The sequence below is a fragment of the Rhizobium sp. WSM1274 genome, from assembly GCF_025200775.1.
GTDB classification, from domain to species: domain Bacteria; phylum Pseudomonadota; class Alphaproteobacteria; order Rhizobiales; family Rhizobiaceae; genus Rhizobium; species Rhizobium leguminosarum_I.
The window spans coordinates 4496152-4553822 of sequence record NZ_CP104138.1 but is presented as its reverse complement, the minus strand read 5'-3'; the positions used below and the strand labels follow the sequence as shown (position 1 = coordinate 4553822).

Genomic DNA, 57671 nt, shown 5'->3' with positions numbered 1-57671 from the left:
AGCGTTTTTCCGAGGAAAGCGACCGAACGCGGCGGCGAGTTTCCGATAGCGGGCAGAGCTTTTCCTCCGTGCGGCTACCGCTGTCGTTCCGTTCGACCGCCGATGTGCTCGAGGCCGTCGACCATATTTTCAAGGCGCCCGAGAACGCGCGCGGCCTCAGCGCGCTTGACGAACCGGTCGTGCATCGCTCCAGCCGCATCGGACATCCCGGCGCCGTCGATCTCTGGGAGATGGTTGCGCCGGAAGCGGTGGTGAAGGAAGAAGACTGGACGGCGCCCTTCGACGCGACGCCGGAAAGCGCGCCGGCCGCAATCCTCGCGCGGCGGATCGCCCATTCAATCGGCACGCTTGTTGGCCGCGAGACGATCGTCGAAAAAGGCAAGGAACGCCTGATCGAGGCCGGCGACATCCTGGTGCTGGTGCGCAAGCGCGACGCCTTCGTCAATGCGTTGACACGGGCGTTGAAACGCCGCGGCGATATTCCGGTCGCCGGCGCGGACAGGCTGGTGCTGACCAGCCATATCGCCGTGCAGGATCTGCTGGCGCTCGGCCGTTTCCTGCTTCTGCCGGAAGACGACCTTTCGCTCGCCGCCGTGCTCAAGAGCCCGCTTTTCGATCTCTCCGAGGACGACATCTTTGCGGTTGCCGCGCTACGCAGCGACAATGAGAGCGTTTGGAGCCATCTGAAAAGCTTCGCCGCCGACGGCACCGAACGTTTCCGTGCAGCCGCCGAGAGGCTGGAGCTGTTTCTCCGGCAGTCCAGGCGCCTGTCCGTTCATGATTTCTATGCGCGTGTGCTGGGCAGTCATGGCGGGCGGCGGCAATTCCTTGCCCGTCTCGGGACCGAAGTCAGCGATATCCTCGACGAATTCTTGACCTTCACACTCGACCACGAAAGCTCCGGTCTTCCCGGGCTGCAATCCTTCATCTCGACGCTGGAGCTCGAGGCGCCCGTAGTGAAACGCGAGCAGGACAAGGGACGCAACGAGGTGCGCATCATGACGGTGCATGCCTCCAAGGGTCTTGAAGCGCCGATCGTTTTCCTCGTCGACGGCGGTTCGAAGGCCTTTACGCATACGCATCTGCCGAAGCTTCGCCTGATCGAGACCGGTCCCGACGAGCCGCCGATGCCCGTCTGGGTTCCTGTCTCCGATCTCGCCAACTCGCTGACCCAGGACGATGCGACGCGTATCCAGATGCTGGCGGAAGAGGAATATCGCCGGTTGCTCTATGTCGCCATGACGCGCGCGGCCGACCGGCTGGTCGTCTGCGGCTATCGTGGCGTACGTGTGAACAACGATACTTGGCATATGATGATTTCGACGGCGCTGCGCGACGACCATCCGCATGTGGAGGCGACCACGTTCTCCGGTCCCGATGGGGAATGGCCGGGCATCAAATGGCGCGTGCCGCGGGTGGAACGAAGCTTTGAGCGTATCGACCGCAGCGAGGAGCGCGGCAGCGAGGAGACCTTGCCGGATGGCCTTTTGCGGCCATTGCCGCCGCAGGCTGAGCTGCCGCGGCCGCTCAGCCCCTCCGGCGCCGGGACGATCATCGATGAGGACGAAGGCGGCCTGCTGGTCGTTTCGCCGCTGTTCGGCGAGAAGGAGCGCAGCGATCGTTCACTGGAGAAAGGCAGGCTGATCCACCGCATGCTGCAGGCGCTTCCCGAAGTTCCACCTGGCGAACGACCTTATGCGGCGAGCCGTTATGCTGAACGAGCGGCTCGATTCTGGCCGGAAGCCGAACGGCGCAAGCTTGTCGATTCGGTTCTGAAACTATTGGACGAGGAAGGTCTTCAGTCCGTCCTCGGTGCGCAGGCCCAGCCAGAGGTGTCGATCATGGGAACATTGACGCTCGAAGACCGGCGCTATGCCGTCTCCGGTCGCATCGACCGGCTTGCCGTTCTTGCCGATCGCGTCGTCATTCTCGACTACAAGACCAATCGGGTGCCGCCGGCGACAGAGGAGGCCATCCCCTTCGCACACCGGGCGCAGCTGGCGATCTATCGGGAGATCCTGGCGCCGCTCTATCCCGATAAGTCCATCGACTGCATGCTTGTCTATACCGAGAACGCCTCGCTCTTCACGTTGAGCGAAGAGGCGCTCGGTTTGGCGCTTGCAGCGGTCAAGACAAAGTGAAATACCGGACATTGAAAATTCGGCACCGCACCATCACATGTGGTTCAACACCAATTCCGTTAAAGGAGCAGCCCGTGGCTACCGTGAAAGTCGATATCAATAACTTCCAGTCGGAAGTTCTGGAATCCGCAGAACCCGTCGTCGTCGATTTCTGGGCCGAATGGTGCGGCCCGTGCAAGATGATTGCTCCGAGCCTCGAAGAAATAGCCGTCGAGATGGAAGGCAAGGTCAAGGTCGCCAAGCTGAACATCGATGAGAACCCGGAACTCGCCGCACAGTTCGGCGTGCGCTCCATTCCGACCCTTGCAATCTTCAAGGGCGGCGAAGTTGCCGATATCTCGGTCGGAGCAAAGCCAAAGACGGCTCTTTCGAACTGGATTTCGAGCGCTGCCTGATTGATATTCGCTTAATTCATAGCACGTTGAAGAAAAAGCCCGGCTTCGACCGGGCTTTTTTCATTTTGCAGCCTTCATTTCGGGGGCGTGCCATTGTCGGCAAGCACGTCGCCGACGAGATAGAGAGAGCCGCCGACCAGGATGCGCGGCGGCAATGCCTCGGGATCGACGACGGCTTTTATCGCTTCCAGTGCATCGCCGACCGTCGACATTGGTTCGGCAACCAGGCCGGCATCATAAGCGGCATTCGACAATATCACCGGGTCGATCATCGCTTCGCTGCCGCGGATCGGCACGCAGAAAACCTTCTCGACCAAGCCGGTAAAGGCCTTGAAATAGCCGACCGGATCCTTCGTATTGATCATGCCGGTAACCAGGAAAAGCGGCCGAGACTGGCGCTCCTCGAAATTGGCCATGGCTTCGGCGATCACTTCGCCGGCCCCCGGATTATGTCCGCCATCGATCCAGATCTCGGCGCCGGCGGGCGCATGCGACAGCAGCCGGCCCTCGCTCAGACGCTGCAGCCGGCCCGGCCATTCGACCGAACTCATCGCTTTTTCCATCATCGTTTCGGTGACGATGAATCCCGCCGCCTTGACGGCGCGAATGGCGGCGGCGGCATTGGCATACTGATGCCGGCCAGGAAGGCGCGGCAGCGGCAGGTCGGCAAGACCGAACTCGTCCTGGTAAACAAGCCGGCCATATTCCTCATGCGCCATGAAATCCTGCCCGAAGACGGCGCTCGGGCAATGCAGCCGTTCGGCCGTCGACATCAGTACGTCAAGTGCTGCGTCATAATCCTGATGACCGATGACAACGGGAAAGCCCGGCTTCATGATGCCGGCCTTTTCGGCCGCGATCAACTCGACCCTGTCGCCGAGATAAGGCTGGTGATCCAGCGAGATCGGCATGATTACCGAGACGGCCGGATCGGAGATGACATTGGTGGCGTCGAAGCGGCCGCCGAGACCGACTTCGATGATCGCGGCATCGGCCGGATGTTCCGAAAACAGGATGAAAGTAACCGCCGTCAGGATTTCAAAGACGGTGATGTGCTGTCCTGCATTGGCATCGGCTACCCGACGCACGGCCTCGGCAAAGACAGCGTCGTCGACAAGCTGTCCGCGTCCGCCCTTGACGCCGATGCGGTACCGTTCGTGCCAATTGACGAGATGCGGCGAGGTGTGGACATGAGCGCTGTAGCTGCCGGCTTCGAGCAAAGCGCGGCAGAAGGCGGTGACCGACCCCTTGCCGTTAGTGCCGGCGACATGGATAACCGGCGGCAGTTTCCTGTGCGGATTGCCGAGCATATCGAGAAGACGGGTGATGCGATCGAGAGACAGATCAAAGCCCTTGGGATGCAATCCCATGAGCTTGTCGATCTCCTGTGCTGCCTCGCTCACCGCGGTTTGGCCTCTGGGTATCAATTCGGCACCCCGCCTGCTTGTCGGTTATCAGGCGCTCGCCGCCAGAGCAATCGCGCCGCTATTCATGTCGTTCGCCACAGTAACAGGCTTCTTCGTCAGGATCTTCAAGAGGCGCGCCAGCGTTTCCGGAATATCGTGACGTTTGACGACCATATCGACCATACCATGCTCCAGCAGATATTCGGCGGTTTGGAAGCCTTCGGGCAGTTTTTCACGCAGCGTCTGCTCGATCACACGTTTGCCGGCAAAGCCGATTTCGGCGCCGGGCTCAGCCAGGTGAATATCGCCAAGCATGGCATAGGAGGCCGTGACGCCACCGGTCGTCGGGTTGGTCAGCACGACGATATAGGGCTGCCCGGATTCCTTCAGCATGTCGACGGCAACCGTCGTGCGCGGCAGCTGCATCAGCGACAGGATGCCTTCCTGCATGCGCGCACCGCCGGAAGCGGGGAACATCACCAGCGGGCACTTTTCAGATGTCGCACGCTCGAAAGCCTTGACGATCGCCTCGCCGGCGGCCATGCCGAGCGAACCGCCGATAAAGTTGAATTCGTGCACGACGGCCACGAGTTTCAGTCCCTGCACCTTTCCGACGCCGGCAAGGATCGTATCCTCCTGTTCGGTCTTCAGGCGGCTGTCGCGCAAGCGATCGCTATATTTCTTCGAATCGCGGAACTTCAGCGGATCCTGCGCGACCTTCGGCTGCGGCAGCGATTCGAACTCGCCATTGTCGAAAAGATCGGTCAGGCGGGCCTTGGCCGGCATCTTCATATGATAACCGGACGCCGGAATGACCCATTTGTTGCCTTCCAGGTCCTTGTGGAAGACCATCTCGCCCGTTTCCGGGCACTTGATCCAGAGGTTCTCCGGCACTTCGCGACGGCCCAGCATGGAATTGATCCGCGGGCGAACGTAGTTGGTGATCCAGTTCAACTCGAATACTCCTGATAGTCTAAAGCGCGTCGCGTTCTTTCGCTGCCACGCCGTAGGTTCTGGTTTCCCGCATATCGTTGCCGCAAAACCGCTGCACGTTTTTGCGCGACATGCTTTATTGCCAATGTGGGCAAACTATTCGGCAGCAACAAGGCGCGCCGAACGTGTTCCCGTGGAAAGGCCGCGCACCAGCGTGGCAACCGCCTGAACGGTGTCCGCCGTTGCCTTTCCGTCATGCGTCAAGCTGGTCGCGACCTGATTGACGATCGCGGTGCCGACGACGACGCCGTCGGCGGAACCGCCGATGACCTTTGCATGTTCCGCCGTCTTGACGCCGAAGCCGACGCAGACGGGCAGCTTGGTATGCTGCTTGATGCGCTGGACCGCGCCCGACACCAGCGACGGATCGGGCAACGCCGAACCAGTGATGCCGTTCATCGAGACGTAGTAGACGAAGCCGGATGTGTTCTTCAGTACCTTCGGTAGGCGCTTCTCATCCGTCGTCGGCGTCGCCAGCCGGATGAAATTGATGCCTTTGCGGATCGCCGGAATGCAGAGTTCGTCATCCATCTCCGGCGGCAGATCGACGACGATCAGGCCGTCGATACCGGCGACGAGCGCGTCGTCGAGGAATTTCTCGACGCCGTAAATATAGATCGGGTTGTAGTAACCCATCATCACGACCGGCGTCGCATCGTTGGTCTTGCGGAAATCGGCTGCCAGCTGCAGCGTCTTCTTCAGCGTCTGGCCGCCTTTGAGCGCCCGCTGGCCGGCGAGCTGGATCGCTGGGCCGTCGGCCATCGGGTCGGAAAAGGGCATGCCGAGTTCGATGATGTCGGAGCCCGCTTCCGGCAGCGCCTTCATGATGCCGAGCGAGGTGTCGTAGTCAGGATCGCCGCCCATGAAATAGGTCACAAGCGCCGGACGGCCCTCGGCCTTCAGCTCGGCAAAGCGTTTGTCCATGCGTGCGGTCATGTCTTACAGTCCCATTCCCAGAATCTTGCCGACGGTGAAGATATCCTTGTCGCCGCGGCCGGAGAGGTTCATCAGGATGATCTCGTCCTTGCCCATCGTCGGTGCGCGTTTGATCACCTCGGCAATCGCATGCGATGGCTCGAGCGCCGGGATGATGCCTTCGAGGCGGGTCAGCATCTGGAAAGCCTCGAGCGCTTCGTGATCCATGATCGGCACATAGTCGACGCGGCCGGTATCGTTCAGCCAGGAATGTTCGGGGCCGATGCCGGGATAATCAAGACCGGCCGAAATCGAATGGCCTTCCTTGATCTGACCGTCGCCGTCCTGCAGCAGGTAGGTGCGGTTGCCGTGCAACACGCCCGGCGAACCGGCGGTGATCGAGGCGCAATGTTCGTCGCCCTGTAGACCCTTGCCGCCGGCTTCGACGCCGACCATCTTGACAGAGGGATCATCCAGGAAAGGATGGAAAATGCCGATGGCGTTCGAGCCGCCGCCAACGGCAGCGATGACGAGATCCGGAAGACGGCCTTCGGCCGCCAGCATCTGCTCCTTCGCTTCGATGCCGATCACCGACTGGAAATCGCGGACCATCTCCGGATAGGGATGCGGCCCGGCTGCCGTTCCGATCAGGTAATAGGTATCCTCGACATTGGTGACCCAGTCGCGAAGCGCCTCGTTCATGGCGTCCTTCAGCGTGCCGCTGCCTGCCGTGACCGGTTTGACTTCCGCGCCGAGCAGCTTCATGCGGAAAACGTTCGGCGCCTGACGCTCGACGTCGGTGGCGCCCATATAGACGACGCAGGGAAGGCCAAAGCGGGCGGCCACGGTCGCGGAGGCGACGCCGTGCTGGCCGGCACCGGTTTCGGCGATGATGCGGGTCTTGCCCATGCGCTTGGCAAGCAGGATCTGGCCGATGCAGTTGTTGATCTTGTGCGAGCCGGTGTGGTTCAGCTCTTCGCGCTTGAAATAGATCTTGGCGCCACCGAGTTCGGCCGTCAGCCGCTCGGCGAAATAGAGCGGGCTCGGGCGGCCGATATAATGCGTGCCGAGATGCTTCAATTCGGCCTGGAATTCCGGATCGATCTTTGCCCTGTTCCATTCGTCCTGCAGGTCGAGGATCAGCGGCATCAGCGTTTCGGCAACGAAACGACCGCCATAAATGCCGAAACGGCCATCTTCATCGGGGCCGGAACGGAAGGAATTGGGTTTAGGCGTCTCGTTCACTCTCAACTCCCTGAGGCCATGACAGGCGCATTCGCCTTTTCGACCGCGTCAAAAAATTCATCGATCTTCGCGACGCTCTTCACGCCAGGCGCAGTTTCGACTCCCGAGGAGACGTCGATACCCGGTGCCTTGGTGATGAAAAGCGCTTCCGCGACATTGTCCTTGTTCAGTCCGCCGGAAAGCATGTAGTCGACGCTGCCGTCAAGCCAGCCGAGAAGGCTCCAATCAAAGGAAATACCGTTGCCGCCAGGCAGTTCCGAACCCTTCGGCGCTTTGGCGTCGAAGAGGAAACGGTCGGCGATGCCGATATAGGCCTCGACGCGCTTCAGGTCGTCTGCCGTGCGTACCGAAAAGGCCTTCATCACGGGCAGACCATAGAGCGCCTTTATCGTCAGCACATGTTCGGGGCTCTCATTGCCGTGAAGCTGGAGCATATCCGGCTTCAACAACGATACGATCTCATCGAGTTCGTCATTGGTCGGATCGACGACGACGGCGACGATTTTGGCCTTGCCACGCGCCGGTTCGGCGAGTTTTGCCGCCAGGTCCGGCTCGATGTAGCGTGGGCTCTTTTCGAAAAAGATAAAACCGATATGGGTCGCGCCGCGCTTCAGCGCGCGATCAACAGCCTCAGGCGTCTTCAAGCCACAGATCTTGATATCCGGTCTCATGGCAGCGAAGTGACACGAAATGCGGAAAGAGTCGAGCCAATTTGCGACGGAACATTGAATTTAGCGCGGCTCTCGGCTGGAGCGCCGCGCGTCCAAGACGCGCTAAGGACGCTCTGGCACTTTAAATCTGCGCATAATCCTTTCCGAAAGATCGATTCCGATTTTCGGGGTTATGCGCTAGTCGAAATCAATGGCATGCAACTGGCTGCCATGCCGCTTGAGCCAGGATTTCGCCTCGTCCATGCCCGGGCAAAGTTTGCCACAGAGCGCCCAGAAGCGCGGACCGTGGTTCATTTCCTTGAGGTGGGCGACCTCATGGGCAGCGAGATAATCGATCACCGAAGGCGGCGCCATGACGATACGCCAGGAAAAGCTCAGATTTCCTTCCGACGAACACGAGCCCCAGCGGCTGCGGGTATCCTTCATCGAGATCGAGCGGATCGGCGCCCGGATCGTTGCGGCATGCGTCGTCGCCAATCTTGCGAGGTCGGCACGCGCCTCTTTCTTGAGAAAGGCCGCAATGCGCCGTCCGACATGTTCCGGCATGCCACTGACGCGCAGCACCGGCCTGCCGTCCATGGAAACCGCCTCCGTCAGCCCGCGCAAGCTGCCGCTATGCTGGATGCGATGGGAAACGCCGCGAAGGAGGATTTCGCCGCCGTCACGCAGGACGGCATCGGTCGAAAACCTGGCAAGCTTGGTGAGCAGCCACCCCTGATGACGATCGAGGAAGGCATTGACCTCACGCGCCGCAAGGCCTTTCGGCACCGTCATCTTCAAGGCGCGGCCACCCGGTTCGATGCGCAGCGTGATGCGTGTCGCCCGGTCATGCTGCTTGATCGTCAGCGGCATAAGCCGGCCGGCGACGTCGAGCGTCCGCATTTCGGGGGGATCCGGCTTTCGCGCCTTCGACCTTGTTTTCAGAAGCGAGAACATGTGTGTTTTCTATACGATTCGCCGGCAAATCTAAATGATCGCGAAAGGGCAGTCATGGAAAAACCGGCATCGGGAGATGCCGGTCATCGATTCATCGCTCAGGCGTTTACGGCGTCTGATATTCAGCGACCGGGCCGTTGTCATCGCGCTTGGCGTTCCTGCGGTCGCGCATGAAGCGGTCGAACTCTTCCTGATCCTTGGCGCGGCGGAGTTCGCGCAGATAGGAGTCGAATTCCTCGCGCATTTCGTCAAGCTTGCGGCGCTCTTCCTCGATCCGGTCAAGTTCGGCCTTGCGCCAGTCGTCAAAGGCGACGTTGCCGGTCGAAAAATGCGAGCGGTGACGGCCATGCGGGCGGCGGCAGGAGGCAAAGAAGCCATCGGTCGCCTGGTTGACGTCACGCTTGAAGCCGCGCAGACGGTCGCCGAAGATGATGTAGGCAAGCATGGCAAGACCCAGAGGCCAGAAAACCATGAAGCCGAGAATCATCAGGGCAATGGTAGCCGGAGTCCAATCCGGTCGAAGCAATGCTGACTGGTTCATCGTGCGGGTATCCCTCGCTTTCCGCGCCCGGCAGGATACCGAACGCTGAAATCGATGTGGTTACCGCAATAACCGCCTTCAAGACGATTGCCCGCGAAATCGGACAAGGCCTTGAATCCGTTTTGCTAATTCAGCTATCCCTGATTCAGCCTGCCCGGCCGCCCTTGATGACACGCGGCACCGGAGGCTTGACGGCAGAACGGGAATGCTGGCGGACGAAATCGATGATGCGCGGCGCGATCTCGCGGCGGAAACGCGAGCCGTTGAAAACACCATAATGGCCGACATCCGGCTGAAGATAATGCATGCGCATGTCTTCGGGAATGTTCACGCAGATGGTCTGCGCCGCCATTGTCTGGCCGACCCCCGAGATATCGTCATTCTCACCTTCGACGGTCAGCAGCGCCACATTGCGAATTGCCGCCGGATCGACGCGTTTGCCGCGATGCATCAGTTCGCCCTTCGGCAGCGAATGCTTGATGAAGACCTCCTCCACCGTCTGCAGATAGAATTCGGCGGTCAGATCCATGACGGCGAGATATTCGTCGTAGAAATCGCGATGTCTTTCCGGCTCGCCGTCGTTCTTCACGAGATGCATGAAGAATTCCTTGTGCGCGACGAGGTGGCGATCAAGGTTCATCGACATGAAGCCCGAAAGCTGCAGAAACCCTGGATAGACCGGGCGCATGAAGCCCGGCTGCGGCCAGGGCACGTTCATGATGACGTTGTCGGAGAACCACTGCAGCGACCGCTCCTGGGCGAGCTTGTTGACCGCTGTCGGGTTGATGCGCGTGTCGATCGGGCCGCCCATCAGCGTCATCGACGCCGGCGAAAGCGGATCTCTGGCTTCCTCCATCACCGCAGCAGCTGCCAGCACCGGAACGGAAGGCTGACAGACGGCGATGACATGCGTGTCGTGACCGAGGAAATGCAGCATCTCGATGACGTAGTCGACGTAATCATCGAAATCGAACGTGCCTTCCGTCATCGGCACCATGCGGGCGTCGATCCAGTCGGTGATGTAGATATCGGCGCTCGGCAGCAGCGCCTCGACCGTGCCGCGCAGCAGCGTGGCATAGTGGCCGGACATCGGCGCGACGATCAGAATGCGCGGATCATTGCCGCGGGCAGCTGGAACACTGCGGGCGAAATGCAGGAGATTGCAGAAGGGTCGCGACCAGACGACTTCTTCGCGGACGGAAACCGTCTTTTCACCGATCGTCGTCTGCTTCAGACCGAATTCCGGTTTGCCGTAGCGGCGCGTCGTGCGTTCGAACATTTCGAGGCTTGCCGCCATCGTCCGGCCGAATGGCGTGTGGGAGAAGGGGTTCAGCGGATTGGCATAGGCAAATCGCATGATATCGGCCGCGGCGCGAAACGGCGCCATGGCGGCATGGTTCAATTCATAAAGCTGATAAAACATGGAAGGCGCCACCTTTCTCTATCGAAAAGATGACACCGATTGAGAGGCATCGGACCTTTTCGTAACGCGGGCACGTCGCGCAGCCTAACAGGTTTTTGTTGCACAGCAACATTGGCGAACCAGACATACACAAGAAATGCCGGAGAATTGATCTCCGGCATCACAATCGACCTGAAAACTTAAGTTTCTCAACAGGAAGCGTCGTTAACGATCCGCTACAAAAGTCTGTTTCTGCGTGCCGAGACCTTCGATTTCGAGTTCGACCACGTCGCCGTTCTTGAGATAGCGCGGCGGCTTGAGGCCCATGCCGACGCCCGGAGGCGTACCGGTCGAGATCACGTCGCCGGGATGCAGCGACATGAACTGGCTGAGGTAGGAGACGAGGAAGGCAACCCCGTAAACCATCGTCTTCGATGAGCCGTTCTGCATCTTCTGGCCGTTGACCGTCAGCCACATGCCGAGGTTCTGCGGTTCGGGAATTTCATCCTTGGTTACGAGCCAGGGGCCGATCGGGCCAAAGGTGTCGCAGGATTTGCCCTTGGTCCATTGACCGGACCGCTCGGTCTGGAAGGCGCGCTCGGAAACGTCGTTGGAGACGCAATAACCGGCGACATAATCCAGCGCTTCGGCTTCCGTCACATATTTGGCAGTTTTGCCGATGACGACGCCGAGTTCGACTTCCCAATCGGTCTTTTCCGAACCGCGGGGAATGACGACATTGTCGTTCGGCCCGACGATTGCGGATGTTGCTTTCATGAAGATGATCGGCTCGGGCGGCACGGTCGCGCCGGTTTCGGCAGCATGATCCGAATAATTCAAGCCAATGCAGATGAATTTGCCAGTGCCCGCGACGCAGGCACCAATGCGGCCGGGTGCGATTTCCGGAAGGCTCTTCGGATCGATCGCCGCTATCTTTGCAAGGCCTGCCGGTGTGATCGCTTCACCGCCGATATCGGCGACATGACCGGAGAGATCACGGATCTTGCCATCGGCATCGAGAAGTGCGGGTTTTTCACTGCCCGCTTCGCCAACACGCATCAGCTTCATGGAATTCCTCCTCATCGAAAACGGATTTGCAGCCACCTATGAACGAATTATTCATCGGTGTCATTACGGCTTTACCGCGAAGCGGTACGGCTTTTCGGCGATTCGGATGATTTTCTGCCGAAAATCGCCCGTACCTGTCGGCATTACACTCTAAAAATTTCCGCCAGATGAGGGCCGACAGGAATGATCTTCGTCGGGTTGAGGCTTTCGATCGAATAGTAGCCGCGCTTGATGTGATTGAGGTTCACCGTTTCACCGATGCCCGGCCAATCCAGCATGCGACGGCAGAAGGCGCGCAGATTGGCATAATCGGAAAGCCGGCGCAGATTGCATTTGAAGATGCCGTGATAGGCGACGTCGAAGCGGACCAGCGTTACAAAAAGCCGGATATCGCTCTCGGTGGGATGGTCGGCGAAAAGAAAAGACCGACCCTCGAACTGCTGTTCAACCCAGTCGAGGCAGGAAAACACATCGGCAAAGGCTTCTTCGTAGGCGATCTGCGTAGTGGCGAAACCGGCACGATAGACGCCGTTGTTGAGATCAGGATAGATGCGATCGTTGAAAGCATCGATCTCGGCGCGCCTCTCCGCCGGGTAAAGATCGATCGGATTTTTTGCCAGACCGCCGAAGCCGCTGTTCAGCATACGCAGAATATCGGCGGATTCATTATTGACGATGGTCTTTCTCTGCTTGTCCCAGAGAACCGGCACGGTGGCCCGGCCGGTGAAATCGGGTGCTGCCCTGGTATAGATTTCATGCATATAGGTTACGCCGTTGACGTGATCCTCCGTCGCGCCGGGATAATCACCAAAGCGCCAGCCCTGCTTGCTCAGCAGCGGTTCGACAACCGAGACCGAGATGACGTCTTCGAGGCCCTTGAGTTTGCGGCCGATCAGGGTGCGCGAGGCCCAGGGGCAGATATAGGCGACATAGAGATGGTAACGGCCGGCGCTGGCTTCAAAGCCGGCTTCGCCGGTCGGCCCGGCGCTGCCATCCGGGGTCACCCAATTGCGGAAACTCGACGTCTGGCGGACGAAGCCGCCCTTTTCGTCCTTTGCCTGAACGGGCTGCCAGTCTTCCGTCCACTTTCCGTTCACCAGCATGCGCAACTCTCCGATCGATCGACTAAATGGCTCATTACCCTGCTTCGACGCCGGCGTGAGGCCGCGTTTTTGAAGACAGTCTGTACACCCCAACTGCGACGATGCTGCGCTTGCCAAGCCGGCGAAGCAGGAAATATGTCTCTGCTATACGAAATGACGTGGAGTTCGAAATGCATCTCTCGAAGGCCGTCGTGCGGACCGAACATGCAAGCCGCTACCTGCAGCAGCTTTGCAAACACTGGAGCCACAAGTTCAGCGTCGAATTCGATCCTCTGCAGGGCCGGGTGCCGTTCAGCGATGCCGCCGAGGTCACATTTGCAGCCGACGATGCGGCGCTGACCATGACACTTTCCGTCGCCGATCCCTCGCAACGGGAAAGGATGCAGGATGTCATCGACGATCATCTGAAGCGCTTCGCCTTCCGCGAAGAACTCGACATCGTCTGGACGGACTAAGCCCATCGCCAATCCAAACTTTGCCCCGAACCCTGGAACAAGCATGACGAAGAGCAATAACCGCGAATCCGACTATCCGATCGATCCGATGTTTCTCGATCGCTGGTCGCCGCGCGCCTTCACCGGCGAAATCATCGAGGAAGCGCAGCTGCTCAGTCTGCTCGACGCCGCCCATTGGGCGCCGTCCTCTTCCAACCAGCAGCCCTGGCGCTTCGTCTATGCCCTCAAGGGCTCGGAGCATTGGGAGAAATTCGTCGCGTTGCTCGTCGACGCCAATCAGGAATGGGCAAAAAACGCATCGGCGCTGATCTTCGTCGTGTCGCGCGCCTTCACCGGGGCCGCCGGCTCAGCTGAGGAAAAGCCGAGCTACACCCACTCCTTCGATGCCGGCGCGGCCTGGGGGTACTTGGCGCTGCAGGCGCGCCTTTCCGGTTTTTATGCCCATGGCATGGGCGGCATCAAACATGAGGAGATCAGGAAGACCTTCGATATTCCGGAGGGTTACCGCGTCGAAGCTGGCGTTGCGGTCGGTCGTCTGGCCGACAAGAGCGTCCTTTCCGAACGCAATCAGGCCCGCGAATTCCCCAGCCAGCGCAAGCCGCTCTCCGAGGTTGCCTTCAACGGGCGCTTCGTTGCGAACTGAGCCGTAACCAGGCGAACGAAAGCCCCGTCGTCCACGGACGGCGGGGCTTTACTTTCGACAAATCAGTTAGATATCGAGGTTTGCGACGCTTAGGGCATTGTCCTGGATGAATTCGCGCCGCGGCTCGACTTCGTCCCCCATCAGGCGGGCGAAGAGACCATCGGCGTCGGTGGCGTCGTTGACCCTGACCTGCAGCAGCGAGCGCACGTTCGGATCGAGCGTCGTTTCCCAGAGCTGCTCTGCATTCATCTCGCCAAGGCCCTTGTAGCGCTGCATGGTGAGGCCCTTGCGGCCGCTTGCGAAGATCGCGTCGAGCAGGGCGCGGGGGCCAGAGATTTCGACGTCGCCCTCGCGGCGATGCAGCGACGGCGGCGTCTGATAGATCTCCTTGAGGCGCGCCGTCAACTGGTCGATGTGGCGGGCATCCGAGGAACCGATCAGCGCCATGTCGAGCACGACGATCTCCCTGACGCCGCGGACCATGCGCTCCAGGCGCAGACCGCCATCGGTCGTCACATCGCCCTGCCAGCCGCGCTCTGTTTCCTCGGCGATGATGTCGAGGCGCCCTGCGACTTCGTTTGCCAGCGCCAGCGCTCTCCCCGGATCGCTGGCGAGCTCGGCGTTGAGGGCGCCGGCAATCGCCGCTTGTTCGACGGCGGAACGATTATAGCGCGAATGGAGATTGTCGAGCAGCGCGCGCATGCGCAAAGCATCGAGGATGACCTCGCGCAGATCCTGGCCGGCGCGAACTTCACCGCTACCGAGCCTCAGCGACGCATCTTCCAGACCCTGGCTGATGAGATATTCTTCGAGCGCCTTCTCATCCTTCAGATACTGCACCGACTTGCCGCGCGAGACCTTATAGAGCGGCGGCTGGGCGATATAGAGATGACCGCGCTCGATCAGTTGCGGCATCTGGCGGAAGAAGAAGGTGAGCAGCAGGGTGCGAATATGGGCGCCGTCGACATCGGCGTCCGTCATGATGATGATCTTATGGTAGCGCAGCTTTTCGACGTTGAACTCGTCCTTGCCGATCCCGGTGCCGAGCGCGGTGATCAATGTGCCGATTTCCTGACTCGACAGCATCTTGTCGAAACGGGCGCGTTCGACGTTCAGGATCTTGCCGCGCAGCGGCAGGATCGCCTGGTTCTCGCGCGAGCGGCCCTGCTTGGCCGAGCCGCCGGCAGAATCGCCCTCGACGAGGAAGACTTCGGATTTTGTCGGATCACGCTCGGAGCAGTCGGCGAGCTTGCCCGGCAGCGAAGCGATATCGAGTGCGCCCTTGCGGCGGGTCAACTCGCGGGCCTTGCGGGCCGCTTCACGTGCTGCGGCGGCCTCGACGACCTTGCCGACGAGAATCTTGGCTTCGCTCGGATGTTCTTCGAACCAGGTGTTCAGCGCCTCGTTGACGAGACTTTCGACAACAGGACGGACTTCCGAGGAGACGAGCTTATCCTTGGTCTGCGAAGAGAATTTCGGATCCGGCACCTTGACAGACAGAACCGCCGTCAGGCCTTCGCGGCAATCTTCGCCCTGCAGCGTCACTTTTTCCCTTTTGGTGATGCCGGAACTGTCGGCGTAGGAAACGACCTGGCGCGTCAGCGCCGCGCGGAAGCCGGCCATATGCGTGCCGCCGTCGCGCTGGGGGATGTTGTTGGTGAAGCAGAGCACGTTCTCATGATAGCTGTCATTCCACCACATCGCGACTTCGACGGTGATGCCGTCCTTTTCGCCGTGGATGGCAACCGGCTTGTCGACGAGCGACTTCTTGGCGCGGTCCAGATAAGCGACGAAAGCCTCGAGGCCACCGTCATAACGCAGTTCTTCCTGCTTGATATCGGAGTGGCGCTTGTCGGTCAGCAGGATGCGGACGCCTGAATTCAGGAAGGCGAGCTCGCGAAGGCGATGCTCCAGCGTGCCGTAGTCGAACTCGGTCATGGTGAAGGTGTCGGTGCTCGGCATGAAGCTCACTTCCGTGCCGGTCTCATTCGGCGCGTCGCCCGTGACCTTCAGCGGAGCATCGGCCACGCCATGGGTGAAGCTCATTTCATGGATCTTGTCGTGACGGCGGATCTTCAGCTTCAACCAGACGGACAGCGCGTTGACGACGGAGACACCGACGCCGTGCAGGCCGCCCGAAACCTTGTAAGAATTCTGATCGAACTTACCGCCGGCATGAAGCTGCGTCATGATGACTTCGGCCGCCGACACGCCTTCGCCGGTGTGAATGTCCGTCGGGATGCCGCGTCCATTGTCGGTGACGGTCACCGAGCCATCCGGATTGAGGGTAACGGTGACGATGTCGGCATGGCCGGCAAGCGCTTCGTCGATCGCGTTGTCGACGACTTCATAGACCATGTGATGCAGGCCGGAGCCATCGTCGGTATCGCCGATATACATGCCGGGGCGTTTGCGCACGGCATCGAGGCCCTTCAGAACCTTGATGGAATCTGCGCCATATTCGGTGCTTACGCCGTTTTCCGTCGCGGATGTATCGCTCATTCTGTCGAGATTTTCCCTGTTGTCGTAAAGCTGCGGCGCGCCTTGCGAATCACCGGCTTTCTTCACTCTCGTATATAGGTTTTTTGAACCCACTTCCCAATGGCAACCCCCCAAAACAAGGCATAAAACAGGGGATTACGACGCTTTTCCGTCGCCTTTGCCGCTATTTTCGAGAAGAGCCGATAGCCGGCCTATCTCGGCGCTGTCAAGGCTGCGGATTCGGCGCGCCAACCGGTTGGCAAATTCGGTATATTCGGGGGGCAGGCCGGAGGTGTCGATCACGACGCGCGGGTCCGAAGAACGGGCGAGCAGGAATAGTTCCTCGGCCTCATCCCAGATGATGTTGAAATAACCGGCGATGCGCTGCAGCAGATCGAATGTCGGCAGCCCACGCTTTCCATGTTCGAGCGCCGAGAGATAGGCAGGAGAGACATTCAGGGCTTCCGCCATCTCCTTCTGCGAGACGCCCTTGCGCGCTCTCAGCCTGCGAACCGCCTCTCCGAAGGGTGTCATGGTCTTTCCCCATGCCGCCGCGACAGGCGAATGTAGAGCGCGCCCTCACCGCCATGATGCTGTGCGGCCGGCTCATAGGAGGAGATCAGGTAGCGGAATTCCGGCTTCGAGAACCAGAGAGGCACGGCCCGCTTCAGCGCGCCCTCGCTGCCCATTGAGCTGCCCTTGCCCGTAATGACCAGCACATGGCGCATGCCGCGCTCATGGGCGCGGATCAGGAAATCGAGAAGGATGGCATGGGCCTCACTCTGCACCAGCCCGTGCAGGTCGATCCGCGCTTCGAGCGCCAGCCGGCCCTTGGCGATTTTACGCTTGACCGGTTTTTCCAGCGGATGATGTACCCGGGCCGATGGCTTGGCCGTCGACGGTGCTGGCGGCTGCAGCGGTGTTGGCGTGGCGGGCGTCTGCTTTTCTTGTTCCCGTTCGGCCGCCGCTTCGGCTTCGGCAAGAAAGGCATCGAGTTCGGTCAACGCCCCCGCCTTGCCGGGCATCGGCCGCGTGCTGCGGGCGACCTTTCCCCAGAGGATCCTCTCATCCGCGCTCAGCTTGCGATCCCTGGCCATCAGTCGAATCTTCCGGCGGCGGCATTGGGAATGAGAATGGCGAAATCGGCGTCGTTGCGGACGGTGCCGGCACGTTCCCCGGCCATGTCCCCCGAGCCGGTGAAGATATCACCCCGCGCCGGCCCGACGATCGCCGAGCCGGTATCGAGCGCCAGCATCAGCCGGCGGAACGGCCGGCCTTGGTCGAGATGGGTGAGGCTTTCGGCGCGAATGAAAAAGGGAAAGCCGAAGGTATGGATCATTCGGTCGACAGCAAGCGCGCGCCCGGCGAGAAGCGGCACCTTGGCGGCCGCGATCGGACCTGCCTGCGGATCGGCCACCGGCGCATCACGGAAGAAAACATAAGAGTGGTTATGCCATAACACTTCGTCGACGCGCTCGGGATTGCGCGCCAGCCAGGCACGGATCGCCTGCATCGAAATCTCCGCCCGATCGATCTCGCCGCGCTCGATCAGCAGCTTGCCGATCGCCGAGAAGGGATGGCCGGCTTTCGCCGCATAGGTGATGCGGCCGATACGACCATCCTCATAACGCAAGCGGGCGGCACCTTGCACATGCACGAAGAAGACATCGACCTTCGACTTCGCCCAGGCGATTTCGAGGCCACGGCCTTCGAGAAACCCCTGATCGATGGCGCGGCGGTCCGGATAAGCAGTGACGTGGCCCTCATGCAGACGGCCGAAAGCGTAGGCCTTGTCGAGCTCGGCGGGGCGATTGGCATCGTCGAGATCGATCAGATCGTCCGGACGCCGATAGAAAGGAAAACGGAAAATTTCGTCCGGCCGCTCCGACACGTCGATATCGGGTTCGTAGAAAGCGGTGACGAAGCCGGAATTGCCGTCCTTGCGGCGGATCAGAAAGGGCCGACAATGCGTCTCGAAAAAACTTCGCGCCGACGCCGGAGATGACGGCGTGAAATCTTCGGCGGCAGCGAGAAGCGGAAGCAGGTCTTCCGAACTCAGGCCCAGCGATCCGGTGCGGTATGGTTTGACATCGGTGATCTGCCGTCGGCAGCTTCGCATGACTTCAAAAAGGCCGGAGGGATCATCATCCTTCCAGCCTTCCAGAGTGTCGAAGCTTATGGCCTGCAGGACGAAGTCCAATGCGTGGTCACTCATGTTCCGATTCGGTCGCCACGAGTTTCCAGTTCGGATCGCGCGAGCGGGTGTCGCGGGCAAAAGTCCAGAGGTCGTTGACCTCGGCGACGTTTTCGGCGTCGCCTTCAATCAGCACATCCGTCTTGTCGTAGGTGGCCGATATCAGCTGGCTGACGATGCGCACGGTGATCTGCGCTTCGCTGCCCTTCGTCTCCGCATGGGTGATTTCGGCCTTATCGATGCCGACGAAGGTGGACTTCACCTTCTCGCCCCGGGCATCGCGCTCGCCAATCGCCGCATCGAAGCCGTCATAGACTTCGCGCGACAGCAAGTTCTTCAGCGTTTTCCGGTCGCCATCGGCATAGGCCATGACGATCATCTCGTAAGCCATGCGGGCGCCGTTCAGAAACTCCTTCGGGCTGAAGGCGGGATCAGCCTTGTTCAGCGCGCGTAGCGATTCGTTAAGCGGCGTTCCGGGTGCGGCGATAGCATCGATGGCAGCGAAGCGATCCTCATCCTCCGTCGTCGCATCGCGACGCGGCAGCGTCACGACCTTGCCGGCATCGGCGGCTTCGGCCGGAGCCGCATCCCGCGGCGTATAGAGATCGCGCGGCGGCTTCTCATTTCCTGTGCGGCGTCCGAGCACGGAGCGGAGCTGAAAGAAAATCAGCACAGCCGCCACCAGGAAAAACAATGTGATGAAGTCGTTCGAACTCATATCGTATCGCAGCCGCCGTTAACATCTCTGATTTGTACTCCCATATAGTCTGCCTATACAGATGATTCAAATGATGGCTGGCATCTTCGCCGGCGCCAAGAGGAGACCGGTGAGCCCGGGACATGACCGACATGCGTTTTTCGATCCTGCCAGCTTTCATTCTGCTGTTGCCGCTCGCCGAAATTGCCGGTTTCGTCGTCGTCGGCCGGGCGATCGGATTGTGGCTGACGCTCGCGCTCGTCATGCTGGGTTTCGCTCTCGGCGTGGTTCTGCTGCGGCGGCAGGGCATTGGCATTTTGCGCCAAATGTCGAGCGAAGGACGAAATGGGGTGATGCCGGGCCGCGAGCTGCTGCGGCCGGCGATGAACGTCATAGCCTCGCTGCTCCTGATCATTCCCGGCTTCCTCACAGATGTCATCGCGATCCTCATTCTCATTCCGCCGGTGCGTGATCTCGTCTGGCGGGCGATCGCCAAACGCTTCGTCGTCGTTAATGCCAAGGGCGGCTCTTCCTCTGGCCCGCAGCCCGATTTCCGCGACCGCAAGCCGAACTCGAAGGTGGTCGATCTCGACGAGGAGGACTATCATAGGGAGCCGGATCGCAACTCGCCGTGGTCCGGCAAGCATATCGGCGACTGAGGCACTGCGGCTGATCAACCGCGCCAATCGCCCAGGGTTGTAAGCCCTTCCCTGAAATGTTAGATGGCGGCACCATTCCCATGCCCCTCGAGGAAAAGCCAATGGCAGACGATAACAACAGCAACGGTGCGGCCAACCCCACCCTTTCGATCCTTGCGCAATATACCAAGGATCTGTCCTTCGAAAATCCGGGTGCGCCGCGTTCGCTGCAGGCCCGCGACAAGGCGCCGACGATCAACATCAATGTGAACGTCAACGCCAACCCGCTTTCCGATACGGATTTCGATGTCGTGCTGTCGCTGAATGCCGAAGCCAAGGACGGCGACAAGACGGTTTTCCATGCCGAACTCACCTATGGCGGCGTTTTCCGCGTTGCCGGTTTCCCGCAGGAACACATGCTGCCGGTTCTCTTCATCGAGTGCCCGCGGATGCTCTTCCCCTTCGCTCGTCAGATCATCGCCGACGTCACCCGCAACGGCGGTTTCCCGCCGCTGATGATCGACCCGATCGACTTCACGCAGATGTTCGCTCAGCGCGTTGCCGAAGAACAGGCCCGCGCCAAGGTTCAGGCCGTTCCGAACTGACCGGATCCTTCCTGGCTGAAATGCGGATGCCCGGGCTGGTCCCGGGCATTTTCAATTGAGGGCCGGCTTAATCGAGGTTGGCGTATTTCGCCCAGATGCTTTTTTCACCGAGTTTGGCGACGAGCGCCTCATGCGCCTGCTCCTCGGTTTGGCTGAGGCGCAGGGCGAGCGGCCGGGGCCGCTCGAGCACGGCGGCAATCACCACATCGTCTTCCATCGCCATGTCACCGCGATCTGCCCGGTTGGATTTGCCGACCATGCCGAGGCCGAGGGCTGCCTGTCTGCCGCCGATCATCTCGATATAAACTTCGGCAAGCAGTTCGGAGTCGAGCAGCGCGCCGTGTTTGGTGCGGTGCGAATTATCAATGCCGTAGCGCCGGCAAAGCGCATCCAGCGAATTTGGCCCCATCGGATGTTTGCGCCGCGCCATCGACAGGGTATCGAGCACCCGTTCCGGCAGGATCGGCGGCAAACCGATCCGCGCGAATTCCGCGTTGATGAAGCCCATATCGAAGGTGGCGTTGTGGGCGATCCACTTCGCATCGCCGAAGAAGGTGAGGATTTGCTCGGCCACGTCGGCGAAAGGCTGCTTGTCCTTCAGGAATTCATCGGTGATGCCGTGCACGGCGAGCGCATCCGGATGAACTTTCTGATCTCCAGGATTGATGAAGATATGGATCGTATTGCCTGTGGGGAAATGATTGAAGAGTTCGATGCCGCCGATTTCGATGATGCGGTCGGCGCGGTTGTCGAGGCCGGTTGTTTCCGTATCGAAGATGATCTCACGCATTCCGGAAATCTCCCTTGGCAATCCGCGTTTTCAGGTCGGCGACGATTTCAAGCACTCGTTCCCTCGTCGTCGCGATACTGTGACTGGTATCGACCAGATAATCGGCCCGCCGCCGTTTTTCGGCGTCCGGCGTCTGGCGAGAGAGAATCATCTCGAATTTTTCCTCGGTCATGTCTTCGCGCGCAAGCACCCTTTGGCGCTGAATCTGTGGATCAGTGCTGACGACGACGATTACATCTACTCTTGCCTCGGCGCCGGTTTCGAAAAGTAATGGAATATCGAGCAATACCATGTCGGCGCCGGCGGCGCGTTGCCGCTCCAGAAATTCCGTCTCGCGTTTGCGAACCAGCGGGTGGACGATCGCTTCCAGGCGTTTGAAGCCAGCAGGATCAAGAGCGAGCTGGCGGCCGAGTTCATGCCGGTCGACTGCTCCATCCTTCATCGTGCCGGGGAAGGCAGCATTCACCAGGGGTGCAGCCTCGCCGGCATAGAGATCATGGACCACGGCATCCGAATCATTCGCCGGGATTCCTGCATCGGCAAAGAGCTTTGCCGCCGTCGATTTTCCCATTCCGATGGAGCCGGTGAGACCAATCTTCAGCATCAGTGCGCTTCCATATCCGCGATGATGAGCGCGCGTAGCGCCGCGTCGACGATGGGACGCTGGCCGAACCATTTCTCGAATCCGGGCACGGCCTGGTGCAAGAGCATGCCGAGACCATCGACGATTGGAAATCCTTGCTCTTCCGCCTGTGCCAGGATCGGCGTCTTCAACGGCACATAAACGATATCGGTGACGACGGCATCGGCTGCAAGAGGCGAGAAATCGAGTTGCGGCGCCGCCTCGCCGTCCATGCCGAGCGAGGTGGTATTGATGAAGAGGCCGGCGCCTTTCATCACTTCGGCAAGCGCACCGGCCGGATGGGCCCGAACACGCGGGCCAAAACGATCCGCGAGTTCGTGCGCGCGTTCGACGGTGCGATTGACGACCTGGATCTCCTTAAAACCGCGATCACGGACCGCCTGGATGATCGCCCGGCTGGCGCCGCCGGCACCGAAGACGACAGCCGTGTCATGGCGGTCCCAGCCCGGATGGCGTTCGTCGAGATTGGCGATGAAGCCGCGACCGTCGGTATTCGTCGCATGCAGGGCGCCATCCTCCAGCCAGAGCGTATTCGAGGCACCGAGTTCTCGCGATAGCGCATCCGGCTTGTCGGCGAGCCGGAACGCCAATTCCTTGTGGGGAATGGTGACATTACCTCCGGTAAAGCCGGAACTGCCATCCTTCAACGAGTGAATGAAATCGGGAAAGGCCTCGGGTGCCACTTCATGAGCGCGATAACTGCCTGGCAGGCCGAGCGTCTTCAGCCAATATCCGTGGATCAATGGCGAGCGCGAATGCTTGATGGGAAAGCCCGTGACAAATGCTTTCGGCCCGAATGTTTCACGTGAATCACCCATCGATCGCTCCCAGTTCTCGCAGTTTTTTTAGGAGCGGCAGCATCGGCAGGCCGAGAATGGTGAAATAATCACCCCGGATCTCTTCGAAAAGCTGGATGCCCTCCCCCTCCAATTGATAGGCGCCGACGCTGGAAAGCGCCCGTTCGCCAACCCGGGCCAGATGTCTGGCGATGAATTCCGCCGTCAGCGGCCGCATCGTCAGCTCGGCATGGGCGAGATGTTCCCATAAGACCACGCTATTGCTGACGATGGCGACGGCACTGTTCAACCGGTGGCTTACGCCCGAAAGGGCTTGAAGATGACTGGCCGCGTCGGCCAAGTCCTTCGGCTTATGGAAGACGCTGTCGCCGAGCGACATCGTTTGATCCGAACCGATGACCAGGGTATCCGGAAAACGACTGCTGACTTCCTCGGCCTTGGCCCTGGCCAGGACGAGGGCCACGGCGTCAGGCTTAGCGCCGGCTTTTTCCAGCGGCGCTTCGACGGCCCGTTCATCGATCCTTGCGGCATGTGCCTCGAAGGCCAGACCGGCATTTTCCATCAGCATCCGGCGAAAGGGACTCGACGATGCAAGGATGAGTTTCGGCGTCATGGGTTCCTCGGAGTGCCGGCTTTCCGTCAGCGCTTAGCGCAGCTTCGGCCGCAGGGCAACGATTGCCGCGGCCGTTTCCTCGATTGAGCGGCGGGTGACGTCGATCAGCGGCCAGTTATGGCGGGCGCAAAGCGAGCGGGCATATTTCAACTCCTCCGAAATCGCGGCACGGTCGGTATAATGTTCGCGATCGAAGCCCTGCGTCACGCCGAGCACACGATTTTCCCGCACCTGGGAAATACGGTCGGAGGTGGCGATCAGACAGACGATCAGCGGTTTGCTCGCGACGAAGAGGCTCTCCGGCAATGGCACACCATAGACGATCGGAATGTTCGCCGTCTTGATGCCTCGGTTGGCGAGGTAGATGCTGGTCGGTGTTTTCGACGTGCGGCTGATGCCGATGATCACGACATCGGCGTCGTTGTAATCGTCGGGCATCTGGCCGTCGTCGTGATCCATGGTGAAATTCAGCGCTTCGATGCGCGCGAAGTAGCCGGCATTCATCACATGCTGGGCCCCGACCCGGCGGCGCGACGGAGCGCCGAGATAGATCTGGAAGGCATTCATCACCGGCTCCAGCACATTCACCGAGGCGACGCCCATCTCGATGCAACGCTCATCGATCAGGCTTGCAAGCTCCCGGTCGACAATGGTGTAGAGCACGATGCCGGGGGCGTCATCGATCGCCTGCAGAACCGGCAGCAGCTGCTTGCGATTGCGGATCAACGGATAGACATGTTCGATCGGCTGCGCTGATCTGAATTGCGCCGACGCGGCGCGCCCGGCCGAGATCAGAGTCTCTCCCGTTGAGTCAGAAATCAGATGCAGATGGAAGAAGTTCGTTCTGTTCTCCACGCTATTTTCCGCTGCCTGTTGAAAAGACTGGATGAAACAGAGCTACGGCGGCGAGGCAGTCTCCGGCAAGGGAAAACATGTCTCCTTATCCACATTTCGGATTTTGTGGGTCGGTTATGATTGGCCCTGTGGATGATGGGGAAGAGATCTATTTCTCGAAAGCCGGTCCACAGCCTATCCACAGCTATAAGAAAAATCGCCGATCCGGAAGGATTTGGAATCATTTTCAGATTTGGCTTCTCCCCGAGATTCGGACGAGATGGACAAATCTTTCGGATGTTGTTTTGCAGGCGCGCGACAAATGGCGACGGCAGTGGATGGATTTTAATCCTTGATAGTCACCGACTCTAAGAAATAGAAACCTTTTAAAATATCTTTGATTTTTTATAGGGAAGAAGCGCTTGAGCGATACGCGCCGAAAGATCATGAGGGTTTTGAGTGGCGAGAGCCTCTCCCCTCCTCCTCTCTGGCTGATGAGACAGGCAGGACGTTATCTCCCGGAATATCGGGAGACACGGGCTAAGGCAGGGAGTTTTCTCGATCTCTGCTACACGCCTGAGCACGCCGTCGAAGTGACATTGCAGCCGATCCGCCGCTATGGCTTCGATGCGGCCATACTGTTTTCCGATATCCTGGTCATTCCCGATGCAATGAAACGGAATGTCCGGTTCACCGAGGGCCATGGCCCGGAGATGGATCCGATCGATGAAGCCGGGATCGGCAGATTGAATGGCGAAGAGGTTGTCGATTATCTCAGACCGGTTCTGGAGACGGTGCGGCGGCTGCGGGAGGAGTTGCCAGTCGAGACGACGCTGCTCGGCTTCTGCGGCGCGCCCTGGACGGTTGCGACCTACATGATTGCCGGGCACGGCACGCCGGATCAGGCCCCTGCGCGCCTCTTCGCCTACGGGCACCCCCGCGCGTTCGAGCATCTGCTGATGCTGCTTGCCGACGTATCGGCCGATTATCTCGTCGCCCAGATCGATGCCGGCGCCGATGCCGTGCAGATTTTCGATTCCTGGGCTGGCGTTCTCGGCGAAAAGGAGTTCGAGGCGTTTGCGATCAGGCCGGTTGCGCGGATGATTGCTTCGGTCAAGTCGCGCCGGCCGCATGCTCGCATCATCGCTTTTGCCAAGGGCGCCGGCTACCAGCTCAAGACTTATCGCCAGAAGACGGGTGCTGATGCGATCGGCCTCGACTGGTCGGTCCCGCTGGCGTTTGCCGCCGAACTTCAGAAAGACGGACCGGTTCAGGGCAATCTCGATCCGATGCGCGTCGTTGCCGGCGGCCGGGCGCTGGAAGAGGGCATCGACGATATTCTGCAGCATCTCGGCAATGGACCGCTGATCTTCAATCTCGGTCACGGCATTACGCCGCAGGCTGATCCCGAGCATGTACGTCTGCTGGTCGATCACGTGCGAGGCGGGCGCGTGCGAGGCGGGGCGTGACGATGGAAAAGCAGACCGATCGGAGGTCTGGCGTTTACGCCAGGCGCCGGGCTCATTTTGCGCTGGCCTTCTTCGCGTTGATGGCGGTCGGGCTTTTTGCGTTGAACCCCGATAATCTCTACCTCTGGATCAAGGCGCTGCACATCATCGCGGTCATTTCCTGGATGGCCGGACTGTTCTATATGCCGCGGCTGTTCATCTATCACACCGATGCGGAGCCCGGCTCGGTGCAATCGGAAACCTTCAAGGTGATGGAGCGTCGGCTACTTCGAATCATCATGACGCCGGCAATGATGTTGACGTGGATTTTCGGCCTCTATCTCGCCTGGTCGGTCTATGGATTCCAGGGCGGCTGGCTGCATGCCAAGATCGGTCTCGTCGTGCTGCTGACCGGTGTTCATATGTTCTTCAGCCGCGCCGTCGGAGCGTTCGAGCGGGATGAAAATCGCCGCTCGGCGCGTTATTGGCGGTTCATGAACGAGGCGCCGACGGTGCTGATGATCCTGATCGTCATCCTCGTCGTGGTGAAGCCGTTCTGAGGAAAATCGTCCTCAGGTTAAATTTGCTTCATTTTAACCAGCCCTCTTGCGGCAGCGATTGCGAGTCGCTATTTTCCGCGCATCTCATCTACGTGGCATGTGTGTAGAGTTCAGTCGTCTGCGAGCCCTTTCGCGGTACCGAATACGACCCAACATCGCCTTTCCCCTTTGAAATTGAAAAGAGTATTGGTCACTTCATGGCTGAAATGAAGCTTCAGGAACTTAAGAGTAAATCCCCGACGGATCTGCTGGCATTTGCCGAATCGCTCGAGGTCGAGAATGCAAGCACGATGCGCAAGCAGGAGCTGATGTTTGCGATCCTCAAGATGCTTGCCAGCCAGGATGTCGAAATCATCGGCGAAGGCGTCGTCGAAGTGCTGCAGGACGGTTTCGGCTTCCTGCGTTCGGCCAATGCAAACTACCTGCCGGGCCCGGACGATATTTATATCTCCCCGTCGCAGATCCGCCGTTTCTCGCTGAAAACCGGCGATACCGTCGAGGGTCCGATCCGCGGGCCGAAGGAAGGCGAGCGCTATTTCGCTCTGCTCAAAGTCAACACCATCAATTTCGACGATCCGGAAAAGATCCGTCACAAGGTTCATTTCGACAATCTGACGCCGCTCTATCCGAACGAGCGGTTCAAGATGGAACTGGATATTCCCACCACCAAGGATCTGTCGCCGCGTGTGATCGACCTCGTGGCGCCGCTCGGCAAGGGCCAGCGTGGATTGATCGTCGCGCCGCCGCGCACCGGCAAGACCGTGCTGTTGCAGAATATCGCGCATTCGATCACCGCCAACCATCCGGAGTGCTATCTGATCGTCCTGCTGATCGATGAACGCCCGGAAGAAGTAACCGACATGCAGCGCTCGGTTCGCGGCGAGGTTATCTCCTCGACCTTCGACGAACCGGCTGTGCGTCACGTGCAGGTGGCCGAGATGGTCATCGAGAAAGCCAAGCGCCTTGTCGAACACGGACGCGACGTTGTCATCCTGCTCGATTCGATCACGCGCCTGGGCCGTGCCTATAACACGGTCGTTCCCTCGTCAGGCAAGGTCCTGACCGGCGGTGTGGACGCCAACGCTCTGCAGCGGCCGAAGCGCTTCTTCGGCGCCGCGCGTAACATCGAGGAAGGCGGCTCCTTGACGATCATTGCAACTGCGCTGATCGATACCGGCAGCCGCATGGACGAAGTGATCTTCGAAGAGTTCAAGGGTACCGGCAACTCGGAAATCGTCCTCGACCGCAAGGTAGCCGACAAGCGCATCTTCCCGGCGATGGACATCCTGAAGTCCGGCACGCGCAAGGAGGATCTTCTCGTTCCACGCCAGGATCTGCAGAAGATCTTCGTGCTCCGCCGCATCCTTGCTCCGATGGGCACCACCGACGCGATCGAATTCCTTATCGACAAGCTGAAGCAGACGAAGAATAATTCCGACTTCTTCGACTCGATGAACACTTAATCCTTAGCCGGATTCACCCTATAAGAGCTGGAGGCATTGTGATGATGTCGCCAGCTTTTCTATTTGAGAGGAATCGATTTCGATTCCAATGGACCAAGCGATATGGCCATGTTGAATGATACCATATATGCGCTATCGAGCGGCGCCCTGCCTTCGGGGGTTTCAGTCATTCGGATCAGCGGTCCCCTGATCAAAGATATATTGGTGAGGCTCATCGGATCCGTGCCGACAGCCCGGAAGGCATCTTACCGGACGATTCGGGCTCGTAACGATCAGCCGATCGATAGCGGGCTGGTGCTATTTTTTCCTGCGCCGAATTCGTTTACCGGCGAGGATGTTGCCGAGCTGCAAATCCACGGCAGCAGAGCGGTGCTGGCGGCGCTGTTTCACGCACTTGGCGATATTCCAGGTGTTCGAATGGCAGTCGAGGGCGAGTTCTCCCGCCGCGCCTTTGAAAACGGCAAACTTGATCTGGTCGAGGTCGAAGGACTGGCCGACCTCATCAGCGCCGAGACTGAAATGCAGCGACGCCTTGCGGTCGAACACAGCGCAGGCGGTCTTTCCACACTTTACGGTTCGTGGGCGGAACGATTAACGCGCGCCCGAGCGTTGATCGAGGCGGAACTTGATTTCCCCGACGAGGATGACGTTCCGGGGTCGGTGTCGGATATCGTCTGGGCCGATATGGGGAAGCTTCGCGTTGATATGGAGCATCACCTGGCGGCAGCTTCGGCCGGCGAGATTATCAGGGACGGCTTCAAGGTCGTCATCGCCGGCGCTCCGAACGCTGGAAAATCGAGCCTGTTGAATGCTTTGGCTCGTCGTGATGTGGCAATCGTGACGGAGATTGCCGGAACCACGCGCGATGTCCTCCAGGTTGATCTCGATATTGATGGTTTTCTGATCAAGCTCTATGACACGGCGGGACTTCGTGAGGCGGACGACAGGGTCGAAATGGAAGGCGTGCGGCGCGCGCGTATTGCGCTTGGCGATGCCGATCTCGTCCTGATGCTGGTTGATATGACGGATCCCCAGATTCCTGACGACTTGGAGCAAGCCTCTCCACATGTTACTGTCGGGACAAAGAAGGATCTCATCGATATCGCAGCGGATCGGTATGATCTGCAGATTTCGACGGCGACGGGTGAGGGTCTGACGGAACTACGCCGGTTGATCGGCAATATTGTCGACAAACGTTTTGCCGGCCTGTCTATGGCAATCCCCAGTCGGCAACGGCATAAAGATTCGCTAACGAAATGTTTAACGGCGCTCGATGCGGCAATATCGCAGACGGATGCGAATCTCGAACTGCGGACCGAGCAGCTGCGAATTGCCGCTGAGTATTTGGGCAGAATTACTGGAAGAGTGGACGTCGAACAGCTACTCGAGGTGATCTTCTCGGAGTTTTGTATCGGCAAATGATTCACGTGAAACCCTGGGCGCCAGCTTGCGCTGGTTTCACGTGAAACGTCTGCCGGATGTGGAGTCTTGAATGACGGATAATGCCTTCGATGTGATTGTGATAGGTGGCGGCCATGCAGGCTCGGAGGCTGCCAGCGCAGCTGCGCGCCTCGGGGCGAAAACCGCTCTGATTACACATAGACGAGACACGATTGGCGTCATGTCGTGTAATCCAGCAATCGGTGGGCTTGGCAAGGGCCATCTGGTTCGGGAGATCGACGCGATGGACGGCCTGATGGGTCGTATTGCCGACGTCGCGGGCATTCAGTTCAGGATGCTGAACAAGAAGAAGGGTGCGGCGGTCCGCGGTCCGCGGACGCAGGCTGATCGAAAGCTTTATCGCTTGGCAATGCTGGCGGCGATCGAAGCGACGCCAGGCCTGGATATCATCGAAGGCGATGCGTTTGATCTGGACGTTGTTGAGGGGCGCGTCGCCGGCGTGATTATGAAGGATGGTCGAACCCTGAAAGCGCCGTCGGTGGTTTTGACCACTGGAACCTTTCTGCGGGGCCTTATTCATATCGGTTCGGAAAAGACACCAGCCGGGCGTGTTGGTGAAGCACCGTCAATCGGATTGTCTGCGACCCTCGCCCGCCTGGGACTGCGGCGGGGACGTCTGAAGACCGGAACACCAGCGCGGCTGGATGGAAAGACGATCGACTGGCAATCCATTGGTCGACAGGGGGCTGACGCGGAGCTTGTTCCGTTCTCCTTCATGACCGACGCGATCACCACGCCACAAATCGAATGCGGGGTCACCAGGACGACCGAAGCGACCCACCGCATCATTGTCGACAACATTATGCGCTCGGCAATGTATTCCGGGCAGATCGAAGGCGTCGGGCCTCGTTATTGCCCGTCAATCGAAGACAAGCTGGTGAAATTCGGAGAGCGGGATGGACATCAGGTCTTTCTCGAACCCGAGGGACTGGACGATGACACGGTTTATCCGAACGGGATTTCTACCTCCCTACCGGCGGCGGTGCAGTCAGACTTCATCAAAACCATTCCGGGGCTTGAAGCGGCCAGAATACTGCAGCCGGGCTATGCGATCGAATATGATCATGTCGATCCGAGAGAGCTGACTCCATCGCTTGAGGTCAAACGGTTGGGGGGCCTGTTTCTCGCCGGTCAGATCAATGGGACCACCGGATATGAAGAAGCAGCCGCCCAAGGTCTGGCAGCCGGGTTGAATGCTGCATTGCGAAGCAGCGATTCGGATCCGTTCCATTTTAGTCGAACGAGCTCCTACATCGGTGTCATGATTGACGATCTCACCTCACGTGGCGTTACGGAACCGTATCGAATGTTTACATCCCGGGCGGAATATCGGCTGACTTTACGGGCTGACAATGCCGACATGCGATTGACGCCGTTGGCCATGCGGCTTGGATGCGTGCGCGGCGAGCGCGTGCAGCGGTTCACGTCCTATCAGGCCGAAATTGAAAGTGGCCGAGCGCTGCTGCGGTCGCTGACGGTTACGCCGAACGAGGCCCGCCGCGCCGGCTTGAATATTAATCTCGATGGGCAGCGCCGAACTGCCTATGATTTGTTGTCCTATCCGAATTACGATCTGGCCGCGCTCCGGCATGTTTGGCCGGAGGCGCTTGACGCGATCGGGCCGAAAGTCGCGGAAGCGTTGGAAATCGAGGCCGGGTATTCGGTTTATCTGGATCGACAAGCCATGGCGATTGCTGATCAGCAACGCGACGAAGACCGGCAGATACCGCTAGATTTCAATTATGACGTACTCTCCGGTCTTTCGAACGAGCTCAAGGCAAAACTCAGCGCTGCTCGACCTTTCAGCATCGCCCAGGCCGCAATTGTTGAAGGGATGACGCCCGCAGCAATCGCATTGCTGCTTGTGCACTTGCGTCGCCTACCCGCCCCCGCTCGTCATAGCGCCTGATTACAAGATTTGAGAGTCTTTCGGAATGGAATTAAACGGTTTGCGTGTTTCACGTGAAACACAGGAACGGCTGCAACACTTTGCCGCGCTGTTTCAGAAGTGGGCGAAAGCAATTAATCTGGTGGCGCCGTCGACACTCGATGACCTTTGGCACCGGCACATCGCCGATAGCATCCAAATCTTTCAGATTCATCCGCAGCCTGTTACCTGGGTTGACCTCGGTAGCGGAGGTGGCTTTCCCGGCGTTATTACCGCAATTTTTCTGGCCGAGCTGCAAGGTGGATGGGTCCATCTGGTCGAAAGCAGCCATAAGAAGGCAGCGTTTCTGCGCACGGCGCTGCGGGAGACAAATGCGCGCGGCAGCGTGCATAGTATTCGAATCGAAGATGCTTATCCGGTGGTTGGCGAATGCGGTGCGATTTCAGCGCGTGCGCTTACCGATCTTGAGGGGCTAATCGGATATTCGGCCCCTTGGATGCTTGGCAAGGAATATTGTCGTGGCTTTTTTCATAAAGGCCGGGATTACCGGAAGGAAATCGACAAAGCACGTGGTCGGTGGGAATTCGATCTGGTAGAACATAAGAGCGCCGTCGGGCAGGAATCTGTTATTTTAGAAGTATCAAATCTCCGGCGCTTGGTTTAACAGATCGGATATTGCGGCAATGGCTGGCGAACGACATCGGATTATCACCATCGCAAATCAGAAGGGTGGCGTTGGCAAGACGACCACAGCAATCAATCTGGCAACAGCGCTTGCTGCCATTGGCGAGCGCGTCTTGATCGTCGATCTCGACCCGCAGGGTAATGCCAGCACTGGCCTTGGTATCGATCGTCGTGATCGCAAACTCTCTTCCTACGATCTGATGGTTGGAGATCGGGGCATCCCCGAAGTGACTCTCGAGACAGCGGTTCCGAATCTCTTTATCGTCCCGTCGACGATGGATTTGCTTGGCATCGAGATGGAGATCTCGCAGCAAAGCGATCGGGTCTTCAAATTGCGGAAAGCCTTGTCTTCGCCGGAAGCCATGGCATTTTCCTATATTCTTCTGGACTGCCCACCGTCGTTCAATCTGCTGACGATGAATGCCATGGCGGCGGCGCATTCGGTTTTGGTGCCATTGCAATGTGAATTCTTTGCGCTGGAGGGATTGAGCCAGCTGCTTGAGACCGTCAGCCAGGTTCGGCGAACGGTTAATCCGCGTCTGGATATTCAAGGGATCGTCTTGACGATGTTCGATGCGCGCAACAATCTTGCCCAGCAGGTGGTCAATGACGTGCGCACGCATCTCGGGGAAAAGGTTTACCACACGTTAATTCCGCGCAACGTCCGGGTTTCTGAGGCACCGTCGTACGGCAAGCCGGCTATTCTCTATGATTTGAAGTGCGCGGGCAGCCAGGCCTACCTGCAGTTGGCCTCCGAGGTCATCCAACGGGAGCGGCAAAGACTGGCCGCGTGATATCATTTTAGGCGTGTAGGTGAGTGTAGATCATGAATGACGATGTATCGAAGAGGCGATTGGGCCGCGGCCTTGCGGCGCTGATTGGTGAAATGGATCAGCCTGTCCCGGTGGAAGCCGAGCGGACTATCAGTGCCGACAGAATGATCCCGATCGAGTTCGTCAGCCGTAACCCTCGTAACCCTCGTCGTTTCTTCGATGACACAGAGCTCCACGATCTCGCAAGTTCGATTCGTCAACATGGTATCGTTCAGCCAATTGTTGTGCGGACGATGTCGCGCGATCGATATGAAATCATCGCCGGCGAGCGACGTTGGCGCGCAGCTCAGCTTGCGGGTCTGATCGAGATTCCTGTCATTGTCCGTGATGTGGATGACAAGACGGCGCTGGAAATCGCCATCGTCGAAAACGTGCAGCGCGCGGATCTCAATGCCCTGGAAGAGGCGTTGGGTTATGAGCAGCTTATTGCGGAATATGGTTACACTCAGAACGACCTTGGAGAAATCATTGGTAAAAGCCGCAGCCACGTTGCCAATTCCTTGCGCTTGCTGAAGCTGCCGGATCCGGTTCGCGATTTGCTTGCCGCTGGGAGCCTTTCGGCCGGGCACGCGCGCGCACTGGTTTCGACATCTGACCCGGCAAGTCTTGCCCGTACGATCGTTGCCAAGGGCATGTCAGTGCGTGATGCGGAGAAGCTCGCACAAAACAATATCAAGGCCCAATCGGAACCACAGCAGCCAGCTTTGCGGCGAGATCAGAAGGACTCCGACACGCTGGCGCTGGAACGGACACTTTCCGATGCGCTCGGCCTTGATGTTGCGATCAATCACAAGGCAAGCGGCGGTCAGATCAAAATTTCCTATAAGTCACTGGAGCAGCTCGAGGAAGTCTGCCGCTTGCTCGAGAGGCGTTAAAGCGTCGTGCGTCCCTTTAGGCGCACAAAGGACGCTCTCACTCGTTGCTAGTCAGGCGGATTTCCGGCCGGATTGAAGGGTGGTGGATAGGAGCGTTTGCATCGCAACGCTGTCCTCCAGCACTTGTCGCCGTCTGCTTTGCAAGATAGCGGCCTGCAGCCGGTTGGATTCTCGGGCGATGCTTTCGGCGGTCCACTGGCGCAGTGCCTGTTCGATGATCGGCTTGCGGCGAAAATGCAAATGCCGCCCCATCGTCTGCATGATTTGAGGCGGCTGCAGCCGTCTTTCATCCATTTCGGCGCGCATCGAATCCAGAAGCTGGAATTGTTTCAGGCATGCCTGGAGAACCAGAAAGATCGCCGTTTTCGAGCTGCTGATCTTTTGCATGGTATGTAGAAATGCACTGAGATCACCGCCGAGAATGGCGTCGACGGCGTCGTCGACCGAAATGGCGCTGGCGTCGCCGATTATTTCGGTCACGTGATGTTCTTCGACCGTATCGAAGCCGCGGCAGTAAAGCGCGAGCTTGCGCACCTCGTTTCGCGAAGCGATCCGATCGCCCCCGATCAACGCGATTAGCGCTTGGCGCGCCGCCGGCGTAATGCCGAGCTTCTCTGCGCTAAGTTCAGTATCGATCAAGGCGTTCAAGGCGCGGGTGTCGTCGGCGTAAGAAGGGATCGTCATGACAGATCGCGCGCCTTCCGCGGTCTTGCGCAGCGGCGAGCCCTTCTTCAGGTCGCCGGCCTCGACGATCAGATAGGCGGCTTCGAGTGGCTTTTCGGCCAGAAGTGCCAGGGAATCGACGAGGTACTTCTCGTTGGCGGCGCCGCGGATCCAGATCAGTTTCTCACCGCCGAACAACCCGATCGACTGGACCTCGTCGACCAACCGCCCGGGATCCTTCTGCAGGTCGCCGACATCGAGTTTGGTCAGCGAGAAAGGATCATCGAGCGCTACGCCGCTCTTGCCGGCGAGCAAGCCTGCTCGTTCGGAAACAAGGCCGCGATCCGGCCCGTAGATGACGAAAATACGATAGTTCCGTGCCGATTTCTGCAGGAAGGTCTCAAATTCGTGGGATTTTATCTCGGCCACATCTCCGCCCTCAGCGGCTGAGGGCAGCGGCGATATCGGCCCCTACGAATTCCGCTACCTGATCTGCCGCACGGTTTTCGGCATCACGGATTGCGCGCTGCTTGGCGAACTCCTGGTCAGGGAAATCCACCAGCGCCGTGGTCGCGCGGCTGCCAGCCTTGATGATATGATTGTCGGTCGCCGCGCGCAGCGTGTAGGTGACGCTGACGGTCACACGACCGGCTCGCGACGTATCGTCGGATTCCCTCAGCAACGTATCGGCAACGATCGACGAGGCGTGCATTTCGACGAGATATTCCGGTTTTTCCGGCTCGCCGGCTCCACGTGACGCTAGGAAAATCAAGTGGTTACGAACTTGTTGTTCGACGCGGCTACCTGCTGGGGAAAAGCCGACCGAGGAAAGCTTTTCAGTAACACCGGAACTCTCGGAGTAGAGCGGACGAACCTGGCAGGCGGAGAGAAATGCCGCGGAGGCAATGATCATGGCGATGCCGGCATTGCGAGCCAGCTTGCAAGCGATATCAGACGACAATGTTTACAATCCTTTGGGGAACCACGATGATCTTTTTCGGTGCTTGTCCGTTCAAGGCGTTCTTCACCGCATCGAGATCCAGTACGGCGTCGGTGACGGCATTCTGATCTGCATCGCGAGAAATTGTCAATTCAGCGCGTTTCTTGCCATTGATCTGTACCGGCAGGACCACATCATCTTCGATAACGAGTGTTTCGTCGTACTGCGGCCAGCTTGCCCGGGCAAGCAGCCCTTCGTTGCCGAGTGCGGCCCAGCATTCCTCAGCCAGGTGCGGCGTCATCGGAGAGACAAGCTGAATCAGGATCTCTGCGGCATCGCGTACCGCTGCGCGATAGGTGGCATCACCCTCGCCTGCGGCAACCTTCGTCATCGGTGCGGCCAGCGCGTTGACGAGTTCATAAATTCGGGCAACGGCCTTGTTGAACCAGAGCTTGTCGTAGTCGTTCTGCACGGCCTTCAACGTCTTGTGGGCAGCCTGCGAGACTGACAACGCTTCCCCATCGGTTGCCGGCGCAGGGGCTACGGTAGAGAGCGCGTCCGCAGCTTCGGAAATCAGGCGCCACAGACGCTGGGTAAAGCGATGAGCACCTTCGACGCCCGCCTCGGACCAGATGACATCGCGCTCCGGCGGGGAGTCGGACAGAACGAAGAAACGAGCGGTATCGGCGCCGTAGGAGGCAATGATATCGTCAGGATCGACGACGTTCTTCTTCGATTTAGACATTTTCTCGATCGAGCCGATCGCGACTTCCTCGTTGTTCGTCAGCAGGAAAGCCCGGCGTTTGCCGTCGAGTTCGTCGATGCGGATATCGGCGGGTGCCACCCATTCGCGGCCGGCGCCGGCGCCGCGGCTATAGGTTTCGTGGACCACCATGCCCTGGGTGAAGAGACCCTTGAAAGGTTCGGTGGCGGCGACGTGACCGGTCTCGCGCATGGCGCGGGTGAAGAAGCGGGAATAGAGCAGGTGCAGGATCGCGTGCTCGATGCCGCCGATATACTGGTCGACCGGCAGCCAGCGGTTTGCCGCTTCCGGATCGGTCGGCTTATCTTCCCAGGGGGCGGTGAAGCGGGTGAAATACCAGCTCGAATCGACGAAGGTATCCATTGTATCCGTCTCGCGGCGTGCATCCTTGCCGCAGTTCGGGCAAGAGACATGACGCCAGGTCGGATGACGGTCGAGCGGATTGCCGGGCTGGTCGAAAGCGACGTCGTCAGGCAGCTTGACCGGCAGGTCCACCTTCGGCACCGGCACGACACCGCAATCATCGCAATGGATCACCGGGATCGGGCAGCCCCAATAACGCTGCCGGGAAATACCCCAGTCGCGCAGCCGGAAGTTGACCTTGCGCTCGCCCTGCGGCGCATTGCCGAGCGAAGCGGCAGACAGTCGATCGGCGACGATATTGAAGGCTTCCTCCGTGGTCTTGCCGTCGAGGAAGCGTGAATTGATCATCACGCCGTCGCCGTCATAAGCGGTGTCGCCGACGGAAAAGCTTGTTGCATCGCCATCCCTCGGCATGACGACGGCCACGACCGGCAGGCCATATTTGCGGGCAAAATCAAGGTCGCGCTGGTCGCCCGAGGGGCAGCCGAAGATCGCGCCCGTGCCGTAATCCATCAGGACGAAATTGGCGATATAGACGGGCAGCTCCCAAGAGGGATCAAGTGGATGCCGGACGCGGACACCGGTATCCATGCCCTTCTTTTCGGCGGTCTCGAGCGCTGCGAGCGACGTGCCAGCGCGACGGCACTCCTCGCAGAAGGCATCAATATCAGGGCTCTTCGCGGCGGCATCCTTCGCCAGCGGATGATCGGCGGCGATCGCCAGGAAAGATGCGCCGAAGAGCGTGTCCGGCCGGGTGGTATAGACCGTGACTTCGCTCTCGCCAGCAGGTGCCGTTTGCGGCACGATCTCCCAGCGGATCGTCAGGCCCTCCGAACGGCCGATCCAGTTCTTCTGCATCAGGCGCACTTTTTCCGGCCACTGGTCGAGCGTATCCAGCGCGTCCAGCAGATCCTGGCTGAAGTCGGTGATCTTGAAGAACCATTGCGTCAATTCGCGCTGTTCGACGAGCGCACCGGAACGCCAGCCGCGTCCATCGATTACCTGTTCGTTGGCGAGCACGGTATTATCGACAGGATCCCAGTTGACCTTGGACTGCTTGCGATAGACCAGGCCCTTCTCCAGGAAATCCACAAAGAGATGCTGCTGGTGCTGGTAATATTCGACGTCGCAGGTGGCGAACTCGCGGCTCCAGTCGAGCGAAAGCCCCATGGCCTTCAGCTGCGCCTTCATCGAGGCGATATTCTGGTAGGTCCAGGAGGCGGGGTGAACGCCACGCTCCATGGCGGCATTCTCCGCCGGCATGCCGAAGGCGTCCCAGCCCATTGGATGCAGCACGTTGTAGCCGCGGGCGCGCTTGTAGCGGGCGACGACATCGCCCATGGCGTAATTGCGGACATGGCCCATATGGATGCGCCCCGACGGATAGGGGAACATTTCGAGGACATAATATTTTTCGCGCGGATCGGCATTGTCGGTCTCGAAGACCTTGTCTTCATTCCATTTCTGCTGCCAGCGGGGCTCGGCGTCGCGCGGATTATAACGTTCGGTGGCCATGGTATTCGTATTTCCGGAAAATCAGGGGAGTTGGTCGAGACCTTCACCATGAAACCACTACAGCGTCAAGTTTTGCAGGTGCTGCAAGCGTCCGATCTTGATCGTGACCAGGCGATTTTGCCCAGACGGGACTTGGCAAGCACAGAATGGCTGGCTAGTTCATTCCAATCATTTCATTCAGATATGTTGAGGCAGAACGATGGAACTTCGAGAGCGTTTGAACGACGTACGGTCGCGGATTGCCGCCGCGGAACGCGAAGCAGGTCGTCCGGCGGGTTCCGTTCAGCTCGTCGCGGTCTCGAAGACCTTCGAGGCGGAGGCGATCCGACCGGCCATCGAAGCCGGACAGCGGGTTTTCGGCGAGAACCGCGTGCAGGAAAGCCAGGGCAAGTGGCCGACGCTGAAGGCTGAGCGGCCCGATATCGAGCTGCATCTGATCGGACCGCTGCAATCGAACAAGGCGGCGGATGCCGTAGCGCTTTTCGACGTCATCGAGACGGTGGACCGGGAAAAGATCGCCCGCGCGCTTGCCGAGGAGATGAAGCGGCAAGGCAAGGTGCTGCGGCTTTACGTCCAGGTCAATACCGGGCTGGAACCGCAGAAGGCCGGCATCGCTCCGGAAGAGACGTCGGCCTTCGTCGCCTTCTGCCGCGACGAGCTCGGCCTTTCCATCGAAGGGTTGATGTGTATTCCGCCGGCTGAGGAAAATCCCGGGCCGCATTTCGCTTTGCTGGCAAAGCTCGCGCTCAAATGCGGCGTCGAAAAGCTGTCCATGGGCATGTCGGGTGACTACGAGACGGCGGTCGCCTTCGGCGCCACAAGCGTCCGCGTCGGATCGGCGATTTTCGGCGCGCGCTGATACGCGGCTTTGGTCGGGCTTCCTGTCTCGCTTCACCCCGTCTAGATTTAAGATCGAGGTTGCATGTCCTGGGGAGGAGCAAATGCAGAACGGCTATCATGAGGCCTATGCGGCCTGGAAACGCGGTCCCGAAGCCTTCTGGCGCGAAGCAGCCGTCGGCATCGACTGGTTCAAGCCGCCGGAGCGGATTTTTTCGCCCAATGAGGGCGTCTATGGCCGCTGGTTCTCTGGAGCCGAAACCAATACATGCTACAATTGCGTGGACCGGCATGTGGCTGCCGGCCGCGGCGGCGAGACTGCGGTCATCTTCGACAGCGCAATGAGCGGCGAGAAGCGCCGTTTCACCTATGATGAGATGCTTCGCGAGGTGATGGCCATCGCAGCAGCGCTGCTCGAGCGCGGCATCGGCAAAGGCGATCGCGTCATCCTCTATATGCCGATGGTGCCGCAGGCGGTCTTTTCCATGCTCGCCTGCGCCCGCATCGGTGCGGTTCACTCCGTCGTTTTCGGCGGGTTTGCCGCCAGCGAACTTGCGGCGCGCATCGACGATTGCGGTGCGAAGCTGGTGATCACCGCGAGCTGCGGGCTCGAGCCTGGTCGCATCGTCGCCTACAAGCCCCTGGTCGATCAGGCGATCGAGATCGCGCATTCGAAGCCAGAGTGCTGCCTGGTGCTGCAGCGGCCGGAGCTTCGGGCAGATCTCGCCAGCGGCCGCGATCAGGATTTCGAGGTGGCGGTGGCGCAGCATCGTGGCGCCGAGATCGCCTGTGTCCCCGTCAAGGCGACCGATCCGCTCTACATCCTCTATACCTCGGGCACGACGGGTCAGCCGAAGGGCGTCGTGCGCGACAATGGCGGCCATATGGTCGCGCTCAACTGGTCGATGCGGAATATCTACGACCTGAAGCCGGGCGAGGTCTTCTGGACGGCTTCGGATATCGGCTGGGTCGTCGGACATTCCTATATCGTCTATGCCCCTCTGCTCGCTGGCGTAACCACGCTGATCTTCGAGGGAAAACCGGTCGGCACTCCGGATGCAGGCACATTCTGGCGCATCGTTTCGGAGTATCGAGTGCGGGTGCTGTTCACGGCGCCGACGGCCTTCCGCGCCATCCGGCGGGAGGACGGTGACGGTGAACTGATGCGCCAGTATCCCATGCCGGATCTACGGGCACTGTTTCTTGCCGGCGAGAGGGCGGATCCGGAGACGTTGAAATGGGCCGAGCGCATGCTTGGCATACCCGTCATCGATCATTGGTGGCAGACGGAGACCGGCTGGCCGATCGCGGCAAATCCGCTCGGCCTCGGCGTCCTTCCCATCAAGCACGGTTCGCCGGCGCTGCCGATGCCCGGCTATGATATTGCGGTGCTCGACGATGCCGGTCATCCGATCGAGGCGGGAACGCTCGGCAATATCGTCGTGAAGCTGCCCTTGCCGCCCGGCTGCCTGCCGACTCTCTGGAACGCGGACGAGCGTTTCCGCTCGGCCTATCTCGATGAGTTTCCCGGCTACTACAAGACGGCCGACGCCGGTTATGTCGACGAAGACGGCTATCTCTTCATCATGTCGCGCACCGACGACATCATCAATTGCGCCGGTCATCGGCTCTCGACAGGGGCGATGGAGGAGGTCTGTGCGCGTCATCCCGATGTCGCCGAATGCGCTGTCATCGGCGTCATCGATGTGCTGAAGGGCCAGGCGCCCTGCGGTTTCCTGGTGCTGAAACGACATGTTTCCCGTGACGCGACGGCGATCGAATCGGAGGTCGTGGCGATGATTCGTGATTCGATCGGACCTGTCGCCGCCTTCAAGACGGCCATTACCGTTAACCGCTTGCCGAAGACGCGCTCCGGCAAAATCCTGCGCGGCACGATGCAGAAGATCGCCGACGGCATACCCTGGAAAATGCCTGCAACCATCGATGATCCAACGATTTTGGAGGAAATCGCCGAGGCGCTGCGCAGGCGCGGTTTAGGCTCCCTGCCGATGTGACAGCAGGTTATGCATGACGCGGTCGCCGTTACCGGCCTGCTACCCAGTCGCTCTCGATCGCCAACAGTTCGGCGCAGAACATTCTGACCCTGTTCCGCAGCTAATTCGAAACAGGCCATCCGCAATAAAAAACCCCGCCAGTCAGCTCATACCGGCGGGGTTTTTCATGAAATTACTGATATCTCAGTACTGATCGTCGTCCTCGTCCTTCGGGGCCGAGCGCAGCGAGCTCAGCTTGCGGAAGACGGCGTCGGCGTCGATTTCCTTTTCCTTTTCCTCCTCGCGCTCGTAGCTCGGGGTCAGGCGCTCGGTCTCCTGTGCCGATTGCAGCGTCGCGCCAAGCTCGGCAGCGGTCGGCAGCGGACGGCCCTTGGAGGCCTTTTCCACTTCCATGTCGAGATCGATCTGGCTGCAGAGGCCGAGCGTGACCGGATCCATCGGCGCCAGGTTGGCGGAGTTCCAGTGGGTGCGCTCGCGGATTTGCTCGATGGTCGACTTCGTGGTGCCGACCAGGCGGGAAATCTGCGCGTCCTTCAGTTCCGGATGGTTGCGAACGAGCCAGAGAATGGCGTTCGGGCGATCCTGACGCTTGGAAACCGGCGTATAACGCGGACCGCGGCGCTTGGATTCCGGCACCCGCACCTTCGGTTCGGAAAGCTTCAGCTTGTGGTTCGGATTGGCCTCGGCGCGGGCAATCTCGTCGCGGGAAAGCTGTCCTGTCGAGATCGGGTCGAGGCCCTTGATGCCCTGCGCCGCTTCGCCATCGGCGATCGCCTTGACTTCGAGCGGATGCAGTTTGCAGAACTGCGCAATCTGATCGAAAGACAGTGCCGTATTGTCGACGAGCCAGATGGCTGTCGCCTTCGGCATGAGCAGTGTTTGAGCCATGGATATAGTCCTTCTATCGTCCGCGCCGGTCGCGGTCCGTGGATTGTCACCACAATGTCCGGGAAATATGCCGGTATATAACCGCACTGTCGCAGAATTGCAATTCTTCCGAAATGAAATGACCTTCGTCTAATTGCCGTGGCGGTGCGAACTGCTATGAATTGCCGTGATTTCAAGTCCGGGCCCTGCTAGCTCACGCGGCCCGTCGCATGTCTCATGAGGAGGAGTTGCATGTCGGAGAAGATCTATCCGGTCACGAAGCCGGTGAAGGCGCGCGCCCTGATCGATAAGGAAAAGTACCTGAAATGGTACGAGGAAAGCGTCGAGAACCCGGACAAGTTCTGGGGCAAGCACGGCAAGCGGATCGACTGGTTCAAGCCCTATACCAAGGTCAAGAACACTTCCTTTACCGGCAAGGTGTCGATCAAGTGGTTCGAGGACGGTCAGACAAACGTCTCCTACAACTGCATCGACCGTCATCTGAAAACGAATGGCGACCAGGTGGCGATCATCTGGGAGGGCGACAACCCCTATATCGACAAGAAGGTCACCTATAACGAACTCTACGAGCACGTCTGCCGGATGGCGAACGTGTTGAAGAAGCACGGCGTCAAGAAGGGCGATCGCGTCACCATCTATATGCCGATGATCCCGGAAGCGGCCTATGCGATGCTCGCCTGCGCCCGCATCGGCGCGGTGCATTCGGTCGTCTTCGGCGGTTTCTCGCCCGAGGCGCTGGCCGGGCGCATTGTCGACTGCGAATCCACCTTCGTCATCACCTGCGACGAAGGCCTGCGTGGCGGCAAGCCGGTGCCGCTGAAGGACAATACCGATACCGCGATCCATATCGCCGCCCGCCAGCATGTCAATGTCAGCAAGGTGCTGGTCGTTCGCCGCACCGGCGGCAAGACCGGTTGGGCGCCCGGCCGCGATCTCTGGTACCACCAGGAAATTGCCACGGTGAAGGCGGAATGCCCGCCGGTGAAGATGAAGGCGGAGGATCCGCTCTTCATTCTTTATACGTCAGGCTCGACCGGCAAGCCGAAGGGCGTGCTGCATACGACCGGCGGTTACCTCGTCTATGCCGCGATGACGCATGAATATGTCTTCGATTATCACCACGGCGACGTCTATTGGTGTACGGCCGATGTCGGCTGGGTCACCGGCCACTCCTATATCGTCTATGGGCCGCTTGCGAATTGCGCGACGACGCTGATGTTCGAGGGCGTGCCGAACTTCCCGGATCAGGGGCGTTTCTGGGAAGTCATCGACAAGCACAAGGTCAACATCTTCTATACGGCGCCGACGGCGATCCGCTCGCTGATGGGTGCCGGCGACGACTTCGTCACGCGCTCCTCGCGCTCCTCGCTGCGGCTGCTCGGCACAGTCGGCGAACCGATCAATCCGGAGGCCTGGGAGTGGTATTACAATGTCGTCGGCGACAAGCGCTGCCCTGTTATCGATACATGGTGGCAGACGGAAACCGGCGGCCATATGATCACGCCGCTGCCCGGCGCCACCGATCTGAAGCCCGGTTCGGCGGCGACGCCGTTCTTCGGCGTCAAGCCTGAGCTGGTCGACAATGAGGGCAAGGTGCTGGAAGGCCCTGCCGACGGCAATCTCTGCATCACCGACAGCTGGCCGGGCCAGATGCGTACCGTCTATGGTGACCACGAGCGCTTCATCCAGACCTATTTCGCCACCTACAAGGGCAAGTATTTCACCGGCGACGGCTGCCGGCGCGATGCGGACGGTTATTACTGGATCACCGGCCGCGTCGACGACGTGCTGAACGTCTCCGGCCACCGGCTCGGCACGGCGGAGGTGGAATCCGCGCTCGTGTCGCACAATCAGGTTTCGGAAGCCGCGGTCGTCGGTTATCCGCATCCGATCAAGGGCCAGGGCATCTATTGCTACGTGACGCTGATGGCCGGTCACGAGGGATCGGATACGCTTCGCCAGGAACTGGTAAAGCATGTGCGGGCCGAAATCGGCCCGATCGCTTCGCCCGACAAGATCCAGTTTGCGCCGGGCCTGCCGAAGACGCGTTCCGGCAAGATCATGCGCCGCATCCTGCGCAAGATTGCCGAAGACGATTTCGGTGCGCTCGGCGACACATCGACGCTTGCCGATCCGGCAGTCGTCGACGATCTGATCGCCAACCGGCAGAACAAGGCGACCGCCTGATCGGATCGAGCCGCTCCAGCCCGTTCGGGCTTTCCGGGGCGGCTCACTTTGCTTGCTCATTCCTGCTGCGTGGCTTGCGGCCTCCAACATATCCACGGGCGAAGCCCCCGGAGAGAAGATTGCCGGCGAGGTGACACCCGCCAGAATGCGGTCAAATACCCGTCGCCTAAATTTCGTTAGCCGGATTCTCGGCCATGACGAGGGAGCCAATAGGAATATTGACTTAGAAATCGATCGCTCGGCCATTGATTTCGTAATCGCCGAAGCGTGCTGGCTCGGCTCCGCCGCGGCCGCCGATCTCAGGCGGCAACTCCAGCGGTTTCTGTTTCTCTCGCCGCTCTTCGGCTTCGGCAAGGGCGCGTCTGGCAGCCGGGGATAGTATCTTGCGCGGCGGCTCCGTTCCTTCGGCCGTCGGCGTTTCGCTATTGTCGTTATCGGCGTCCTGCATGGCCGTCTCCTGCCGGAAAATATTGAAAATGGCTGGTGAATAACCAAATCATAATGCGCCGGTGCCGGGATTGAAAGCTTGTGACGCCGAAATCGGAGATGGAGATCCGCAATGAACCTCGTTCGCACTGCCATGTTGCTTGCCTTCATGACGGCGCTTTTCATGTTTGTCGGCTTCCTGATCGGTGGTCGGGCCGGCATGATGATCGCGTTCGTCATTGCCGCCGGCATGAATTTCTTCTCCTACTGGAATTCCGACCGCATGGTGCTTGCGGCCTATCGCGCTCAGGAGATCGATGAGCGCAATGCGCCGGAATTCTTCCGGATCGTGCGCGATCTCGCCCGCAATGCCGGTCTGCCGATGCCGAAGGTCTATCTCTATGACAGCCCGCAGCCGAATGCCTTTGCCACCGGCCGCAATCCCGACAATGCCGCCGTCGCCGCCTCGACCGGCCTGCTCGCTGCCTTGTCTCCCGAGGAGGTCGCAGGCGTTATGGCGCATGAGCTCGCCCATATCCAGAACCGCGACACGCTGACCATGACGATCACGGCAACGCTTGCCGGCGCGATCTCGATGCTCGGCAACTTCGCCTTCTTCTTCGGCGGCAATCGCGACAACAACAATAATCCGCTCGGTATCGTCGGCGTCCTCGTCGCGATGATCGTCGCACCGCTCGCCGCCATGCTGGTGCAGATGGCGATCAGCCGCACGCGCGAATATTCGGCCGACCGCCGCGGCGCCGAAATCTGCGGCAATCCTCTCTGGCTCGCTTCGGCGCTTGGCAAGATCGCGCGTGGTGCTGCCCACGTGCCGAACGCGGATGCCGAGCGCAACCCGGCGACGGCGCATATGTTCATCATCAATCCGCTCTCCGGCGAGCGCATGGACAATCTGTTTTCCACGCATCCGAACACGGAAAACCGCATCGCCGCGCTGCACGACATGGCGCAAGGCGGCATGAATGTCTCGACGCAGCCTGCTCGTGCTGCTAATCCGTCGCGCAAATCGCGCTCTGTTCCGGATACGGGTCTTGGTCGCGGTGGTTCGCAACCGCCAAAAGGTCCGTGGTCTTGAATTCAGACGGCACGAAGCCATTCCGCAAGCATAAGCCCTCCACCGAGCGCTCTGCGCCTGATAAGCCTGGCCTACAGGCCCGGGCTGCAGCGGCAAAAATTCTTGCTGCCGTCATCGATCGCAAGCTGCCGCTCGACGGCGCTCTCGATCATGAACACGGCAATCCGGCCTATAGGGCGCTCGGCGAAAGCGACCGGGCGCTCGTCCGCGCCATCCTGAACACGACGCTGCGCCATTTGCCGCGTATCGATGCCGCGATTGCCGGGCTGCTGGATTCGCCGCTGCCGGAGGGTGCAAGGGCGCTGCATCACGTGCTGGCAATCGGGGCGGCGCAGATCCTCTATCTCGACGTGCCGGATCATTCGGCCGTCGATCTTGCCGTCGAGCAGGCCAATCAGGATCCGCGCAATCGTCGTTTCGCCAAGCTGGTCAATGCCATCCTCCGCCGGCTCGGCCGCGAGAAGGAGCAGGTGCTCGATGAGATCGGCAAGGTCGCTCCGATGCCGGCCTGGTTCATCGCCAGGCTGGAAAAGGCCTATGGCCGGGACGCGGCGCTGGCGATTTCGGAATCCCAGCTCGAACCGGCCGCGATCGATCTGACCGTCAAGTCCGACCCCGAAGGCTGGGCGAAGCGGTTGAACGGCGTCGTCCTGCCCACCGGCGGCGTGCGGCTCGCCGCTTTCGACGGCGGCATCCCTTCGCTCGAAGGCTTCGACGACGGCGCATGGTGGGTTCAGGATGCCGCGGCAAGCATCCCGGCGAAACTTTTCGGCGATCTCTCGGGCAAACGCACCGCCGATCTCTGTGCCGCGCCTGGCGGCAAGACGGCGCAGCTCATCCTTGCCGGCGGCGCAGTCACCGCACTCGACCAGTCGGAAAATCGGCTGAGACGGCTGCGGTCGAACCTCGGCCGGCTCGGCCTCGAGGCGGAGACGATCCAGGCAGATTTGACGACATTCGAGCCAACGGAGCGTTTCGACGCGATTCTGCTCGATGCGCCCTGCTCTTCTACCGGCACGACACGCCGGCATCCTGACGTGTTGTGGACCAAGGGGCCTGAGGATATCGCCAGGCTGGCGGCGCTGCAGGAACGGCTGCTGCGGCATGCGCTGACATTGCTGAAGCCGGGCGGCACGCTGGTTTTTTCGAATTGTTCGCTCGATCCTGTCGAGGGTGAGGACGTCGTCGCCCGTATACTTGCCGATACGGATGCGGTTGAGCGCGTTCCGATCAGCGCCGGGGACTGGCCCAGCCTTGAGGCAGCGATCACGCCGCTCGGCGAATTCCGCACGCTTCCCACGATGGCGAAAATGCCTGACGGCATTGCCTCCGGCCTCGACGGCTTCTATGCGGCCGTGCTGCGGCGCGTGGCCTGATGGCAAGGCTTGAGCGCTGGCGGTGAGCCTGGGCTATACGAGGCGTTTCATCGCCTCGTTTCACGCATGCCGCTCTCCAAAACCGCCCGCATGATTTCAGGTGAAACGCGTTAATGTGCGTATATTCGAACCTTGTCACGAATTAATTCATTGCGGACGATGAAATCGGCCACTTTTCACCTATTCTTAACCACGAGGGTCAATAGACAATAGAATATGCAGTCCGGTCGACGTTTTGCGAGCATGTATGTTCGGGAGGCTTGGCGGCGCGCCTTGCGCCGCGTCGCGTTGCTGCGCCTGAAGCTCTTTCGTCATTCGATCAAGGTGCCCGAGCGCCTGATCGTCGCGCCGACCGATCTGCGCAGCATCGATCCGCATGTGGCCGACGAGATTCTCAACGGACGGTTTCTCCTGGCCGGGCGCATGCTGGAAACCAACGAGAAGTCGCCCTTCACCTTCACCCTGCCCTCGCGCCCCTTCGCGATCCGTCTTCATAGCTTCGGCTGGCTGCGGCATATGCGGGCGAACAAGACGGAGCGCAGTTCGGCTGCCGCCCGCGCGATCGTCGACAGCTGGCTTTCCATCCATGCCGGACGTATGGAGGGGATTGCCTGGGAGACCGACGTCACCGCCCAACGCGTTATCGCCTGGCTGTCGCATTCGCCGGTGGTGCTGCAGAACGCCGACCGCGGCTTCTATCGTCGCTTCATGAAATCGCTGGCGTTCCAGGTGAGGTTCCTGCACCGCATGGCGCCGTTTACTCTCGGCGGCCTGGAGCTGTTTCGGCTGCGTATCGCGCTCGCCATGGCCTCCGTCGCCATGCCGGCGCGCGCCTCTACACTGAGAAGGGCGGCGCAGGCACTCGACCGCGAATTCGACAGCCAGATTCTACCGGATGGCGGCCATGTGTCGCGCAATCCGCGCGTCGGGCTGGAATTGCTGCTCGATCTGCTGCCGCTCCGGCAGACCTATGTCAATCTCGGCCATGACCTGCCACAGAAGCTGATCTCCGGCATAGACCGCATCTATCCGGCACTGCGGTTTTTTCGCCATCAGGACGGGGATCTGGCGCTCTTCAACGGGGCGACGTCGACGCTCGCAAACGAGCTGATGTCCGTGCTGCGATATGACGAGACAGCCGGTCAGCCGTTCAAGGCTTTACCGCATTCGCGTTATCAGCGGCTTTCGGGAGGCAAGACGGTGATCATTGCAGATACCGGCACGCCGCCTTCGGGAGGTGCGCTTCGGACCGCGCATGCCGGCAGCCTCTCTTTCGAGATGTCGTCCGGCCGCCATCGCTTCATCGTCAATTCCGGTTCGCCGAAATTTGCCGGGCACCGCTATGTCCAGATGGCGCGCACGACGGCGGCACATTCGACCGTCATCCTCAACGACACCTCATCCAGCCGTTTTTCGCTCTCACCCTTCCTCAGTCACGCGATTACCGAACCGGTGAGAACAATCACTGTCGAACGTGCCGAAACCGAGGACGGACGCGACGGCATCAAGCTCAGCCATGACGGTTATCTCAGGGTGTTCGGGGTGCTGCACGAGCGTGAGCTGACGCTCAATGCCGCAGGCTCGATCATGACAGGCCGCGACCGGCTCGTCGTCCGCGAAGGACATGAGCATGACGAGCCTCTGAAGGCCGTCGCCCGTTTTCATATCCATCCCTCGATCGTCCTGCTTCAGAGTGACGGAGAGTCCGTGCTGCTGACGGCGCCGGACGGCGAAAGCTGGCTGTTTTCGGCGCCCGGCAATGAAGTGCTGATCGCCGAGGATATTTTCTTCGCCGACAGCTCCGGCATCTGCGGTTCGGACCAGATCGAAATCGACTTCGATCTTGCCGAGAAGACAGAAATCCGCTGGTTCCTATCTCGTAAAAGCTAGAGGCGGATGATTTCAGCCGAGTGGCCGAAGATTGGGATCGCACCCACACCAAAAAAGTAAGGTATGATGCTATCCAAAAATAGCTCGTGCTTTTCGACATCTGCTCTGACGCCTGTTTGCGTGGCGGCAAACCTGTGCTAACGCGGCGCCAGCATGCGAACATCCCTTGCGGATGTCCTCCCGAAGCCCGAACGGAGAAGGTTTCATGGCCGTCATTTCCAAAAAGATCCCCGCCCCCGACAAGGTCGAAATCAAGACCGCGCTCATCTCCGTCTTCGACAAGACCGGCATCGTCGACCTCGCCCACGCCTTGTCTGCCAGAGGTGTGCGGCTGCTTTCGACCGGCGGCACCTATAAAGCGATTACTGCTGCCGGTCTTGCCGTCACCGATGTCTCCGAAATCACCGGTTTTCCCGAGATCATGGACGGACGGGTCAAGACGCTGCATCCGATGGTGCATGGCGGCCTGCTGGCGATCCGTGACGACGGTGAACACCAGGAGGCGATGAAAAAGCACGGCATCGAGGGCATCGACCTCGCCGTCATCAACCTCTATCCCTTCGAGGAGGTGCGTGCGGCCGGCGGCGACTATCCGACGACCGTCGAGAATATCGATATCGGCGGTCCGGCGATGATCCGCGCATCGGCCAAGAACCATGCCTATGTGACGACCCTGACAGATCCGGCCGATTATGCCGAACTGCTGGAGCAGCTTTCCGCAGATGACGGCAAGACCGCCTATGCCTTCCGCCAGCGGATGGCCGCCAAGGCCTATGCCCGCACCGCCGCCTATGATGCAATGATCTCCAACTGGTTCGCCGAGGCGCTGTCGATCGACACGCCGCGCCACCGGGTCATCGGCGGCGCGCTGAAGGAAGAGATGCGCTACGGCGAAAACCCGCATCAGAAGGCCGCCTTCTATGTCACCGGCGAGAAGCGCCCGGGTGTTTCGACGGCCGCTCTTCTCCAGGGCAAGCAGCTCTCTTACAACAACATCAACGATACGGATGCCGCCTACGAACTGGTCGCCGAGTTCCTGCCTGAGAAGGCGCCGGCCTGCGCGATCATCAAACATGCCAATCCCTGCGGCGTCGCCACCGGATCCAGCCTGGTCGAGGCCTATCGGCGGGCGCTCGCCTGCGATTCCGTTTCCGCCTTCGGCGGCATCATCGCCCTCAACCGGACGCTGGATGCCGAAACGGCTGAGGAGATCGTCAAGCTCTTCACCGAAGTGATCATCGCGCCCGATGTCACGGAGGAGGCAAAGGCGATCGTCGCCCGTAAGCCGAACCTGCGGCTGCTGTCCGCCGGCGGGCTGCCTGATCCGCGTGCCGCGGGCCTGACGGCAAAGACCGTTTCCGGCGGCCTGCTGGTCCAGAGCCGCGACAACGGCATGGTCGAGGATCTGGAACTCAAGGTCGTCACCAAGCGTGCGCCGACGGCACGGGAACTTGATGACATGAAGTTCGCCTTCAAGGTTGGCAAACATGTGAAATCGAATGCCGTGGTCTATGCCAAGGACGGCCAGACCGCCGGTATCGGCGCAGGCCAAATGAGCCGGGTCGATTCCGCCCGCATCGCCGCGCTGAAGGCCGAAGAGGCCGCCAAGGCGCTTGGCCTTGCAGTGCCGATGACGCACGGGTCGGCGGTTGCCTCCGAAGCCTTCCTGCCTTTTGCCGACGGTCTTTTGTCGATGATCGCGGCAGGGGCGACGGCGGTTATCCAGCCGGGCGGATCGATGCGCGACCAGGAGGTCATCGATGCCGCTAACGAACACGGCGTCGCAATGGTCTTTACCGGCATGCGCCATTTCCGGCACTGAGTGATTGTACGCCGCCGTCGGCCAGGGCAGAGCTGATTGCTATGCCCGATCGGCCGGATAGGGTGTACGGAACAAGAGCACCAGTCCGCCGGCAAGAAACAGGATCAGCGTTGCCATCCCGAGCCGCGGTGATCCGCTCATATAGGTCACCAGCGAGAAGAGCAGCGTCGCCATGAAACTCGTGGCGCGGCCCGAAAGCGCGTAGATGCCGAAGTAGCGGCCGGCTTCCTCCGGACTGACGCTGCGGGCAAGATAAGAGCGCGACGAGGCCTGCACCGGCCCGAAGGCGAGCCCGATCAGCAGACCATAGAGGATATAGGCCTTTTCCGCCGCAGTGCCGAAAAGGCCGCCGGAATCGGCCGTCGGCAGCGGCATCAGTCCGAACAGGGTGTAACCCGGTCCTGTCGAGATGATGCCGATGGTGGCGAGAAGCAGCATGGTGAGGCTGATGACGACGGTTACCTTCGAACCGACGCCCTTGTCGACGCGGCCGGCGATAAGGCAGCCGAAGATCGCGACAACATTCAGGATGATGCCGTAGATACCGATCTCGATCGTTGCCCAGCCAAACATGCCGGCTGCGAAGATACCGCCAAGGATCAGCAGGCCGTTGACGCCGTCCTGATAGATCATGCGGGCGATGAGGAATGTCAGGATGCCGCGGCGCTCCCGGAGTTCGCTGAACGTGTTTCTGAGTTCCCGCAAGCCGGAGCGCACCGCGGTGCCGAAGGGAAGACCCCTGCCGACATCCGGCGTGAAGAAGAACATCGGCAGGATGAAGATCAGATACCAGACGGCCGAGATCGGCCCGGTGATGCGTGCATCCTGACCGGTCTGAGGATCGAGGCCGAATAGCGGATCGAGGCCGAGGATGGTCTTGCCGGTCTCAGGGCTCGCCGCCAAAAGCGTCACGACGGCAATGAGCACGATGATGCCGCCGAGATAACCGAGCCCCCAGGCGGTGTTGGAGAGCTTGCCGACCTCGTGCTTGCCGACCAGGTGCGGCATCATCGAATCGTTGAAGACGATCGAAAACTCGGCCGAGATCGAGGCGAGGATCATGAAAATGACGGGATAGACAACAGGCGAACCGGGGGCTGCGAACCAGAGGCAGAAGAGGCTGGCGATCTTGATGATCGCGAAGAAGCCGATCCAGGGTTTGCGCGCGCCGGACTGGTCGGCGATCGAGCCGAGGACGGGTGAGAGCAGGGCGATGATCACCGAGGAGATCGTCGCCATGTTGCTCCACGTCGTCTGGGCGGAAACCGGGTCATCGGTCAGGCGGGAAACGAAATAGGGTCCGAAGATGAAGGTTGTGACCACGGTAAAGAAGGGCTGTGCTGCCCAGTCGAAGAACATCCACCCCCAGATGCCCTTCTCGGTGGCCTTCGGCGGCTGCGTTCCTGTCCAGTCAATGCGATTCAACATCCGCTCCTTGTTTTGACGCGGACTGTCTCACCTCGCCCGGTCGCGCGCAAGATCGGTGAGGATACCTGCAGCAACGGTAATACGCGCGAGATTGGGATCGCCGCCGTCGCTGAGGCTTGAAAGCTCCTCGAGGATACGGTTGATGCGGATGCGATCCTGGGCATGCCAGGCTTGTACGGGAAGCTTTTCCCTGCCGTGATCGGAAAGAGCCGAGATGACGATGTCGCGTCTTGCGCTGGCGATCTGATCGATGCTGCGGGCAAGCGCCAGATTCTCATAGTGGTCGGAGGTGAGGATCCGCCCGCCCGCCGCCAACAATCTGCCGATACGGAAGGTCTGCGACACCGCGAAGTAGTTTTCGGCCGCGCGCAGCAGGGGCTCGCCGGTACGCTCGGCGATCTGCATGATCTCAGGCACCAGCGCAAAGCCCTGGAGGCCAGCGATCTCGGCGCCAAGTTTTTCGGGCACGCCGGCCTGACTGTATTCCGCCTGGCGGGCTGCAACATCGCCGCCCGCCTGTTCGGCGAAGGCAGGCTTCAGCTTCTTCAAGGCAACCTGCAGCCGGCTAATCACTTCTGCCATATCCGCCTTGGTCATCCCGGTCTTCAGGAGCAGGCGCGTCAATACGGTAAAGCTATGGCTGATCTCCTCATAGATACGGTTCTGCATATCACCGGAAACCTTGCCGTCGAGAGCATCCGTTTCGGCCCAGAGCCGGGTCAGGTCGAAACCGTCGCGGGCAACGATCGCGGCGCGCACCACTTCTGGAGCCGAAGCCGCCGTCGCGTCCATCATGGCGACGATGAAGCTCGGCCCGCCGCGGTTGATCGCTTCGTTGGCAAGTACGGTCGCGACGATCTCGCGCTTCAGGCGGTGGCTGGCGATATCACCGGCGTTCGACTTCTGCATCTTCACGGGGAAATAATTCATAAGCGTTGCGATGAAATAGGGATCGTCAGGCAGGTCGCTTGCGGCCAGCGCATCGAAGAGCACGATCTTGGCATAAGACACCAGCACGCCGATTTCCGGCCGAGTCAGCGGCTTGCCGGCCGTATAACGTTCGGCCAGCGTTTGGTCGTCCGGCAACGTCTCGACCTTGCGGTTCAGCTGGCCGGCGCCCTCGAGCACGCTCATGAAACGGGCAAGCTGCAGACCGTTTGCCGTGCCCTTGCGTTCCGTCAGGGAGATTGCCAGCGACTGCAGGTAGTTGTTGCGCAGCACCAGGGTCGCCACCTCGCCCGTCATCGAGGAAAGAAGCTGGTCGCGTTTTGCGCGCGTCAGGCGTCCGTCATGCATGGCGGCTGCCAGCGCGATCTTGATATTGACCTCGACGTCCGATGTGTTGACGCCGGCCGAGTTGTCGATGGCGTCGGAATTGCAGCGCCCGCCCTTCAGTCCGTAGGCGATGCGGCCTTTCTGGGTAACGCCGAGGTTTGCGCCCTCGCCGATCACCTTGGCGCGCACCTCCACCGCGGTGATGCGGATCGGGTCGTTGGCGCGGTCGCCGACATCGGTGTCGGTTTCGGACGGCGCTTTCACATAGGTGCCGATGCCGCCGAACCAGAGCAGGTCGACCGGGCTCTTCAGGATCGCCATCATGATCTCGAAGGGCGTCGCCACGGCCTTGTCGATGCCGATCGCGGCAACCGCTTCCGGCGTCAGCGTGACCGATTTCGCCGCGCGGGAGATGATCATCGCACCCTTCGACAACACGTTTCTGTCGAAATCCTGCCAGCTTGAACGCGGCAGGTCGAAGAGCCGTTGGCGTTCGGCCAGCGTCTTTTCCATATCGGGGTTCGGATCGATGATGATGTCGCGGTGATCGAAGGCGGCAATGAGCCGGATCTTGGGAGAGAGCAGCATGCCGTTGCCAAAGACGTCGCCCGACATGTCGCCGACGCCGGCGACGGTGAAGGGCGTCGCCTGGATATCGATGTCCATTTCCCGGAAATGGCGTTTCACGGTTTCCCAGGCGCCGCGGGCAGTGATGCCCATCTTCTTATGGTCGTAACCGGCCGAGCCGCCGGAGGCAAAGGCATCGTCTAGCCAGAAGCCGGCTTCCTGTGCCAGTGCATTGGCGGTGTCGGAGAAGGTCGCGGTGCCCTTGTCGGCGGCGACGACGAAATAGGGATCGTCGCCATCGAGCCTGACCGTATCCTTCGGCGGCACGATATCGGCGCCCGATATATTGTCGGTGATCGAAAGCAGCGTACGGATATAGGTCTTGTAAGCCTCGCGGCCGGCATTGAAGATCTCGTCGCGGCTGCCGCCGACGGGAAGCTTTTTCGGATAGAAACCGCCCTTGGCGCCGACCGGCACGATGACCGCGTTCTTGACCTGCTGGGCCTTGACGAGGCCGAGCACTTCGGTGCGGTAATCCTCGGCGCGATCCGACCAGCGCAGGCCGCCGCGCGCCACCTTGCCGAAGCGCAGGTGCACGCCTTCTACTTCGACGCCGTAGACGAACATCTCGCGGAAGGGTTTCGGCTGCGGCAGCCCGTCCACCAGATGCGGATCGAGCTTGAAGGCCAGCATCGGCTTCGGCGAGCCATCCGGGTTCTTCTGGAAATAATTGGTGCGCAGCGTCGCATCGACGATATTGACGTAACAGCGCAGGATACGGTCGTCGTCGAGGCTCGGCACATCGGCGAGCTCGGCTTCGATCGCCTGGTGCAGTTCGGCAAGCTTCTTGACGCGAGCCTTTTCCGAAAGCGTGGTGTCGAGCGTGTCATGGAAGAGACGAAAGATAGCAGCGGCGACACCAGGATATTTGTCGAGGGTCGTTGCGATATAATCCTGGGAATAGGCGATGCCGGCCTGGCGGAGATAACGCGCATAGGCGCGCAGAACGTTCGTCTCGCGCGCGGAGAGACCGGCTGAAAGGATCAGCCGGTTGAAGCTGTCATTGTCGATCGTCCCGGCGAAGGCGGCGACGAAGCCTTCCTCGAGGGCGGCGCCGTAACGCTGCAGATCGATCTCTCCGCCATTGCGGGCCTCGAGTTCCATATCGTGCAGCACGACGAGTTTCTTTTCTCCGTCGGCGGCCGGCACCCCGATGTCGAAGGTGCGTTCGCTGACGACATTGAAACCGAGATTCTCGAGAAGCGGCACGCGGCGCGACAGCGCCAGCTGGCCGCCGGCGTGAAAGATCTTCAGCGAAAGGACGCGGCCCTGTTCTTCCTGACGATGGTAGAACTGGATGCGCAGCGGCTCGCCGGCGGCGCAGGCGCCGATATCGGCGAGGTCTGCCACGGTTTCCTCTGGAGTGAAGGAATCCTGGAAGGCTTGGTCGACTGATATCTTCGGCGCCTTGGCCCCGGCCAGCGCCTCGAAACGGTCGTCCCAGCGGGCGGTGATCTCGCGGATCACCTGCTCGAGCTTTGCCTGCGGAATGCGTGGCGTCTTACCGCCGGAGCGGCCGATGATGAAATGCACGCGTGCCACGCCCCCTTCCGGGAAAGCCGGGTAATAGGCAGAGACACGGCCGTCATAGACAGTCTTCAGATAGGTGCCGATCCGTTCGCGGACGATCGAGTCATATTCCTCGCGCGGCACGTAGACGATCACCGAGACGAAGCGGTCGAAATGGTCGATGCGCGGCAGGACGCGCACGCGCGGCCGATCGGCCAGGTCGTTGATCTGCTCGGCAAAACTTGCGAGCAGCGTCGTGTCGATCTGGAAAAGGTCGTCGCGCGGATAGGATTCCAGCGTGTTGTCGAGCATGCGGCCCGAATGACTCATCGGATCGAAGCCGAAATGTTCCTTCACCTTCTCGATCTTGGACCGCAGCAGCGGGATTTCGGAGGCAAGCGACGTATAGGCCGTCGAGGTGAAAAGGCCGACGATGCGCAGTTCGCCGGTGACGTTGCCCTCGGCGTCGAAGCGCTTGACGCCGACATAATCCATATAGGCGCGGCGATGGACGATCGATTTCACATTGGCCTTGGTGACGATCAAAAAGTCGGGGCCGTCGAGGAAGGCGAGGATCTCAGGCGTGGTGGTCACAGCGTCCTTGCCGGTGCGCAGCACCAGAACATCGGGATTGGAGAGGATGCCGAGGCCAGCACCCTTGTCGCGCTCAACCTTGGCGTCAGCGCCTTTGCCCGAATAGACATATTCGCGCATGCCGAGAAACGTAAAATTCTCGTCGCGCAGCCAGGTCAGGAAAGCCACGGCCTCGGCATGTTCGGCCTTCTTGCGGCCGGCGGCATTAGCCGAAAGCTCGGCGATCACCCCGTCGAGCTTGGCAAGCATCGGCTTCCAGTCGGACACCGAGAGGCGGACCTGTTCGAGCACTTTTTCGATGCGTTTGACGAGCTCGGCCGCCTGGGCGGAATTGAGCGGCGCAACATGAAGCTGGATATGGCTGACGCGGTTGGCCGGATCGCTTGGGTGATCGGCAGAATAAAGCGCCGGCGCCTTGCCCTTCTCCATGACCAGGATGGGATGCACGGCCATGAACAGGTCGCGATAGGTGCTGGTCACTTCGCCCATGACCGATTCAAACAGAAAAGGCATATTCTCGTCGGTGACTGACAGCACCGAGACCGCGATGCCACCAGGCGTCACATCGGCAATCGTGTCGATGCTGACGCGGGGCGCCTTGCCGTTCCAGGCGGCGAGTTCCTTTGCCGAACGCACGGCGGAGAGTGCCAGCATTTCCGGCGTATAAAGTTCGAGATCGTCATTGCTTGCCCGGCCGAAGAGAATTGCCGGATCGAGATGCGCCTCGCCTGTCGCCTTGGCGATCTTGCGCGCGCTTTCGATCTGCTTTTCCCGTTTCGGATTGTTTCTGGCAGCCATGGATCGCCTCCCTCAATGTCTGATTTTTTGCAAGCTAGCAGAAGATTCTTCGAAAAAATCTCTAAAAGAGAGGTCCGAAGGTTTGTTTTGACGCTTTATTGGCGCTGGAAACGAGAGTTTGTAAGAAATTTTCCGATTTCTTTGCCAAACGAAAGCGAAAGTCGCGTCTTCCGGTTTTTCGTTCCGCCGGACATTTCCATGCTCGCGTGAAGAATGGTTGACAGCGTGGCGTCAAAAAGATCATCAAACGCGGTCATCATTCGGATCTTGGGTATCATGTCGGAAAATGCAGCGGGCGCAGTCATCGTCATTTCGAGCCATGTCGTCCGGGGCTCGGTTGGCAATCGGGCGGCTGTGTTTGCATTGGAGACGCTCGGTCATCCGGTCTGGGCCATGCCGACCATCGTGCTGCCCTGGCATCCCGGCCACGGCCGCTCGACACGGCTGACTTTCGCCGAAGCGGATTTCGACGCGGCGATCGACGATCTGATCCGCGCGCCGTGGATCGGCGAAGTCAAGGCAGTGCTTTCAGGCTATTTCGGCAATGCCGCCCAGGCGCGTTCCGTCGCCCGGCTGATCGGCGCGCTCAGGCAAAACAATCCCGAGCTGCTCTATGTCTGCGATCCCGTCATGGGCGATCTCGGCGGCCTTTATGTGCCGGAAGCGACCGCAGAGGCCATTCGCGATCATCTCATTCCGCTCGCCTCGCTGGCGACGCCGAACCGCTACGAGCTCGCATGGCTTTCGGGGGCGGCCCTCGAAGACAATGGCACGATCATGGAGGCGGCGCTCGCGCTCGGACCATCGCGCATGCTCGTCACTTCAGCCGTGCCGATGATGGCGGGCGGTACCGGCAATCTTTATCTTTCCGGTCGCCACGCGCTTCTTGCCGAGCACCGCGTCGTCGAAAACCCGCCGAATGGTCTCGGCGACCTGCTGGCCGCCGTCTTCCTGTCGCGCCTGCTTTCCGGGCTCGAGGACGAAAAGGCGCTGCAGCTTGCCACCGCCAGCGTCTTCGAGGTTCTTGCGCGTGCCGTCAAGCGCGGCAGCAACGAGTTGATGCTAGCAAGCGATGCTTCCAGCCTTTCGACGCCGATGGCCATGGTGCAGATGCGCCGGCTCATGCACCCGGCGCAGCGGCGGAAAAAATGACGCATTTGCCGATATGTTCATTTTGCAGTGCAGCAGTTGATCTTGTCTTCCGCGCGCGCTAATCCAGAAAGCATGCAGCGTTTTCCAAC

At 60.1% G+C, this 57671-nt stretch carries 50 protein-coding genes (2 of these 50 only partly in view); 23 read left to right on the top strand and 27 right to left on the bottom strand.

Going from position 1 to position 57671, the window contains the following annotated elements; translation table 11 throughout:
* Positions 1 to 2141, top strand: the 3' portion of a protein-coding gene (gene addA, locus N2600_RS22445; RefSeq protein WP_260297434.1) for a double-strand break repair helicase AddA. The gene continues 1411 nt to the left of window position 1, outside the view; the window shows 2141 of its 3552 coding nt (coding positions 1412–3552); the start codon falls outside the window, past its left edge; the stop codon is at positions 2139 to 2141.
* A 74-nt stretch (positions 2142 to 2215) separates the two neighbouring features.
* On the top strand, positions 2216 to 2536 hold the full coding sequence (gene trxA / locus N2600_RS22440) for a thioredoxin (protein ID WP_003544118.1): 321 nt from the start codon (positions 2216 to 2218) through the stop codon (positions 2534 to 2536).
* A gap of 74 nt (positions 2537 to 2610) precedes the next feature.
* On the opposite strand, the gene N2600_RS22435 is transcribed toward trxA, so the two are convergent.
* From N2600_RS22435 to N2600_RS22390, 10 genes are all read right to left on the bottom strand, one after another.
* A complete protein-coding gene (locus N2600_RS22435) occupies positions 2611 to 3963 on the bottom strand; it encodes a bifunctional folylpolyglutamate synthase/dihydrofolate synthase (RefSeq protein WP_260297433.1) in 1353 nt (450 codons plus the stop codon).
* Between the two features lie 27 nt (positions 3964 to 3990).
* Complete coding sequence (accD, locus tag N2600_RS22430) at positions 3991 to 4896, bottom strand: acetyl-CoA carboxylase, carboxyltransferase subunit beta (RefSeq protein ID WP_260297432.1); 906 nt, start codon at positions 4894 to 4896, stop codon at positions 3991 to 3993.
* 135 nt (positions 4897 to 5031) lie between these two features.
* Positions 5032 to 5871, bottom strand: a complete 840-nt coding sequence (trpA, locus tag N2600_RS22425; protein ID WP_162114942.1) for a tryptophan synthase subunit alpha — start codon at positions 5869 to 5871, stop codon at positions 5032 to 5034.
* Positions 5872 to 5874: 3 nt separating this feature from the next.
* Complete coding sequence (gene trpB / locus N2600_RS22420) at positions 5875 to 7095, bottom strand: tryptophan synthase subunit beta (protein WP_017965990.1); 1221 nt, start codon at positions 7093 to 7095, stop codon at positions 5875 to 5877.
* Positions 7096 to 7097: 2 nt separating this feature from the next.
* On the bottom strand, positions 7098 to 7766 hold the full coding sequence (locus N2600_RS22415) for a phosphoribosylanthranilate isomerase (protein WP_017965991.1): 669 nt from the start codon (positions 7764 to 7766) through the stop codon (positions 7098 to 7100).
* 177 nt (positions 7767 to 7943) lie between these two features.
* Complete coding sequence (locus tag N2600_RS22410) at positions 7944 to 8702, bottom strand: M48 family metallopeptidase (protein WP_260297431.1); 759 nt, start codon at positions 8700 to 8702, stop codon at positions 7944 to 7946.
* Between the two features lie 106 nt (positions 8703 to 8808).
* Positions 8809 to 9243, bottom strand: coding sequence for a DUF2852 domain-containing protein (locus N2600_RS22405; protein ID WP_170258032.1), 435 nt, complete (start codon positions 9241 to 9243; stop codon positions 8809 to 8811).
* Between the two features lie 145 nt (positions 9244 to 9388).
* Entirely contained in the window at positions 9389 to 10666 is a 1278-nt protein-coding gene (locus N2600_RS22400; RefSeq protein ID WP_170258031.1) for a polyhydroxyalkanoate depolymerase, read from the bottom strand.
* A 204-nt stretch (positions 10667 to 10870) separates the two neighbouring features.
* Positions 10871 to 11713: a fumarylacetoacetate hydrolase family protein gene (locus tag N2600_RS22395; RefSeq protein ID WP_170279914.1), complete on the bottom strand. Its 843-nt coding sequence runs from the start codon at positions 11711 to 11713 to the stop codon at positions 10871 to 10873.
* Between the two features lie 143 nt (positions 11714 to 11856).
* On the bottom strand, positions 11857 to 12816 hold the full coding sequence (locus tag N2600_RS22390) for a glutathione S-transferase family protein (RefSeq protein ID WP_260297430.1): 960 nt from the start codon (positions 12814 to 12816) through the stop codon (positions 11857 to 11859).
* Positions 12817 to 12986: 170 nt separating this feature from the next.
* Here N2600_RS22390 and N2600_RS22385 point away from each other — a divergent pair, with 170 nt between their 5' ends.
* Together N2600_RS22385 and N2600_RS22380 are read left to right on the top strand one after the other, a co-directional pair.
* Positions 12987 to 13271, top strand: a complete 285-nt coding sequence (locus N2600_RS22385; RefSeq protein ID WP_026154338.1) for a DUF2218 domain-containing protein — start codon at positions 12987 to 12989, stop codon at positions 13269 to 13271.
* Between the two features lie 43 nt (positions 13272 to 13314).
* Complete coding sequence (locus N2600_RS22380; RefSeq protein WP_260297428.1) at positions 13315 to 13914, top strand: nitroreductase family protein; 600 nt, start codon at positions 13315 to 13317, stop codon at positions 13912 to 13914.
* A 66-nt stretch (positions 13915 to 13980) separates the two neighbouring features.
* On the opposite strand, the gene gyrB is transcribed toward N2600_RS22380, so the two are convergent.
* The 5 genes from gyrB to N2600_RS22355 form a co-directional block, all read right to left on the bottom strand.
* Positions 13981 to 16416: a DNA topoisomerase (ATP-hydrolyzing) subunit B gene (gyrB, locus tag N2600_RS22375; protein ID WP_026154339.1), complete on the bottom strand. Its 2436-nt coding sequence runs from the start codon at positions 16414 to 16416 to the stop codon at positions 13981 to 13983.
* Positions 16417 to 16551: 135 nt separating this feature from the next.
* A complete protein-coding gene (locus N2600_RS22370) occupies positions 16552 to 16929 on the bottom strand; it encodes a helix-turn-helix domain-containing protein (protein WP_017966000.1) in 378 nt (125 codons plus the stop codon).
* On the bottom strand, positions 16926 to 17492 hold the full coding sequence (locus tag N2600_RS22365) for a Smr/MutS family protein (protein ID WP_017966001.1): 567 nt from the start codon (positions 17490 to 17492) through the stop codon (positions 16926 to 16928). Before N2600_RS22365 ends, N2600_RS22370 begins: the two co-directional genes overlap by 4 nt.
* Positions 17492 to 18610: a murein transglycosylase A gene (gene mltA / locus N2600_RS22360; RefSeq protein WP_260109740.1), complete on the bottom strand. Its 1119-nt coding sequence runs from the start codon at positions 18608 to 18610 to the stop codon at positions 17492 to 17494. Before mltA ends, N2600_RS22365 begins: the two co-directional genes overlap by 1 nt.
* Positions 18603 to 19307, bottom strand: a complete 705-nt coding sequence (locus N2600_RS22355) for a Tim44/TimA family putative adaptor protein (protein WP_017966003.1) — start codon at positions 19305 to 19307, stop codon at positions 18603 to 18605. Before N2600_RS22355 ends, mltA begins: the two co-directional genes overlap by 8 nt.
* A 131-nt stretch (positions 19308 to 19438) precedes the next feature.
* Between N2600_RS22355 and N2600_RS22350 the strand changes: the two genes are divergently transcribed.
* Both N2600_RS22350 and secB read left to right on the top strand, forming a co-directional pair.
* Positions 19439 to 19945, top strand: coding sequence for an FxsA family protein (locus N2600_RS22350; RefSeq protein WP_311202849.1), 507 nt, complete (start codon positions 19439 to 19441; stop codon positions 19943 to 19945).
* A 101-nt stretch (positions 19946 to 20046) separates the two neighbouring features.
* A complete protein-coding gene (gene secB / locus N2600_RS22345) occupies positions 20047 to 20529 on the top strand; it encodes a protein-export chaperone SecB (protein WP_003544086.1) in 483 nt (160 codons plus the stop codon).
* Between the two features lie 67 nt (positions 20530 to 20596).
* Here secB and dnaQ read toward each other — a convergent pair whose 3' ends face one another.
* From dnaQ to N2600_RS22320, 5 genes are read right to left on the bottom strand one after another with little or no spacing between them, the layout of a single operon-like run.
* On the bottom strand, positions 20597 to 21319 hold the full coding sequence (gene dnaQ, locus N2600_RS22340) for a DNA polymerase III subunit epsilon (protein WP_222334829.1): 723 nt from the start codon (positions 21317 to 21319) through the stop codon (positions 20597 to 20599).
* Positions 21312 to 21923, bottom strand: coding sequence for a dephospho-CoA kinase (gene coaE / locus N2600_RS22335; protein ID WP_017966006.1), 612 nt, complete (start codon positions 21921 to 21923; stop codon positions 21312 to 21314). The genes dnaQ and coaE overlap by 8 nt, the downstream gene beginning before the upstream one ends.
* Positions 21923 to 22780: a shikimate dehydrogenase gene (locus N2600_RS22330; RefSeq protein ID WP_260109738.1), complete on the bottom strand. Its 858-nt coding sequence runs from the start codon at positions 22778 to 22780 to the stop codon at positions 21923 to 21925. The genes coaE and N2600_RS22330 overlap by 1 nt, the downstream gene beginning before the upstream one ends.
* Positions 22773 to 23372: a Maf-like protein gene (locus N2600_RS22325; protein WP_260297426.1), complete on the bottom strand. Its 600-nt coding sequence runs from the start codon at positions 23370 to 23372 to the stop codon at positions 22773 to 22775. The genes N2600_RS22330 and N2600_RS22325 overlap by 8 nt, the downstream gene beginning before the upstream one ends.
* Positions 23373 to 23405: 33 nt before the next feature.
* On the bottom strand, positions 23406 to 24227 hold the full coding sequence (locus N2600_RS22320; RefSeq protein WP_260297425.1) for a pyruvate, water dikinase regulatory protein: 822 nt from the start codon (positions 24225 to 24227) through the stop codon (positions 23406 to 23408).
* A gap of 401 nt (positions 24228 to 24628) precedes the next feature.
* On the opposite strand from N2600_RS22320, the gene hemE reads away from it, so the two are divergent.
* The 8 genes from hemE (at position 24629) to N2600_RS22280 (ending at position 33418) form a co-directional block, all read left to right on the top strand.
* Complete coding sequence (gene hemE, locus N2600_RS22315; RefSeq protein WP_222384321.1) at positions 24629 to 25675, top strand: uroporphyrinogen decarboxylase; 1047 nt, start codon at positions 24629 to 24631, stop codon at positions 25673 to 25675.
* Between the two features lie 2 nt (positions 25676 to 25677).
* Positions 25678 to 26214 carry a protoporphyrinogen oxidase HemJ gene (hemJ, locus tag N2600_RS22310; RefSeq protein WP_260297424.1) on the top strand — a complete coding sequence of 179 codons (537 nt, stop codon included), beginning with the start codon at positions 25678 to 25680 and terminating at the stop codon, positions 26212 to 26214.
* A 197-nt stretch (positions 26215 to 26411) separates the two neighbouring features.
* Positions 26412 to 27677, top strand: coding sequence for a transcription termination factor Rho (rho, locus tag N2600_RS22305; RefSeq protein WP_011654069.1), 1266 nt, complete (start codon positions 26412 to 26414; stop codon positions 27675 to 27677).
* Between the two features lie 102 nt (positions 27678 to 27779).
* The gene (mnmE, locus tag N2600_RS22300) at positions 27780 to 29099 is read left to right on the top strand and encodes a tRNA uridine-5-carboxymethylaminomethyl(34) synthesis GTPase MnmE (protein ID WP_260297423.1); all 1320 of its coding nucleotides are present in this window, start codon (positions 27780 to 27782) and stop codon (positions 29097 to 29099) included.
* Positions 29100 to 29169: 70 nt separating this feature from the next.
* The gene (gene mnmG / locus N2600_RS22295) at positions 29170 to 31047 is read left to right on the top strand and encodes a tRNA uridine-5-carboxymethylaminomethyl(34) synthesis enzyme MnmG (protein ID WP_260297422.1); all 1878 of its coding nucleotides are present in this window, start codon (positions 29170 to 29172) and stop codon (positions 31045 to 31047) included.
* A gap of 25 nt (positions 31048 to 31072) precedes the next feature.
* Positions 31073 to 31690: a 16S rRNA (guanine(527)-N(7))-methyltransferase RsmG gene (gene rsmG, locus N2600_RS22290; RefSeq protein WP_222384325.1), complete on the top strand. Its 618-nt coding sequence runs from the start codon at positions 31073 to 31075 to the stop codon at positions 31688 to 31690.
* 19 nt (positions 31691 to 31709) lie between these two features.
* Entirely contained in the window at positions 31710 to 32504 is a 795-nt protein-coding gene (locus N2600_RS22285; RefSeq protein ID WP_017966014.1) for a ParA family protein, read from the top strand.
* A gap of 32 nt (positions 32505 to 32536) precedes the next feature.
* Positions 32537 to 33418 carry a ParB/RepB/Spo0J family partition protein gene (locus N2600_RS22280; protein ID WP_017966015.1) on the top strand — a complete coding sequence of 294 codons (882 nt, stop codon included), beginning with the start codon at positions 32537 to 32539 and terminating at the stop codon, positions 33416 to 33418.
* A 51-nt stretch (positions 33419 to 33469) separates the two neighbouring features.
* Here N2600_RS22280 and holA read toward each other — a convergent pair whose 3' ends face one another.
* From holA to leuS, 3 genes are read right to left on the bottom strand one after another with little or no spacing between them, the layout of a single operon-like run.
* Entirely contained in the window at positions 33470 to 34510 is a 1041-nt protein-coding gene (holA, locus tag N2600_RS22275; RefSeq protein ID WP_260297419.1) for a DNA polymerase III subunit delta, read from the bottom strand.
* A 10-nt stretch (positions 34511 to 34520) separates the two neighbouring features.
* Positions 34521 to 35042 carry an LPS assembly lipoprotein LptE gene (gene lptE, locus N2600_RS22270; protein WP_222384328.1) on the bottom strand — a complete coding sequence of 174 codons (522 nt, stop codon included), beginning with the start codon at positions 35040 to 35042 and terminating at the stop codon, positions 34521 to 34523.
* The gene (gene leuS / locus N2600_RS22265) at positions 35032 to 37662 is read right to left on the bottom strand and encodes a leucine--tRNA ligase (protein ID WP_260297418.1); all 2631 of its coding nucleotides are present in this window, start codon (positions 37660 to 37662) and stop codon (positions 35032 to 35034) included. Before leuS ends, lptE begins: the two co-directional genes overlap by 11 nt.
* A 199-nt stretch (positions 37663 to 37861) precedes the next feature.
* Between leuS and N2600_RS22260 the strand changes: the two genes are divergently transcribed.
* Together N2600_RS22260 and N2600_RS22255 are read left to right on the top strand one after the other, a co-directional pair.
* Positions 37862 to 38521 carry a YggS family pyridoxal phosphate-dependent enzyme gene (locus tag N2600_RS22260; protein WP_170260840.1) on the top strand — a complete coding sequence of 220 codons (660 nt, stop codon included), beginning with the start codon at positions 37862 to 37864 and terminating at the stop codon, positions 38519 to 38521.
* Positions 38522 to 38603: 82 nt separating this feature from the next.
* A complete protein-coding gene (locus tag N2600_RS22255) occupies positions 38604 to 40514 on the top strand; it encodes a propionyl-CoA synthetase (RefSeq protein WP_260297417.1) in 1911 nt (636 codons plus the stop codon).
* Positions 40515 to 40697: 183 nt separating this feature from the next.
* Here the strand turns inward: N2600_RS22255 and N2600_RS22250 are convergent, their stop codons facing one another.
* Positions 40698 to 41402, bottom strand: coding sequence for a DUF1013 domain-containing protein (locus tag N2600_RS22250; protein ID WP_007632151.1), 705 nt, complete (start codon positions 41400 to 41402; stop codon positions 40698 to 40700).
* Between the two features lie 231 nt (positions 41403 to 41633).
* On the opposite strand from N2600_RS22250, the gene acs reads away from it, so the two are divergent.
* Complete coding sequence (gene acs, locus N2600_RS22245) at positions 41634 to 43589, top strand: acetate--CoA ligase (protein WP_017966021.1); 1956 nt, start codon at positions 41634 to 41636, stop codon at positions 43587 to 43589.
* Positions 43590 to 43812: 223 nt separating this feature from the next.
* On the opposite strand, the gene N2600_RS22240 is transcribed toward acs, so the two are convergent.
* Positions 43813 to 44037 carry a DUF1674 domain-containing protein gene (locus N2600_RS22240; RefSeq protein ID WP_170260837.1) on the bottom strand — a complete coding sequence of 75 codons (225 nt, stop codon included), beginning with the start codon at positions 44035 to 44037 and terminating at the stop codon, positions 43813 to 43815.
* A gap of 111 nt (positions 44038 to 44148) precedes the next feature.
* Here N2600_RS22240 and htpX point away from each other — a divergent pair, with 111 nt between their 5' ends.
* The 4 genes from htpX (at position 44149) to purH (ending at position 50199) form a co-directional block, all read left to right on the top strand.
* Entirely contained in the window at positions 44149 to 45111 is a 963-nt protein-coding gene (htpX, locus tag N2600_RS22235) for a zinc metalloprotease HtpX (protein WP_162114966.1), read from the top strand.
* Complete coding sequence (locus tag N2600_RS22230; protein ID WP_260297416.1) at positions 45102 to 46487, top strand: RsmB/NOP family class I SAM-dependent RNA methyltransferase; 1386 nt, start codon at positions 45102 to 45104, stop codon at positions 46485 to 46487. Before htpX ends, N2600_RS22230 begins: the two co-directional genes overlap by 10 nt.
* Positions 46488 to 46703: 216 nt before the next feature.
* Positions 46704 to 48377: a heparinase II/III family protein gene (locus N2600_RS22225; protein WP_260297415.1), complete on the top strand. Its 1674-nt coding sequence runs from the start codon at positions 46704 to 46706 to the stop codon at positions 48375 to 48377.
* Positions 48378 to 48582: 205 nt separating this feature from the next.
* Positions 48583 to 50199, top strand: coding sequence for a bifunctional phosphoribosylaminoimidazolecarboxamide formyltransferase/IMP cyclohydrolase (purH, locus tag N2600_RS22220; RefSeq protein WP_170277839.1), 1617 nt, complete (start codon positions 48583 to 48585; stop codon positions 50197 to 50199).
* 39 nt (positions 50200 to 50238) lie between these two features.
* Here the strand turns inward: purH and N2600_RS22215 are convergent, their stop codons facing one another.
* Positions 50239 to 51627, bottom strand: coding sequence for an MFS transporter (locus N2600_RS22215; RefSeq protein ID WP_260297413.1), 1389 nt, complete (start codon positions 51625 to 51627; stop codon positions 50239 to 50241).
* A gap of 27 nt (positions 51628 to 51654) precedes the next feature.
* A complete protein-coding gene (locus N2600_RS22210; protein WP_260297412.1) occupies positions 51655 to 56430 on the bottom strand; it encodes an NAD-glutamate dehydrogenase in 4776 nt (1591 codons plus the stop codon).
* A 276-nt stretch (positions 56431 to 56706) separates the two neighbouring features.
* Here N2600_RS22210 and pdxY point away from each other — a divergent pair, with 276 nt between their 5' ends.
* Both pdxY and N2600_RS22200 read left to right on the top strand, forming a co-directional pair.
* Positions 56707 to 57582 carry a pyridoxal kinase PdxY gene (gene pdxY / locus N2600_RS22205; protein WP_260297411.1) on the top strand — a complete coding sequence of 292 codons (876 nt, stop codon included), beginning with the start codon at positions 56707 to 56709 and terminating at the stop codon, positions 57580 to 57582.
* Positions 57583 to 57654: 72 nt separating this feature from the next.
* A protein-coding gene (locus tag N2600_RS22200) for a carbonic anhydrase (RefSeq protein ID WP_020486152.1) crosses the window boundary here: on the top strand, positions 57655 to 57671 show its beginning. It continues 625 nt past the right edge of the window; the window shows 17 of its 642 coding nt (coding positions 1–17); it begins with the start codon at positions 57655 to 57657; its stop codon lies off the right edge, out of view.

Coding starts and splice junctions, on each gene's coding strand:
- N2600_RS22240 (WP_170260837.1), bottom strand. CDS start 44,037: ATGCAGGACGCCGATAACGACAATAGCGAAACGCCGACGGCCGAAGGA.
- N2600_RS22285 (WP_017966014.1), top strand. CDS start 31,710: ATGGCTGGCGAACGACATCGGATTATCACCATCGCAAATCAGAAGGGT.
- gyrB (WP_026154339.1), bottom strand. CDS start 16,416: ATGAGCGATACATCCGCGACGGAAAACGGCGTAAGCACCGAATATGGC.
- rho (WP_011654069.1), top strand. CDS start 26,412: ATGGCTGAAATGAAGCTTCAGGAACTTAAGAGTAAATCCCCGACGGAT.
- pdxY (WP_260297411.1), top strand. CDS start 56,707: ATGTCGGAAAATGCAGCGGGCGCAGTCATCGTCATTTCGAGCCATGTC.
- mnmE (WP_260297423.1), top strand. CDS start 27,780: ATGGCCATGTTGAATGATACCATATATGCGCTATCGAGCGGCGCCCTG.
- N2600_RS22390 (WP_260297430.1), bottom strand. CDS start 12,816: ATGCTGGTGAACGGAAAGTGGACGGAAGACTGGCAGCCCGTTCAGGCA.
- N2600_RS22325 (WP_260297426.1), bottom strand. CDS start 23,372: ATGACGCCGAAACTCATCCTTGCATCGTCGAGTCCCTTTCGCCGGATG.
- mltA (WP_260109740.1), bottom strand. CDS start 18,610: ATGAGTGACCACGCATTGGACTTCGTCCTGCAGGCCATAAGCTTCGAC.
- mnmG (WP_260297422.1), top strand. CDS start 29,170: ATGACGGATAATGCCTTCGATGTGATTGTGATAGGTGGCGGCCATGCA.
- N2600_RS22395 (WP_170279914.1), bottom strand. CDS start 11,713: ATGAAGCTGATGCGTGTTGGCGAAGCGGGCAGTGAAAAACCCGCACTT.
- N2600_RS22255 (WP_260297417.1), top strand. CDS start 38,604: ATGCAGAACGGCTATCATGAGGCCTATGCGGCCTGGAAACGCGGTCCC.
- N2600_RS22225 (WP_260297415.1), top strand. CDS start 46,704: ATGCAGTCCGGTCGACGTTTTGCGAGCATGTATGTTCGGGAGGCTTGG.
- dnaQ (WP_222334829.1), bottom strand. CDS start 21,319: ATGCGTGAGATCATCTTCGATACGGAAACAACCGGCCTCGACAACCGC.
- N2600_RS22280 (WP_017966015.1), top strand. CDS start 32,537: ATGAATGACGATGTATCGAAGAGGCGATTGGGCCGCGGCCTTGCGGCG.
- N2600_RS22370 (WP_017966000.1), bottom strand. CDS start 16,929: ATGACACCCTTCGGAGAGGCGGTTCGCAGGCTGAGAGCGCGCAAGGGC.
- N2600_RS22350 (WP_311202849.1), top strand. CDS start 19,439: ATGCGTTTTTCGATCCTGCCAGCTTTCATTCTGCTGTTGCCGCTCGCC.
- N2600_RS22405 (WP_170258032.1), bottom strand. CDS start 9,243: ATGAACCAGTCAGCATTGCTTCGACCGGATTGGACTCCGGCTACCATT.
- N2600_RS22385 (WP_026154338.1), top strand. CDS start 12,987: ATGCATCTCTCGAAGGCCGTCGTGCGGACCGAACATGCAAGCCGCTAC.
- N2600_RS22400 (WP_170258031.1), bottom strand. CDS start 10,666: ATGTTTTATCAGCTTTATGAATTGAACCATGCCGCCATGGCGCCGTTT.
- N2600_RS22410 (WP_260297431.1), bottom strand. CDS start 8,702: ATGTTCTCGCTTCTGAAAACAAGGTCGAAGGCGCGAAAGCCGGATCCC.
- N2600_RS22260 (WP_170260840.1), top strand. CDS start 37,862: ATGGAACTTCGAGAGCGTTTGAACGACGTACGGTCGCGGATTGCCGCC.
- hemJ (WP_260297424.1), top strand. CDS start 25,678: ATGGAAAAGCAGACCGATCGGAGGTCTGGCGTTTACGCCAGGCGCCGG.
- N2600_RS22330 (WP_260109738.1), bottom strand. CDS start 22,780: ATGGGTGATTCACGTGAAACATTCGGGCCGAAAGCATTTGTCACGGGC.
- secB (WP_003544086.1), top strand. CDS start 20,047: ATGGCAGACGATAACAACAGCAACGGTGCGGCCAACCCCACCCTTTCG.
- N2600_RS22380 (WP_260297428.1), top strand. CDS start 13,315: ATGACGAAGAGCAATAACCGCGAATCCGACTATCCGATCGATCCGATG.
- acs (WP_017966021.1), top strand. CDS start 41,634: ATGTCGGAGAAGATCTATCCGGTCACGAAGCCGGTGAAGGCGCGCGCC.
- N2600_RS22215 (WP_260297413.1), bottom strand. CDS start 51,627: ATGTTGAATCGCATTGACTGGACAGGAACGCAGCCGCCGAAGGCCACC.
- leuS (WP_260297418.1), bottom strand. CDS start 37,662: ATGGCCACCGAACGTTATAATCCGCGCGACGCCGAGCCCCGCTGGCAG.
- htpX (WP_162114966.1), top strand. CDS start 44,149: ATGAACCTCGTTCGCACTGCCATGTTGCTTGCCTTCATGACGGCGCTT.
- N2600_RS22365 (WP_017966001.1), bottom strand. CDS start 17,492: ATGGCCAGGGATCGCAAGCTGAGCGCGGATGAGAGGATCCTCTGGGGA.
- N2600_RS22210 (WP_260297412.1), bottom strand. CDS start 56,430: ATGGCTGCCAGAAACAATCCGAAACGGGAAAAGCAGATCGAAAGCGCG.
- N2600_RS22355 (WP_017966003.1), bottom strand. CDS start 19,307: ATGAGTTCGAACGACTTCATCACATTGTTTTTCCTGGTGGCGGCTGTG.
- coaE (WP_017966006.1), bottom strand. CDS start 21,923: ATGCTGAAGATTGGTCTCACCGGCTCCATCGGAATGGGAAAATCGACG.
- rsmG (WP_222384325.1), top strand. CDS start 31,073: ATGGAATTAAACGGTTTGCGTGTTTCACGTGAAACACAGGAACGGCTG.
- trpA (WP_162114942.1), bottom strand. CDS start 5,871: ATGACCGCACGCATGGACAAACGCTTTGCCGAGCTGAAGGCCGAGGGC.
- purH (WP_170277839.1), top strand. CDS start 48,583: ATGGCCGTCATTTCCAAAAAGATCCCCGCCCCCGACAAGGTCGAAATC.
- N2600_RS22415 (WP_017965991.1), bottom strand. CDS start 7,766: ATGAGACCGGATATCAAGATCTGTGGCTTGAAGACGCCTGAGGCTGTT.
- N2600_RS22250 (WP_007632151.1), bottom strand. CDS start 41,402: ATGGCTCAAACACTGCTCATGCCGAAGGCGACAGCCATCTGGCTCGTC.